The organism is Aquabacterium sp. (genome assembly GCF_036279675.1).
In the GTDB taxonomy this organism is placed as follows: Bacteria; Pseudomonadota; Gammaproteobacteria; order Burkholderiales; family Burkholderiaceae_C; genus Aquabacterium.
This window is the reverse complement of sequence record NZ_DASUIS010000005.1, coordinates 1-56,967: the sequence shown is the minus strand read 5'-3', so window position 1 is coordinate 56,967 and position 56,967 is coordinate 1. Positions and strand designations below refer to the sequence as shown.

51 protein-coding genes (1 of these 51 only partly in view) are annotated in these 56,967 nt (G+C 62.3%); 34 read left to right on the top strand and 17 right to left on the bottom strand.

All coding sequences use genetic code 11. The annotated features are described in order from the left end of the window. Positions 1 to 485, top strand: the 3' portion of a protein-coding gene (gene moaC / locus VFW93_RS00685; RefSeq protein WP_329692067.1) for a cyclic pyranopterin monophosphate synthase MoaC. 7 nt of this gene lie to the left of the window's left edge; 485 of the gene's 492 nt are visible here — the last part of the coding sequence; its start codon lies off the left edge, out of view; its stop codon occupies positions 483 to 485. Positions 486 to 511: 26 nt separating this feature from the next. Here the strand turns inward: moaC and VFW93_RS00680 are convergent, their stop codons facing one another. Next, complete coding sequence (locus VFW93_RS00680) at positions 512 to 2,299, bottom strand: PglL family O-oligosaccharyltransferase (protein ID WP_329692066.1); 1,788 nt, start codon at positions 2,297 to 2,299, stop codon at positions 512 to 514. A 180-nt stretch (positions 2,300 to 2,479) separates the two neighbouring features. On the opposite strand from VFW93_RS00680, the gene VFW93_RS00675 reads away from it, so the two are divergent. From VFW93_RS00675 to hprK, 4 genes are all read left to right on the top strand, one after another. Further along, positions 2,480 to 3,721 carry an MFS transporter gene (locus tag VFW93_RS00675; protein WP_329692065.1) on the top strand — a complete coding sequence of 414 codons (1,242 nt, stop codon included), beginning with the start codon at positions 2,480 to 2,482 and terminating at the stop codon, positions 3,719 to 3,721. 223 nt (positions 3,722 to 3,944) lie between these two features. Continuing rightward, on the top strand, positions 3,945 to 4,295 hold the full coding sequence (gene hpf, locus VFW93_RS00670; RefSeq protein WP_290676097.1) for a ribosome hibernation-promoting factor, HPF/YfiA family: 351 nt from the start codon (positions 3,945 to 3,947) through the stop codon (positions 4,293 to 4,295). A 339-nt stretch (positions 4,296 to 4,634) separates the two neighbouring features. Beyond that, a complete protein-coding gene (locus VFW93_RS00665) occupies positions 4,635 to 5,105 on the top strand; it encodes a PTS sugar transporter subunit IIA (protein WP_329692064.1) in 471 nt (156 codons plus the stop codon). A gap of 59 nt (positions 5,106 to 5,164) precedes the next feature. Further along, positions 5,165 to 6,127 carry an HPr(Ser) kinase/phosphatase gene (gene hprK / locus VFW93_RS00660; protein WP_329692063.1) on the top strand — a complete coding sequence of 321 codons (963 nt, stop codon included), beginning with the start codon at positions 5,165 to 5,167 and terminating at the stop codon, positions 6,125 to 6,127. Between the two features lie 3 nt (positions 6,128 to 6,130). On the opposite strand, the gene fur is transcribed toward hprK, so the two are convergent. After that, on the bottom strand, positions 6,131 to 6,583 hold the full coding sequence (fur, locus tag VFW93_RS00655; protein WP_329692062.1) for a ferric iron uptake transcriptional regulator: 453 nt from the start codon (positions 6,581 to 6,583) through the stop codon (positions 6,131 to 6,133). A gap of 177 nt (positions 6,584 to 6,760) precedes the next feature. On the opposite strand from fur, the gene VFW93_RS00650 reads away from it, so the two are divergent. From VFW93_RS00650 to VFW93_RS00630, 5 genes are all read left to right on the top strand, one after another. Next, positions 6,761 to 7,303 carry an outer membrane protein assembly factor BamE gene (locus tag VFW93_RS00650; protein WP_329692061.1) on the top strand — a complete coding sequence of 181 codons (543 nt, stop codon included), beginning with the start codon at positions 6,761 to 6,763 and terminating at the stop codon, positions 7,301 to 7,303. Positions 7,304 to 7,366: 63 nt separating this feature from the next. Next, positions 7,367 to 8,194, top strand: a complete 828-nt coding sequence (dapB, locus tag VFW93_RS00645; protein ID WP_329692060.1) for a 4-hydroxy-tetrahydrodipicolinate reductase — start codon at positions 7,367 to 7,369, stop codon at positions 8,192 to 8,194. A gap of 13 nt (positions 8,195 to 8,207) precedes the next feature. Next, positions 8,208 to 8,867 (top strand): MotA/TolQ/ExbB proton channel family protein, encoded by a 660-nt coding sequence (locus VFW93_RS00640; RefSeq protein WP_329692059.1) that lies wholly within the window; start codon positions 8,208 to 8,210, stop codon positions 8,865 to 8,867. 17 nt (positions 8,868 to 8,884) lie between these two features. Beyond that, on the top strand, positions 8,885 to 9,334 hold the full coding sequence (locus VFW93_RS00635) for a biopolymer transporter ExbD (RefSeq protein WP_329692058.1): 450 nt from the start codon (positions 8,885 to 8,887) through the stop codon (positions 9,332 to 9,334). A 172-nt stretch (positions 9,335 to 9,506) separates the two neighbouring features. Further along, positions 9,507 to 11,006: an AMP nucleosidase gene (locus tag VFW93_RS00630; protein ID WP_329692057.1), complete on the top strand. Its 1,500-nt coding sequence runs from the start codon at positions 9,507 to 9,509 to the stop codon at positions 11,004 to 11,006. Between the two features lie 121 nt (positions 11,007 to 11,127). Here the strand turns inward: VFW93_RS00630 and VFW93_RS00625 are convergent, their stop codons facing one another. Further along, positions 11,128 to 11,445 carry a HigA family addiction module antitoxin gene (locus tag VFW93_RS00625; protein WP_329692056.1) on the bottom strand — a complete coding sequence of 106 codons (318 nt, stop codon included), beginning with the start codon at positions 11,443 to 11,445 and terminating at the stop codon, positions 11,128 to 11,130. Between the two features lie 149 nt (positions 11,446 to 11,594). Between VFW93_RS00625 and VFW93_RS00620 the strand changes: the two genes are divergently transcribed. Next, positions 11,595 to 12,356 (top strand): Crp/Fnr family transcriptional regulator, encoded by a 762-nt coding sequence (locus VFW93_RS00620; protein ID WP_329692055.1) that lies wholly within the window; start codon positions 11,595 to 11,597, stop codon positions 12,354 to 12,356. Positions 12,357 to 12,360: 4 nt separating this feature from the next. On the opposite strand, the gene purT is transcribed toward VFW93_RS00620, so the two are convergent. From purT to VFW93_RS00605, 3 genes are all read right to left on the bottom strand, one after another. Then, positions 12,361 to 13,593, bottom strand: a complete 1,233-nt coding sequence (gene purT, locus VFW93_RS00615) for a formate-dependent phosphoribosylglycinamide formyltransferase (RefSeq protein ID WP_329692054.1) — start codon at positions 13,591 to 13,593, stop codon at positions 12,361 to 12,363. A 69-nt stretch (positions 13,594 to 13,662) separates the two neighbouring features. Next, positions 13,663 to 14,919 (bottom strand): sensor histidine kinase, encoded by a 1,257-nt coding sequence (locus VFW93_RS00610; protein ID WP_329692053.1) that lies wholly within the window; start codon positions 14,917 to 14,919, stop codon positions 13,663 to 13,665. After that, positions 14,912 to 15,841 (bottom strand): helix-turn-helix domain-containing protein, encoded by a 930-nt coding sequence (locus tag VFW93_RS00605; protein ID WP_329692052.1) that lies wholly within the window; start codon positions 15,839 to 15,841, stop codon positions 14,912 to 14,914. The genes VFW93_RS00610 and VFW93_RS00605 overlap by 8 nt, the downstream gene beginning before the upstream one ends. 328 nt (positions 15,842 to 16,169) lie before the next feature. Here VFW93_RS00605 and VFW93_RS00600 point away from each other — a divergent pair, with 328 nt between their 5' ends. Together VFW93_RS00600 and VFW93_RS00595 are read left to right on the top strand one after the other, a co-directional pair. Further along, a complete protein-coding gene (locus tag VFW93_RS00600) occupies positions 16,170 to 16,958 on the top strand; it encodes a 5'-methylthioadenosine/adenosylhomocysteine nucleosidase (RefSeq protein WP_329692051.1) in 789 nt (262 codons plus the stop codon). Positions 16,959 to 16,975: 17 nt separating this feature from the next. Next, a complete protein-coding gene (locus VFW93_RS00595; RefSeq protein WP_329692050.1) occupies positions 16,976 to 17,281 on the top strand; it encodes a DUF962 domain-containing protein in 306 nt (101 codons plus the stop codon). A gap of 27 nt (positions 17,282 to 17,308) precedes the next feature. On the opposite strand, the gene VFW93_RS00590 is transcribed toward VFW93_RS00595, so the two are convergent. Then, on the bottom strand, positions 17,309 to 18,583 hold the full coding sequence (locus tag VFW93_RS00590; RefSeq protein WP_329692049.1) for a GGDEF domain-containing protein: 1,275 nt from the start codon (positions 18,581 to 18,583) through the stop codon (positions 17,309 to 17,311). 2 nt (positions 18,584 to 18,585) lie between these two features. Next, on the bottom strand, positions 18,586 to 19,812 hold the full coding sequence (locus VFW93_RS00585; protein WP_329692048.1) for a diguanylate cyclase: 1,227 nt from the start codon (positions 19,810 to 19,812) through the stop codon (positions 18,586 to 18,588). A 333-nt stretch (positions 19,813 to 20,145) separates the two neighbouring features. On the opposite strand from VFW93_RS00585, the gene VFW93_RS00580 reads away from it, so the two are divergent. Continuing rightward, complete coding sequence (locus tag VFW93_RS00580; protein ID WP_329692047.1) at positions 20,146 to 20,514, top strand: response regulator transcription factor; 369 nt, start codon at positions 20,146 to 20,148, stop codon at positions 20,512 to 20,514. Between the two features lie 97 nt (positions 20,515 to 20,611). On the opposite strand, the gene ssb is transcribed toward VFW93_RS00580, so the two are convergent. Both ssb and VFW93_RS00570 read right to left on the bottom strand, forming a co-directional pair. Beyond that, positions 20,612 to 21,130, bottom strand: coding sequence for a single-stranded DNA-binding protein (ssb, locus tag VFW93_RS00575; protein ID WP_329692046.1), 519 nt, complete (start codon positions 21,128 to 21,130; stop codon positions 20,612 to 20,614). A gap of 155 nt (positions 21,131 to 21,285) precedes the next feature. Continuing rightward, positions 21,286 to 23,259, bottom strand: coding sequence for a methyl-accepting chemotaxis protein (locus VFW93_RS00570; RefSeq protein WP_329692045.1), 1,974 nt, complete (start codon positions 23,257 to 23,259; stop codon positions 21,286 to 21,288). Between the two features lie 293 nt (positions 23,260 to 23,552). Here VFW93_RS00570 and VFW93_RS00565 point away from each other — a divergent pair, with 293 nt between their 5' ends. From VFW93_RS00565 to VFW93_RS00495, 14 genes are all read left to right on the top strand, one after another. Continuing rightward, a complete protein-coding gene (locus tag VFW93_RS00565) occupies positions 23,553 to 24,704 on the top strand; it encodes a methyl-accepting chemotaxis protein (protein WP_329692044.1) in 1,152 nt (383 codons plus the stop codon). Positions 24,705 to 24,719: 15 nt separating this feature from the next. Further along, complete coding sequence (locus VFW93_RS00560) at positions 24,720 to 25,085, top strand: response regulator (protein ID WP_329692043.1); 366 nt, start codon at positions 24,720 to 24,722, stop codon at positions 25,083 to 25,085. A 21-nt stretch (positions 25,086 to 25,106) separates the two neighbouring features. Continuing rightward, a complete protein-coding gene (locus VFW93_RS00555; RefSeq protein ID WP_329692042.1) occupies positions 25,107 to 25,400 on the top strand; it encodes an STAS domain-containing protein in 294 nt (97 codons plus the stop codon). Next, entirely contained in the window at positions 25,397 to 27,553 is a 2,157-nt protein-coding gene (locus VFW93_RS00550) for a chemotaxis protein CheA (RefSeq protein WP_329692041.1), read from the top strand. The genes VFW93_RS00555 and VFW93_RS00550 overlap by 4 nt, the downstream gene beginning before the upstream one ends. A gap of 33 nt (positions 27,554 to 27,586) precedes the next feature. Next, positions 27,587 to 30,211 carry a methyl-accepting chemotaxis protein gene (locus VFW93_RS00545; RefSeq protein ID WP_329692040.1) on the top strand — a complete coding sequence of 875 codons (2,625 nt, stop codon included), beginning with the start codon at positions 27,587 to 27,589 and terminating at the stop codon, positions 30,209 to 30,211. Between the two features lie 42 nt (positions 30,212 to 30,253). Next, positions 30,254 to 33,208 carry a methyl-accepting chemotaxis protein gene (locus VFW93_RS18900; protein ID WP_414639544.1) on the top strand — a complete coding sequence of 985 codons (2,955 nt, stop codon included), beginning with the start codon at positions 30,254 to 30,256 and terminating at the stop codon, positions 33,206 to 33,208. A 2-nt stretch (positions 33,209 to 33,210) separates the two neighbouring features. Further along, positions 33,211 to 33,750, top strand: coding sequence for a chemotaxis protein CheW (locus VFW93_RS00530; RefSeq protein WP_329692039.1), 540 nt, complete (start codon positions 33,211 to 33,213; stop codon positions 33,748 to 33,750). Between the two features lie 41 nt (positions 33,751 to 33,791). Next, positions 33,792 to 34,586, top strand: a complete 795-nt coding sequence (locus VFW93_RS00525) for a protein-glutamate O-methyltransferase CheR (RefSeq protein WP_329692038.1) — start codon at positions 33,792 to 33,794, stop codon at positions 34,584 to 34,586. Next, the gene (locus VFW93_RS00520) at positions 34,573 to 35,100 is read left to right on the top strand and encodes a chemotaxis protein CheD (RefSeq protein WP_329692037.1); all 528 of its coding nucleotides are present in this window, start codon (positions 34,573 to 34,575) and stop codon (positions 35,098 to 35,100) included. Before VFW93_RS00525 ends, VFW93_RS00520 begins: the two co-directional genes overlap by 14 nt. 4 nt (positions 35,101 to 35,104) lie before the next feature. Beyond that, positions 35,105 to 36,184 (top strand): chemotaxis response regulator protein-glutamate methylesterase, encoded by a 1,080-nt coding sequence (locus VFW93_RS00515; RefSeq protein ID WP_329692036.1) that lies wholly within the window; start codon positions 35,105 to 35,107, stop codon positions 36,182 to 36,184. A gap of 80 nt (positions 36,185 to 36,264) precedes the next feature. Continuing rightward, a complete protein-coding gene (locus VFW93_RS00510) occupies positions 36,265 to 38,667 on the top strand; it encodes a methyl-accepting chemotaxis protein (RefSeq protein ID WP_329692035.1) in 2,403 nt (800 codons plus the stop codon). Positions 38,668 to 38,797: 130 nt separating this feature from the next. Continuing rightward, the gene (locus VFW93_RS00505) at positions 38,798 to 40,324 is read left to right on the top strand and encodes a methyl-accepting chemotaxis protein (RefSeq protein WP_329692034.1); all 1,527 of its coding nucleotides are present in this window, start codon (positions 38,798 to 38,800) and stop codon (positions 40,322 to 40,324) included. Positions 40,325 to 40,345: 21 nt separating this feature from the next. Then, entirely contained in the window at positions 40,346 to 43,369 is a 3,024-nt protein-coding gene (locus tag VFW93_RS00500; RefSeq protein WP_329692033.1) for a CHASE domain-containing protein, read from the top strand. A 56-nt stretch (positions 43,370 to 43,425) separates the two neighbouring features. Beyond that, positions 43,426 to 44,187 carry a class II glutamine amidotransferase gene (locus VFW93_RS00495; RefSeq protein ID WP_329692032.1) on the top strand — a complete coding sequence of 254 codons (762 nt, stop codon included), beginning with the start codon at positions 43,426 to 43,428 and terminating at the stop codon, positions 44,185 to 44,187. A gap of 4 nt (positions 44,188 to 44,191) precedes the next feature. Here VFW93_RS00495 and VFW93_RS00490 read toward each other — a convergent pair whose 3' ends face one another. Continuing rightward, positions 44,192 to 44,806 carry a TetR/AcrR family transcriptional regulator gene (locus VFW93_RS00490; RefSeq protein ID WP_329692031.1) on the bottom strand — a complete coding sequence of 205 codons (615 nt, stop codon included), beginning with the start codon at positions 44,804 to 44,806 and terminating at the stop codon, positions 44,192 to 44,194. Positions 44,807 to 44,847: 41 nt separating this feature from the next. Here VFW93_RS00490 and VFW93_RS00485 point away from each other — a divergent pair, with 41 nt between their 5' ends. The 4 genes from VFW93_RS00485 to VFW93_RS00470 all read left to right on the top strand — a co-directional run bounded on the left by VFW93_RS00485 (position 44,848) and on the right by VFW93_RS00470 (position 48,864). Further along, positions 44,848 to 45,663, top strand: a complete 816-nt coding sequence (locus tag VFW93_RS00485; protein ID WP_329692030.1) for a creatininase family protein — start codon at positions 44,848 to 44,850, stop codon at positions 45,661 to 45,663. A 26-nt stretch (positions 45,664 to 45,689) separates the two neighbouring features. Next, positions 45,690 to 46,967 (top strand): beta-propeller fold lactonase family protein, encoded by a 1,278-nt coding sequence (locus VFW93_RS00480; RefSeq protein ID WP_414639543.1) that lies wholly within the window; start codon positions 45,690 to 45,692, stop codon positions 46,965 to 46,967. Between the two features lie 131 nt (positions 46,968 to 47,098). After that, entirely contained in the window at positions 47,099 to 47,941 is an 843-nt protein-coding gene (locus tag VFW93_RS00475; RefSeq protein WP_329692029.1) for a PEP-CTERM sorting domain-containing protein, read from the top strand. Positions 47,942 to 48,165: 224 nt separating this feature from the next. Beyond that, on the top strand, positions 48,166 to 48,864 hold the full coding sequence (locus VFW93_RS00470) for a hypothetical protein (protein WP_329692028.1): 699 nt from the start codon (positions 48,166 to 48,168) through the stop codon (positions 48,862 to 48,864). Between the two features lie 26 nt (positions 48,865 to 48,890). On the opposite strand, the gene VFW93_RS00465 is transcribed toward VFW93_RS00470, so the two are convergent. Then, positions 48,891 to 50,069, bottom strand: coding sequence for an isovaleryl-CoA dehydrogenase (locus tag VFW93_RS00465; RefSeq protein ID WP_329692027.1), 1,179 nt, complete (start codon positions 50,067 to 50,069; stop codon positions 48,891 to 48,893). A gap of 18 nt (positions 50,070 to 50,087) precedes the next feature. Beyond that, on the bottom strand, positions 50,088 to 50,549 hold the full coding sequence (locus tag VFW93_RS00460) for a PaaI family thioesterase (RefSeq protein WP_329692026.1): 462 nt from the start codon (positions 50,547 to 50,549) through the stop codon (positions 50,088 to 50,090). A gap of 157 nt (positions 50,550 to 50,706) precedes the next feature. On the opposite strand from VFW93_RS00460, the gene gstA reads away from it, so the two are divergent. Continuing rightward, complete coding sequence (gstA, locus tag VFW93_RS00455) at positions 50,707 to 51,318, top strand: glutathione transferase GstA (RefSeq protein ID WP_329692025.1); 612 nt, start codon at positions 50,707 to 50,709, stop codon at positions 51,316 to 51,318. A gap of 9 nt (positions 51,319 to 51,327) precedes the next feature. Here the strand turns inward: gstA and VFW93_RS00450 are convergent, their stop codons facing one another. The 3 genes from VFW93_RS00450 to gshA form a co-directional block, all read right to left on the bottom strand. After that, entirely contained in the window at positions 51,328 to 51,735 is a 408-nt protein-coding gene (locus tag VFW93_RS00450) for a MerR family DNA-binding transcriptional regulator (protein WP_329692024.1), read from the bottom strand. A gap of 148 nt (positions 51,736 to 51,883) precedes the next feature. Beyond that, positions 51,884 to 53,752, bottom strand: a complete 1,869-nt coding sequence (locus VFW93_RS00445) for a potassium transporter Kup (RefSeq protein ID WP_329692023.1) — start codon at positions 53,750 to 53,752, stop codon at positions 51,884 to 51,886. A gap of 140 nt (positions 53,753 to 53,892) precedes the next feature. Next, the gene (gene gshA / locus VFW93_RS00440) at positions 53,893 to 55,185 is read right to left on the bottom strand and encodes a glutamate--cysteine ligase (RefSeq protein WP_329692022.1); all 1,293 of its coding nucleotides are present in this window, start codon (positions 55,183 to 55,185) and stop codon (positions 53,893 to 53,895) included. A gap of 119 nt (positions 55,186 to 55,304) precedes the next feature. On the opposite strand from gshA, the gene VFW93_RS00435 reads away from it, so the two are divergent. Next, positions 55,305 to 56,483, top strand: a complete 1,179-nt coding sequence (locus VFW93_RS00435) for an MFS transporter (RefSeq protein WP_329692021.1) — start codon at positions 55,305 to 55,307, stop codon at positions 56,481 to 56,483. A 291-nt stretch (positions 56,484 to 56,774) separates the two neighbouring features. Here the strand turns inward: VFW93_RS00435 and VFW93_RS00430 are convergent. Continuing rightward, positions 56,775 to 56,967: EAL domain-containing protein (locus VFW93_RS00430; protein WP_329692020.1), on the bottom strand; the 193-nt coding region annotated here is incomplete at its 5' end.

Below are 56,967 nucleotides of genomic sequence, written 5' to 3'. Positions count from 1 at the left end.
AGCTCACGCATTTTGATCATCAAGGTCAGGCCCACATGGTGGATGTGTCCGACAAGGCGGCCACCGTGCGTGTGGCCGTGGCACAAGGGCGCATCGTCATGCTGCCATCGACCCTGGCGCTGATCGCGCAGGGCCGTGCCGGCAAGGGCGATGTACTCGGCGTGGCCCGTATTGCTGCCATTCAAGGTGCCAAACGCACGGCAGACCTCATTCCGCTATGCCATCCGCTGTCGCTGTCCAAGGTGGCGGTCGAGTTCGAGCTGGATGAGGTGGGTTCGGCTGTGGTCTGTCGGGTGACCGTGCAGACGGTCGGCCCGACCGGGGTCGAGATGGAGGCCCTGACCGCGGTGCAGGTGGGTTTGCTCACCATTTATGACATGTGCAAGGCCGCCGACCGCGGCATGGTCATGACCGACGTGGGCCTGCTGGAAAAAGTGGGTGGCAAGTCCGGGCACTGGCAACGCCAGGCCCCGTCCGCGGCCTGAGCTGATCGCCCAGGCGCACACGCTCATCAAGGCAGCAGTTCCCGCCACGTGTAACGTTGTTTGGGCTCTTCGCACTGGAAGGGGCGTTCTTCGCCCGGCTCCAGTTGTGTCTTGCATACTGACAGGAACTCGTCCCCCAGCGGGTTGCGGAACTCCTTGAGCCTTTGCACCACATACCGTCCCTTGTCTTCCTGGCCATGCTCGGCCAGTGAACGGGCGTAGGCAGCCATCAATCGGGCATCCACCAGATTGTGCAAGGTGCGTTTGAACGCTGCCGGCGGTTTGCTGGGGTCTTCTTCGTCCACGCTGGTCACATCGGCGTAGTCGGCCTGGTACCCCCACCAGATGTGCTTCATGCCGTTTTCGATGCGTTTGTCCAGTGGCCCGGCGCCCTTTCTGGGCGCGTAGATGTTGACCGCCGACCAGTAGTCGGTGGCGCACCAGAGGCTGAGCGCGGACATCAGCAGACCGGCCGCCAGCATGCCGCGACCAGCGGTCTGACGCGGCTCCTGCTGCTGACGCTCGGCCTGGATGGACAGCCCGAGCCCCCAGGCAAAAGCCGTTGGCAGCAGGAAGTAGCTGTACCACAAGGGGTACTCCAGCAAGCTGTGCAGGGCTGCGATGGCCACGATCACGCTGCAGGCACCGACGGTGGAGATCACGCCACTGTCGTCATGCGCATCCTGCTTCGACAGCCCGATGAACAAGGCGTAGACCCCCAGCAGGGCCAGCATCAGCAGCAGCGCCGTCACGGGCAGGCCGAACTCGACGGCCCATTGCATCGGCAGGTTGTGGGTGTGATCGAAGAACGCCACCGGGCGGGTGGGGAAGGGTGTGAAAGTCCAGGCGAGATTGAATTCGCCGTAACCCACGCCCAGCCAGGGATGGGTCTTGATCAGCTCCCACACATTCGCCCAGATCTTGAAGCGGGAGCTGGAGATATCGCTGCCGTCGTGCAGGCGGGCCTCTGCCGCGAAGGTGACGCCCTTGTGCGCATGGGCCCACAGCCACATGCCGCCCCAACACAGCCCGTAAATGACCGGCGCACCGATCAGCGCGGCCCGCAGAACCTTGGGCAGGCGCCTGTCGACGAGGCCCCAGACCGTCAGGAAGATCATGCCCACCATGCCCGTGCGCGAAGCCGTCAGCACGATGCCCCAGATGAAGAAGGTCACCAGTGCAGCGGCCAGCCAGCCTGGCAGACGGCGACGCGCGCCCATCCAGGCGGCGCCGGCGCATGAAAATACCAGCAAGGTGCTGAAGTGATTGGGTTGGCGCAGGTTGCCCACGGCGCGGCCGGGCATGGTCGGCTCCGCCACGAAAATGCCGTCGGCCCAGCCAGGATGAAAGACCTGAATCAGCGCCAGCACCATGCCGGCTACACCTGCTGCCGTCAGGGCCCCGAAGAAGGTCTCCGCGATGGCGAGCCGATCGATGCTCTGGCCAGCGCGCCAGCCTGCGCGCAGCGTCAGCCATGCGCCGAGTGCCATGCCGCCGCCCATCAGGCCCAGCCCGGCTGGAAGCGCGCCCCACACGAAGGCTGATCCAAAGGCCTCCAGGGCGCAGATCAGCAGCATGGCGCTCAAGCAGGACAGGGCCAGCCCCTTGGGGCCATGCGTGGCGGCCCGGGGTTGTCCGCCCAACACCGCAATGAAGAACCCCCAGCCCAGTACGGCCAGCACCTGGTTGAAGAAGGTCACGGAAGGTGGCTCATGGTGTGCCACCAGGGTCGGGACAAGAACGGCCAGCAGGCTCATGGCCCACCAGGTGGGCAGTTGCCGGTTTGCGGAATCTTCGGAGGCAGACGTGATCATGGCCGCTATTGTCGCGGCAGTTCTCGTGCTTGGCGGAGGGGGGTGGGGGATGTGGTGTGGCGTCAGCGGCAAGGCATTGCTGGTGGATGACAAGTGGCAATAGGCCCATCTGCCCCAAGGATGTCCAAAAGCGCTGACACTGGCGGATCTCGCCGAGGACAACCACCCGAAAAGATCAACATGAACACCAGCGCACAGACGACGCTGGCGCCCACGACCTTGCTGGTCAAGGAGCGCTTGCTGTTGTGGAGCCTCGCGGCCATCAATTTCACCCACATCGTCGATTTCATGGTGATGATGCCTCTGGGGCCGCAGCTGACGAAGCTGTTCCACCTCACGGATGCGCAGTTCGGTCTGCTGGTGTCGGCTTATTCGCTGGCCGCCGGGCTGTCCGGTCTGATGGTGTCGATGGTGATCGACCGGTTCGAACGCAAGCGTGCCTTGCTGTGGGTCTACGCCGGTTTCGCTCTGGCCACCCTGGCCTGCGGCCTGGCGCCAAGCTATGGCGCCCTGATGGCCGCGCGCGTGGCCGCGGGTGTGTTCGGTGGCGTGCTGGGTGCCCTGGTGCAGACCATCGTGGGTGATGCCGTGCCGTTCGAGCGCCGGGGGCAGGCGATGGGCCTGGTGATGTCGGCCTTCTCCTTGTCCACGGTGGCAGGGGTGCCGCTTTCCTTGTGGATGGCCAGCATGTGGGGATGGCACATGCCCTTTTTTGCGATCGCGGCGGTGTCCGTGCTGGTCCTGCTGGCCGCGTGGCGCTCGGTGCCCCTGTTGCGGGGGCACATGGCCGGTGTGTCTGCGCAGCCACCGATCGAGCAATTGCGGCGCGTGCTGGCCGAGCCCAATCACTGGCGAGCCTTTGCGCTGTCCATGCTGATGCTGTCGGGCAGCTTCAGCATCATCCCCTACATCACGATCTACACCACAGCCAACGTGGGCCTGACGCAGGAGCAGGTGCCCTATGTGTACCTGGCGGGTGGTATCGCCACGCTGTTCACCGCGCGCCTGTGGGGGCGCCTGACTGATCGCTGGGGCAAGGTCCTGATGTTCCGCGTGATCAGCGTGGCAGCCGTGCTGCCCATGTTGGCGCTGACGCATTTGCCCGTGGTGCCCGTACCGGTTCTGCTGGTGGTCACGACGGCCTTCTTCGTGTTCGTGTCCGGTCGCATGGTGCCGGGCATGGCCTTGTTGACGGCCGCGCCGGAGCCTGCCATGCGTGGCTCGTTCATGAGTGTCAACGGTGCACTGCAGTCGGCCGCCATGGGGGTCTCGGCCTGGGTGGGCGGCATGCTGATTTCACGCACGCCTGACGGGCTGGTGGAGGGCTATGGCCGCACGGGCTGGCTGGCACTGGCGACCACGTTGATCATGGTCTGGTGGGTGGGGCATCTGCGCCTGCATACACAGGCCAAGGCCCCATGAACAGGGCCTTTTGAGCTGTCGCAACTGTTTACGGGTTTTCTTCACGGCACGGCCGGTCTCCATACAAATACTGAGTTCTTGTACTTGTCATGAAAGCCTGACAGGCGCACACTGGTCTTCCGGTTGACGGTTTTCAGCAGTAAGCCGCAACAACTCGATGCGGTCCATCCGCTGAGTCGCCACCCGGGTGTCTTCAACGTTCCTGCTCTCGAAAGGAGGCAGTATGAATTTGACGATCAGTGGCCACCATCTGGAAGTTACCCCTTCGCTACGTGAGTACGTACTTACCAAGCTGGATCGAGTGACCCGTCATTTCGATCAAGTCGTGGACGTCAATGTCCTGCTAACCGTTGAAAAGCAAAAGGAAAAGGATCGCCGACAAAAGGCTGAAGTGACTTTGCATGTGAAGGGAAAGGACATCTTTGTTGAAACCTCTCATGAAGACCTTTACGCTGCCATTGACCAGTTGATGGACAAGTTGGATCGTCAAGTCTGCCGCCACAAGGACCGCGTGCAGGATCATCACCACGCATCCCACAAGCGCCAGGCCACACCCTGGGACGCTATTCAATAAGCACGCGCTGCCGCCGCAAGCCTCAAACAGCGTGCTTGGTGTGACCTGATTGCGGGTCGCCAGCGCAGGTAGGCACCAAGTTAACGGCCCTTCGGGGCCGTTTTTCATGGGCCGCGCGTTTCGCATCGGGCTAGAGTCATTTCATCTCCTGGTCATGGTGGCGTTCCAGGGCATTTTTGGGAATTTGCCTCTTGCTGCGGTGCAGCAATGGGTGCAGAATCCCTTAAATCGATGGGCAGTGTGGCAGGCTATACCTGTCATGCTGTATCTATAATCCGCCCCTCATCCGTCCCGGAAGCCGGGGTCAAGGTGCTCGCCGTCACCCCTGCTTGAATCAAGATGAATCGACTATCAGCCATCCTTCCCGCCAGCCAGGTGCTGGTGGACGTGGACGCCAGCAGCAAGAAGCGCGTCTTCGAGCACGCTGGGCTGCTGTTCGAGAATCAGCACGCCATTGCACGCGCCACCGTGACGGACAACCTGTTTGCGCGCGAGCGCCTGGGCTCCACGGGCCTGGGCCACGGTGTGGCCATCCCGCATGGCCGTATCAAGGGCCTGAAGAATCCCCTGGCCGCCGTGATCCGCCTGAGCCAGCCCATCCCTTTCGATGCGCCGGACGACGAACCCGTCAACCTGCTCATCTTCCTGCTGGTGCCTGAAGCGGCCACGCAGCGTCACCTCGAAATCCTGTCCGAAATTGCCGAGCTGTTGTCGGATCGGGAGTTGCGCGAACGCCTCAAAACCGAGGGCGATGCGGCTCAGGTGCACGATTTGATCGAGCGTTGGCAGCCACTCAAGTCAGTTGCCTAGTCTTTTCGGCCAAGACTGCGGCATCATGAGATCCTGTTGTTGACCAAACCAGAGCACTCGTGAGCGTCAAAGATCTCGCCATCATCAGCGCAGAAGCGCTTTTCGAAGCCAATCGGGCTGCGTTGCGCTGGGAGTGGATCGCCGGGCACGCTCACCCCGAGCGTCGTTTTGACGAAGAGGCGGTCCAGACAGCGCAATCCGCCGCCGATCTGGTTGGCTACCTCAATTACATCCATCCTTACCGTGTCCAGATCGTCGGGCGTCGAGAGGCTGCGTATTTCGCGGGCTCGACCAACGAAGATCAGGAGCGCCGCATCCAGCGCATCGTGACGCTGGAGCCGCCTGTGGTGGTGGTGGCAGACGCCCAAAGCCCGTCTGACAAGCTGGTGGCCATGTGCGGCCGTGCCGGCATTCCCTTGTTTGTCACCCAGGAGCCGGCTGGTCACGTCATCGACGTGCTGCGTAGCTACCTCACCCAGCATTTCGCCGAGCGCATCACGCGCCACGGCGTGTTCATGGACATCCTGGGGCTGGGCGTGCTGCTCACCGGCGAGTCCGGCCTGGGCAAGAGCGAACTGGGGCTGGAGCTGATTTCCCGTGGTCATGGCCTGGTGGCCGACGACGCGGTGGATCTTTTTCGCGTGTCGCGCACCGCCATCGAAGGGCGCTGCCCCGAGCTGCTGCTGAACCTGCTGGAAGTGCGCGGCATCGGCCTGCTGGACATCAAGTCCATCTTTGGTGAAACAGCCGTGCGCCGCAAGATGCGCCTGAAGCTGATCGTGCACCTGGTTCGCAAGGAAACCATGGAGCGCGAATTCGAGCGTCTGCCTTACGAACCCTTGTTCGAAGAGGTGATGGGCGTGCCCATCCGCAAGGCGGTGATCGCAGTGGATGCCGGCCGAAACCTGGCCGTGCTGGTCGAGGCTGCCGTGCGCAACACCGTGCTGCAACTGCGCGGCATCGACACCTACAAGGAATTCATCGAGCGCCACCAGCGCGCGATGGAGCGCGGCGGCAACTGAGCCTCACCGGCCGTTCGCGCTGGCCTTGCCGCCGCAGCCTTCGCGTTCGCAGATCACGTACAGGGCCAGGGCATGGTCCTGCAGCTTGTAGCCGCGTTCCCGGGCAATTTCCTGCTGACGACGCTCGATTTCCGCATCGTAGAACTCTTCGACACGGCCGCAGTTCACGCACACCAGGTGGTCGTGGTGCTTGCCTTCGTTCAGCTCGAACACGGCTTTGCCGGCCTCGCTGCCCGCTTCAAAGTGGTTGCGCGACAGGATGCCGGCCTGCTCGAACTGCATCAGCACGCGGTAAACCGTGGCCAGGCCGATGTCGGATCCCTCGGTGAGAAGGACCTTGTAGACGTCTTCCGCCGTCATGTGGCGCTGCGCAGCCTGCTGGAAGACTTCCAGGATCTTGATGCGCGGCAATGTGGCTTTGAGCCCGCTGCTCTTGAGTTCTTCTGCGTTGGTCATGGGGTGGGGGCTCCAGGGCGCGGGCAACCGTGACCGGCCCCCGCTAGAATGCCCAATGATATCGACATGCGAACGACCTGTGAAATGGTCGGGCCTTGTCGTCTCGTGGCCTTCGCGCCGAGTTGACCAGATTCCGCCGCCTTTTTTCTTTCCGGACACCAACCGAGCTCTTCATCCATGACGCTGAACTTCCTTCGTCGCACCCTGATGTGTCTGGCCCCCGTGCTCACGCTGTCGGCGTGCAGCACCAGCAACTTCTCGCTGAGCAAGCCCGAAACATTGTTCGGCCTGCTGGAGCCCTACAAGGTGGACGTGGTGCAGGGCAATGTGGTGACCCAGGAAATCATGGCCCAGATCCAGCCCGGTCTGGGGCGCATGCAGGTTCGCGAAATCCTGGGCACACCGCTGCTGGCTGACCCATTTCACGTCGACCGCTGGGACTACGTGTTCACGATCCGCCGCCAGGGCGTGGCCGATCAGCAGCGCCGCGTGAGCATCTTCTTCAAGAATGATGCCGTGGACCGCTTCGATACGGAGCCGCTGCCCAGCGAGCGCGAATTCGTGTCGTCGATCGACAAGCCGGTCAAGGGCAAGGACGTGGTCAACCTGACACCGGAGCAGATCGCCGCGCTGCCAGTGCCACCCAAAACCGAGGTGGTGAAAACCGCCCCGCAAGGCGCCGCGCGCGACTACCCTCCGCTGGAAGCCGGGCGCCGCTGAGGTCTGTGGCCCGTCTGCCCCACCAGCCTGATTCCACATCTGTTTTGACGAGATAACACCGCCATGAGCACCGCCGACAACGCCAGCCCTGTTCACAAGATCGCCATTGCCGGGGCGTCCGGCCGCATGGGCCGCATGCTGATCGAAGCTGTTCTGAATGCCGACGACGCCCAGCTTGCCGGGGCGCTCGATATCGCCGCCAGCCCCGCCATCGGCGCCGACGCCACGGCCTTTCTGGGCAGCACCAGTGGCGTGGCCATCACCTCGGATCTGCGCGCCGGCCTCAAGGACGCGCGCTACCTGATCGACTTCACCCGCCCTGAAGGCACCATGGAGCACCTGCGCGTGTGCCGTGAGCTGGGCGTGAAGATGATCATCGGCACGACGGGCTTCACCGAGGCCCAGAAGGCCGAGATCCAGGATGCCGCCCGAGACATCGCCATCATGATGTCGCCCAATATGGCAGTGGGGGTGAACGTGGTCTTCAAGCTGCTGGCCCAGGCGGCCAAGGCGCTCAAGGAAGGCTACGACATCGAAATCATCGAAGCCCACCATCGCCACAAGGTGGATGCGCCCAGCGGCACGGCCCTGAAGATGGGTGAAGTCGTGGCCGAAGCGGTGGGCCGCAACCTGCAGGAATGCGCCATCTACGGTCGCGAAGGCGTGACCGGCGAGCGCGATCCCAGCACCATCGGCTTTGCCACCATCCGCGGCGGCGACGTCGTGGGTGACCACACCGTGCTGTTTGCCGGCATTGGCGAGCGCATCGAGATCACGCACAAGTCTTCCAGCCGTGCCACCTATGCGCAGGGCAGCCTGCGCGCCGCGCGTTTCCTGGCGAACCAGCCTCATGGGCTGTTCGGCATGGACGATGTGCTCGGCCTGAAGTAAGCAAGGACCACAAATGGGAGGCTTGAGCCAGTTCTGGGAGCAAGGTGACGCCATCGGCCATGCCGTGGCCATCATGCTGCTGCTGATGTCCATAGGTGCCTGGGTCGTGATCATCTGGAAGAGCTGGCTGCTGCACCGGGCTCGCCGCGATCTGACACAAGGCGCGCAGGCCTTCTGGGCCTCGGCCGACATGAGCGCCGCCCGCCAGACCCTGCAGGCGCTGGACCGCGAGGGTGTGCTGCTGCCGCTGGTGGAGGCTGTGAGCCACCCGGTAGCTGGCGGCACGCTGGAAGCGCAGGCCCTGCCTGAGGCCCAGTTGACGCGACGCCTGCGTGACAGCCTGCATGCCGTGCTGGCGCGCCTGCAGCGTGGTCAGGTGCTCCTGGCCTCGGTGGGGGCGGTGTCCCCCTTTGTGGGCCTGTTCGGCACAGTGTGGGGCATCTATCACGCGATGATGGGCATTGCGGCCGAAGGCTCGGCTTCGCTCGACAAGGTGGCCGGTCCCGTGGGCGAGGCGCTCATCATGACGGCGGCGGGCCTGGCGGTCGCCATTCCGGCTGTGCTGGCCTACAACATCTTCGGCAAGATCGTGTCGGCCTGCGAAGCCGATCTGGAGGGCTTTGCCCACGATCTGCGCGAAACGCTGCTGGCCCATCCGGGTCGTGGCGACTGATCGGGCGGAGCGCGCACATGGCATTCGGGCGTCTGGAGCGACCACAGGGCAGTCAGCCCATGAGCGAGATCAACATGACGCCGCTCATCGACGTCATGCTGGTGCTGCTGGTCATCTTCATGCTGACAGCCCCCTTGATGACCTCCCGGCTCAAGCTGGATCTGCCCAAGGTGGATGCGCAACCGTCACCGAACAACACCCCGACCGTGCTGGCCATTGCCCTCACGGCCGATGGCCTGGTTCATCTGGATGATCAGCCCAGCAGCGTGGACGCGATCACGAAGCGTGCACATGAGCTGTCGAGCAAGAAGCCCGATACCGAGGTGCACCTGCGGGCCGACCGGGCGGTGGCTTATGGCCATGTGGCCGAGTTGATCAGTGCCTTGCAGAAGGCCGGGCTCAATCGCATTGCCTTCGTGACCGATGCCGAGCCTGATGCGGCGGGTGCGGCCGCTTCGGCGCCCTGACAACAAGCCATCTTAAAGCGCATCTGAAGCCGCGGGCGCGCTTGGCCACGCCAGCAGGCAGGTCGTTGTGTGTCCAGTACGACAAGGCGGTAGTCGCCGCGCATTTCGGCCCTCAGCCCCTTGAGCCTGCGCGCACAATGGTCCTCAAGTTGACTGTTGGTCAGGACCGAAGATGGCAGCCCCGAAGTTTCCCACCCAGCGATTCGACAACGCACAAGCGGCGCTGGACCATGTCACCAAACTGTATGACGCCCAGATCGCGCACCTGCGTGATGCCTTGCAGCGGTTCGTGGCCGGAGAAAACATCAAGACCCATGTGAGGGCCAAGTACCCTTTCGCGCGCATCCATACCGATACCGTGGCGCGTGCCGATTCGCGCTTGTCCTATGGCTTCGTGGCCGGGCCGGGCACGTATGAAACCACCTTGACCCGCCCTGATCTGTTTGCCGATTACTACCGCGAACAGTTCGACCTGCTGCTGGCCAACCATGGCGTGTCCATCGAGGTGGGGCTGGGCAGTGACCCGATCCCCGTGCACTTCAGCCTGGCCGAGCACCAGCATCTGGAGGGCAGCATGTCACCCGAGCGGCGCCTGCTCCTGCGTGATCGCTTCGATCTGCCTGATCTGGCTTCGATGGACGATGGCATTGCCAACGGCACGTACGAGACGCGCGGCGGCGCACCCAGGCCGCTGTCGCTGTTCACCGCGCCGCGTGTGGACTATTCGCTGCATCGCCTGCGCCACTACACGGGCACCTCGCCCGAGCACTTCCAGAACTTCGTGCTGTTCACGAACTACCAGTTCTACATCGACGAGTTCGTGCGCATGGGCCATGAACTGATGCGCCGTGCACCAGATCCGAAGAACCCGCGTGACGATGATGATTGCGTGGCCTTCATCGAGCCTGGCAATGTGATCACACGCAGGGTGGGGCAGTCCGTGGAGGCCGCGGACGCCCTGGGCGCGGCGCCCCCGCGCTTGCCGCAGATGCCGGCCTATCACCTGATCCGTCGCGATCGCAGTGGCATCACGATGGTCAACATCGGGGTGGGGCCTGCCAACGCCAAGACGATCACCGACCACATCGCCGTCTTGCGACCTCATGCCTGGATCATGCTGGGCCACTGTGCCGGGCTGCGCAACTCACAGCAACTGGGTGACTATGTGCTGGCCCACGGCTATGTGCGCGAGGACCACGTGCTGGATGAGGATCTGCCGCTGTGGGTGCCCATTCCGCCTCTGGCTGAAATCCAGCTGGCGCTGGAAGGGGCGGTGGCCGATGTCACGCAACTGCATGGCTACGAGCTCAAGCGCATCATGCGCACGGGCACCGTGGCATCGACCGACAACCGCAATTGGGAACTCTTGCCGCAGCGCGAGCCGGAGCGGCGTTTCAGCCAGAGCCGTGCCGTGGCGCTGGACATGGAAAGCGCGACCATTGCCGCCAACGGCTTTCGCTTCCGTGTGCCTTACGGGACCTTGCTGTGTGTGAGTGACAAGCCATTGCATGGCGAGCTCAAGCTGCCTGGCATGGCCAACCAGTTCTACCGCGAGCGGGTAGACCAGCATTTGCGCATCGGCTTGCGCGCCATTGAGCGTTTAAGGGCCAATATGGCTGGGCAACTGCACAGCAGAAAGCTGCGCAGCTTTGCCGAGGTCGCATTCCAGTAACGGGCTAACCCGTTATGGTTGCGCTGATGCTACCTTGTGTTACTAGATGGCCTCAGCGCAGCGTGCAACGATGCATGGTGCACGGATCAGTCGCTGCCGACCCGCGCTTCATGTTCGATGTTCAGGCTGCAGCAGCCAGGGGGGCAGCGGGTTGAACCGGTGCCACTTCACGGCGGATCTGCTCGCCAGCCAGCTCTTCGGCCACGCGCAGATCGTAGGCCGTTTGCAGGTCCATCCAGTATTGGGGCGTGGTGCCGAAGAAGCGAGCCAGACGCAGGGCGGAGTCGGGGCTGATGCCGCGGCGTTCACGCACGATGTCGTTCACGCGAGGGGCAGGAACGTGCAGGCGAATCGCCAGGCCGCTGGCCGACAGGCCATGTTGTTCCATGAACTTGGCGCGCAGGATGGCGCCGGGGTGCACTGCAGGTGAATTGCTCATAGGACTAAGGGTTTTTCATAGATACTTGCCTGATCGTATGAGGTTTGTCTCGATTAGATTGTCAATACTTGGACAATTACACGCGATTCATCTAACCATTTCGGGGGATTGCGGGAAAACACTTATGCCGTTTACCGTTTGATGAAACCATGGCAAGGCGAACTGAATCCACGCCGCTGACTTTGTTGCCGGCGCTCAAGTCCCATCTCTGGTTTGCGAGCTGTCCGGAACCGTTGCAACTCGCCTTGATCGAGCGCTCCAGGCTCTGGCACATCAAGACTGGTGAATTCCTGTTTTCACGCGGTGAGGCACAGGACAGCCTGTGCTGCGTGGTGGCCGGCGCCTTGAAGATCGGGTCCATCAACCCGAAGGATGGCAGCCATCGCCTGACGATGTACGTGGAGCCGTATCACTGGTTTGGCGAGATCTCGCTGATCGACGGCATGCCCCGCAGCCAGGACGCGATTGCGGACACCGACAGCACCGTGATGGTCGTGAGTGGTCCGCAAATGCTGGAATGGCTGGGCCAGCACCCCACGCACTGGCGTGATCTGGCGCGTCTGGCTTGCGGCAAGCTGAGGCTCATCCTGACGGCCATTGAAGACAACGCCACCTTGTCCATCGAGCAGCAACTGGCCAGGCGCCTGCTGTTCTCGGCCACCAATTTCGGACAGTCGACCAACCCCAGCATTCGGCGACGGGTTCGCCTGCCCCAGGAATACCTGGCGCGCATGCTGGGCGTCTCACGGCAAACCGTCAACAAGGCGCTCAGGGCCTTGGAGCGCGAGCGTGTGCTGGCGCTGCACTACGCTGAGATCGAGATCGTGGACATGCCGGCACTGGTGGCGCGGGCCGGGGCGGTGGACCCCAGCCTGCGTCAATCCATGGTGTTGCCGGAAGAGGCGCCTTGATGGCTCAGCGTGCGGCGCGGGGCTTGACCTTGCCGGCTGCCGTTCGCGCTTTCTGACGGGCCGCGTCGATCGTGACATCCGTGGCCAGCGCCACACCCATGCGGCGTTTGACGAAGCTCTCTGGCTTGCCGAACAGGCGCAGGTCGGTGCCGGGCTCGGACAGGGCCTCGGCCACCCCCTCGAAGACCACATCCTGCGTGTCGACGCCGCCGTAGATCACGGCAGAGGCACCTGGCGCACGCAAGCTGGTGTCGACAGGCAAGCCCAGGATGGCGCGTGCATGCAGCTCGAACTCGCTTTGTACCTGGGTGGACAGGGTGACCAGACCAGTGTCGTGGGGGCGGGGGCTGACCTCGCTGAACCAGACCTGATCGCCCTTGACGAAGAGCTCCACACCGAACAGGCCTTGCCCACCGAGGTTGTCGGTCACGGCCTTCGCGATGTCGCGCGCCTTTTGCAGCGCCGCCGGGCTCATGGGGTGAGGCTGCCAGCTTTCAACGTAATCACCGCTGACCTGCAGGTGCCCGATAGGCTCGCAAAAGTACGTGGCGATCTGGCCTTGAGCCGTGCCTGAACCCGCGGCACGCACGGTCAGTTGGGTGATCTCGTAATCGAAATCGATGAAGCCTTCCACGATGACGCGGCCATGGCTCACGCGGCCGCCGGCCATCGCGTAGTCCCATGCTTTCTGAACGTCTTGCGGGCCGTCGATCTTGCTCTGGCCCTTGCCGGAAGAGCTCATCACAGGCTTGACGATGCAGGGGTAGCCGATGCCGGCGTCAATGGCGGCCTGCAGTTCGGCCAGCGAGTCGCAGAACTGATAGGGGCTTGTTGGCAGGCCCAGCGTTTCGGCGGCCAGACGGCGGATGCCTTCGCGGTCCATGGTCAGGCGCGCGGCGCGGGCGGTCGGGATCACGCGCACCACGCCCTTGGCCTCCAGCTCTTCCAGGACAGGCGTGGCGATGGCTTCGATTTCAGGCACGACCAGATGCGGGCGCTCGGTTTCGATCAGCGTGCGCAACTGCGCCGGGTCACTCATGGTGATGGTGCGGCTGTGATGGGCGACTTGCTGGCCGGGGGCGTTGTCGTAGCGGTCCACGGCGATGGTCTCGACACCCAGGCGTTGCAGGGCGATCAGGACTTCCTTGCCGAGTTCGCCGGATCCCAGCAGCATGACCCGTGCAGCTGAGGGGGACAGAGGGGTGCCAAGCGGCAGGGTCTGAACAGGATGGGTCATGGTGGGCCTGCGTGTTGAAAAAGGGCTGGAACAGGGATGGCGTTATTGTCGCCGCAGGCAGACTGCCGTTCAGCCTTGCTGAGGCAGGATCACGGTGAAATGGCTGCCCTGGCCGGGTTGGCTTTGCAGGTGCACCGCAGCCCCCATGCGGTCGGCCAGTCGCTTCACGACGGCCAGCCCCAGGCCGGAGCCCTCTGCGCCCGTGATGCGGGCATCTTCGAGGCGCACATACGGTTCGAACACGCGCTCATGCTGTTCGGCAGGGATGCCGATGCCGGTGTCGATGACCTCCAGTTGCACCGGGCCCGCGGACGCCACCCTGCTGGCGCGGACGATGATGCTGCCCGACGGTGTGTACTTCAGGGCGTTGCCGATGAGGTTGCCCAGAATCTGGCGCACGCGTGCACCGTCGGTCCAGATGTGCTGCAGGCTCAGGCTGTCGCTGGGTGGGAGCTCGCACGTCAGCTTGATGTGATGGCTTTGCGCTTGCGGCTGGAAGGTGTCGCACACATCCTGAACCAGCAAGGCCAGGTCCACCGCCTGTGGTTGCAGACGCCACGCCGGGTTTTCCAGTCGGGTGTATTCGGTGACGTCGCGCAAGTGGGTGTCGAGTTGCGAGGCTGCATTGCGGATGCGCTCGATGGCCCGGTGCTCGGGCGGCGTGCTGGCTTTGAGCGCGAGCAGATCGATGGAGCCCAGGATGGACTGCAACGGACTGCGAATCTCGTGCGAGAGCATGGCCAGGAAGCGCTCCTTGCTTTCATGCGATGCGCGCTCGGTGGCACGCAGGCGGTCTTTCAAGGTACTGATGTAGTGCAGCGCCACGATACAGGCGGGTTGCGCGGCCAGCAGGACACCCCAGGTGTGGCCCACCATGTCTTCCGCGCCATGCATCACGGGGCCGTAGCGGTACAGGTACATGGCGATCAAGCCGGCATAGTGCAACCAGCACAGCAGATTGGCCACACGCCCCAAGGCCACAAAGGCGGCGACATAGAACATCGTCATGAACTGCGCGGCGCAGGCCAGCGCATACAGACCCGTTGCATTGTGGTCATTGGAGGCGACATACAGGCCGCCGATGAAGTACACGCTGGTCAGCAGCAGCACGCCAAAGACCAGGGGTGTCAGCCATGCAGGCTTGCGCCACAGGAGTGCGGCCACCAGTGCGTAAAGCGCCCCCATGGTGGGCACCCAGAAGCGGTCCCAGGGCGTGGTCAACCCGGCCAGGCAGACGGACAGGGCGCCCACCGCCACCAGGGCGCTGGACCAGAGAATCAGCCGTACTCGTTCCTGGGGTTGAGTCTGGGCAATGGCGTCAGTCATGTTGGGGTGAGCGACGATCAAGTCCGCTCTGGATGGCGGCTGTCAGCACGGCTGGGCGCACCGGTTTTTCGAAGAAGGTGACGCCTTGGGTGCGCAGGATGGTGGCCAGCGTGGCTTCGGAGGCGGTGCCGTCCTTCAACTGGCCTGTGAGCAGCACGATGGGGGCATCGGGCTGTTCCAGGCGAATGCGTTCCACGATCGATTGCGAGGTCTGGCCGCCTCCCAGGATCAGGTCGACCACGAAAGCATCGTGCTCCGACAGCGGGCGCGCCAGCAGGGCTGCCGAGCTGGTGTAGGCGTGTGCTTCATAGCCCACTTCGTTGAACCAGTCCGTCAGGGCGCCGGCAGAGCCGATGTCGTCGTCGAGCACCGCGATCCGGGCTCTGGCCTGTTCGAGCGGGTTGCGCACCTGCAGTTGCTCGACGGCGTAATGTGCCCCGCTGTAGCCCTCCTGCTGCATGCGGTGGATGCCTGACACCAGCCAACCTTCGCGCTGGTTGTAGAAGGCCACCAGCCCCTGGCAACTCGCATCACGCGCGGTGGTGCACAAGGGCCCCAGCTGGATGTTGCAGGCCATTTTCTGGCCGTCGATCAGCAAGGTAGCCGGATAGGTGTTGGCGGGATTGGGCACGGTCTGGCTGCCCGTGCTGCCAGTTTGCAACGCTGACGCACCGAAAACGGTGTCCAGACTTTCCCCGAAGTGGCGGCAGATGGTCTGGACTTCATCGAACAACCAGACCGCACCTCGTAACTTGCGCCGGGCCTGGCTCACTGAAATCGCGCAAATATGCGCGATTTCAGTGGCCTGGTGGCGGCTGGGCACGCCATGCCGCTCAAGCAAGGCCGACAAGCAGGCGCTGGCCCAGGAAAACCCTGTGCCGGAGGCGTCGTGGCCGTCATCGACTGGAAGGTCGGTGTTCATTCGTTTGTCGGGAATCCAGACAATCAGCGTTGTCCAAAAGGTAACAAAACATCACATTTGCGCGAAAGCGCCAAATATGATCGATACAATGAATTGTGCGCTGAAAAAAGATCACCTCATATGGCGCCGCTCAGGGAATTTTTATGACTCCGACTCGGGTGACCGGGTAGGACAACCACGTTACCGGCGCACCGACGCCAAGTGAACGCGGTTGGTGCCTTCGGGCTTTTCAAAGCCACCTCTCGGGGTGGTTTTTTCATGCCCGCTGTGTGGCCGTCCGGCTTGCGACATGATGCAGGCTTGTGCAGCCATTTCAAGCAGATTTCCCATGACTTTCAAGACGGGGCACCAAACAGGGCGCATCGGCATCATGGCCGCGATGCCGGAAGAGTTGCAAGCGCTGCTCGATGTCATGCCCGATGAGTCGGTGGAGCGCGTTGCCGGCCGTGAGTTCTGGGTAGGGCATCTGCATGGGCGCGAGGTGGTCGCGGTGTTGTCCCGCATCGGCAAGGTGGCGGCCGCCACGACAACCACGATGCTGCTGAGCCACTATGGCGTGGACCAGATCATCTTCACCGGCGTGGCGGGTGGCCTGGGTGATGGCGTGCGGGTGGGCGACGTGGTGGTGGCCGATGCGCTGGTACAGCATGACATGGACGCTTCGCCGCTGTTTCCGCGTTTCGAATTGCCGGGCCTGGGGGTGAGCACGCTCTCGCCGCCTGCGGCGTTCACGACCATGGTGCGAGACACGGTGGCGCAGGTGCTGAGTCCGGCGGCGCTGGCATCAGGTGGTGCCCTGGCCGATGTGCACCTGGCCTCGTTGAACCTGGGCTTGCCGCAGGTTCACCAGGGGCTCATCATCAGTGGGGACCAGTTCATCAATGCGGCGCAGACCTGTCGCGAACTGACACAGGCCTTGCCGGCTGCTTTGGCGGTAGAAATGGAAGGCGCAGCGGTGGCCCAGGTCTGCCATGATTTTGGCGTGCCATATGCCGTGATCCGTACCATCTCGGATCGCGCCGACGATGACGCGCACATCGACTTCCCGCGATTCATCCACGCCGTGGCGCGGCACTATTCACTGGCCATCGTCGAAGCCCTGCTGCAACGCGGTTGATACAACGGAGACACACCATGGAACAGCGCTACCAGTCCTTCAGCGACTTCTATCCCTTCTACCTGTCTCAGCATCAGGATCGCACTTGCCGTCGTCTGCATGTGATCGGCTCCACCATGGTGCTGGCGGTGCTGCTGTGGGCCATCGGCACGCAGACCTGGTCGGGTTTGTTTCTGCTGCCTCTGGTGGGCTATGGCTTTGCCTGGGTGGGGCACTTCCGCTTTGAACGCAACCGCCCTGCGACCTTCACCTATCCGCTCTACAGCCTCATGGGCGACTGGGTGATGTACTGGCAGACCCTGACGGGCAAGTTGCCTTTCTGAACGCGTTGGCTGATGGCGTGGCGGCTGTCAGATCGACAGCACCTCCACCCGGTTGCGGCCCTGTTGCTTGGCCTTGTAGAGGGCCGAGTCTGCCGCGGCGATCAGATCCTCTTCTCGCAGATCGGGGCGGGCCTGGCAGGTGGCCACACCCACGCTGGCGGTGACGGTGGTGGCCGTGTCCGAGTCTTCATGCGGGATGCCCAGTTCGGCAATCGCTTCCCTCACGCGTTGAGCTGCCTTGAGCGCCATGTCGGCGTCCGCATGAGGCAGCACCGCAATGAATTCCTCGCCGCCGTAGCGGGCCACCAGATCGCCTGGCCGGCGCAGTTTGTCCTGCAGGGCTTGCGCCACACGCAGCAGGCATTGATCGCCAGCGGGGTGGCCATAGCGGTCGTTGAATCGCTTGAAGTGGTCGACATCCAGCATGATGATCGCGACCATGTCGCCGCCGTGCCGGGCACGCTGCCAGGTCTGTTGCAGGTATTGCTGGAAGTGGCGGCGGTTGAACAGGCCGGTCAGCACATCCATGCGTGACAGTTGCTGCAGACGCGCCTGAACTTCACTCAGATCCTGCAGCAGGTTCTTGCGACGAAGCGACAGCAGGTACTGGCGGCGCTCGTCACGTTCCAGTGCGTAGCTGGCCATCAGCGTGAACACCACCGTGGCGCCCAGCAAGGCCACCATGGGCAGGATGAGCCGCTGGTTGAAGAAGGGGACGGTCAACACCCCCACGATGTGGATGGCATAGACCATCAAGGAAAAGGCCACGGCATACCAGAAGCGCAGGCGCTGCACCATGTTGCCGTACATGATCACCACCATCAGCCCGACGTGGTAGTACTGGCTGTTGGGCGCGCGGCTGACCGAGAGGATGTAGCCCAGGCAGGCCCCTGCCAGCACGCCGCTGGTCATCACGAGGTATTCCAGCGCCGCCGGAGGAATGCGACGAGGCACCTGATTGCGCACCAGCCAGGTCAGCAGGAGAAAGGCAAGCGCAAATGGTGTGAACCACAGCAGGCGAACCTTGACGGCCAGCAGGAAGACGTCCGGCACCATCAAGAGGTCACCGAGCAGGAAGCCGTTGAAGACGAGCAAGGACAGCAGCCCGCTGATCAGGAAGTAGCGGATGCGACGAGGTGCGCCTTCATTGAGGAACTGCTTTTCCAGCGTGGGCGGAAAGCGCATCCATGACAAGGCGCGGTCGAACTGCGAAGAGGCCTCGCTCACCTCTGTGCGCGCGGCGGAGCCCGAGGGTTGAATGGCTCGGCGTGGCGGCAGGATGGCACGCTGCTGACTGGCCATGGTCAGCCCTCCTGCCCGAATGCCCGGGCGAGGTTGCGCCCATTGGCCTTGGCCTGATACAGCGCTTCGTCAGCCTGGGCCAGCAAGCGGATGGTGCTGGCGCCAGGCTCGTTGGCGCGCAGGCAAGCCACCCCGATGCTGATCGTGACGCGATCCTGCGTGAGGGACGCGCGATGTGGCCTGGCCAGCTCCCACACGGCGAGGCGTACACGCTCCGCCGCCGCCAGCGCTTCGGCCAGGGTGGTCCGGCTGAGCACGGCAATGAACTCCTCTCCACCAAAGCGCGCCACCAGATCGCCGGGGCGGCGCAGGGAGCGGGCCAAGGTGGCCGCTACTTCCTTGAGGCAGGCGTCGCCCACCGGGTGGCCATAGTGATCGTTGTAGAGCTTGAAGTGGTCGATGTCCATCATCAGCACGGCGACAGCGGTGCCATCGCGCGCGCAGCGAGACCAGACCTGCGCCACAAACTCATCGAAATGCCGGCGATTGGCGATCTCGGTCAAGGGGTCGAAACGCGTGATCTGGTCCAGGCGATGGTTGCCGCGTTCCAGCTTGCTCAGCAACTGGTGCTCGTGCTGGCGCATCAGCCAGTTGGTGCGCTCTTCTCGCTCCAGGCTGTAGCTGTTGTAGAGCGTGAACACCGTCGTCGACACCATGATCAGCGCCTGGCCGACCATCACCGGGATATTGGGGTTGGGAATGTTCATCGAGGCCCAGGCGAAGAGCCCCAGTACAACCGTGTCGATCTGCAAGGCGCGCCAGAAGCGCATGCGCGTGACGCCACCGTTGAACAGCACGATCATGCTGAGGGTGACGAGGTAGGGGCCAGCCAGCTCGTCCGTGCTGCTGACGCACAGATAGGAGTGAACGCTGGCAGACAGCAGGCTGTTGATCAGGCCCGATCTGTCTTGCCACAAGGGCGGCACCATCTGCAGGAAGGCGGCACTCAGGCCCAGCAAGGGCACCAGAAACAGCAAGCGCCATTGCGTGGCCGCAGCGAAGCGATCGGGCACCATGATCCAGTCGGTGGCCAGCAGGCCGCACGCCAGGAGCAGGCCGAGGAACGCGCCAATGCGCAGCAGGCGCACGCGCTCCGCGCTCGTGTCTTCCTGGAAGCGCGCTTCCATCTCGTCAGGGAAGCGCAAGCGCAGAAAGCCGTCTTGCAGGACGGCTTCGAAATCACCCACAGGCGCCTTGCCCCCTGCGTCGCTGCCAATCGCATGGTCCATGACCAGTGCCTCATCGTCTCTTTCAGACGATGAGTGTGATGCGTTTGGCAGTGGAGAGTCGGCCAGTTCAGTCATGCGACAGCAACGCCGGAGCCGATGGGACACACGAGCGTTGCCCATGTTTTCGGCCCCTGTCAGGGTGGCTTGACGCGATTCTCCCCTTGGGCGTCTGCATGTGGCGTGATGCATCTCACGTCAGGAGCCTGTATGGGGCGAAATGACGGGCGTTGTCACGTCAAATTGACATCACGTGACAGCACTGGTGAGGGGACAATGGTGCAAAGCGGTTTCCCTTGACGAGCCGTCAGCTGATGCTGGCAGAAGGTAAGAGTCATGAAGCGCGTGCTGATTGTGGAAGACCATGCCGACATCCGGGCGCTGGTTCGCTTTTCACTCGAAATGGAAGACCTGGATGTGCACGAGGCCGAAAACGGCGATATCGGCATGGAGATGGTCGCCAGCCTCCAGCCTGACGTGATCCTGCTGGACGTGATGATGCCGGGCTTGCTCGATGGCTTTGCCGTCTGCAGGCGTATCAAGGCCGATCCCGAGTTGAGCCACATTCGGGTGGTGATGCTCACGGCCCTGGGGCAGCATGCCGATCGAGAGGACGGGATGGAGGCAGGTGCAGATGCCTATCTGACCAAGCCTTTCAGCCCAGCCCAGTTGGTCAACACGGTCAGGGATCAACTCGCTGCCTGACAAGTCGGGGCGAGGCGCGCCCTGGAAAGCAAAAAACCCTGGCAGGGCAACCTGACCAGGGCTTTTTTTAACGTGAGGCCGTTGGTGACCTGCCGTGTCAGAACGGGATGTCGTCGTCCATGTCATCGAAGCCGGTGGACGACTTCGGTGCGGGGGCCGGCGCAGGGCGTTGTGCCGCTGCGGGGCGCGCTGCGGGACGGCTGGGAGCCGAAGGCGCTTCCTGGCTGTAGTCGTCGCCGCCACCCTGGTTGCCGCCGCCATAGCCACCGCCGCCGCCACCTTCACGGCCGCCGAGCAATTGCATCTGTTCGGCCACGATTTCGGTGGTGTAGTTGTCCTTGCCGTCCTTGTCCTGCCACTTGCGTGTCTTCAGGCGGCCTTCCACGTACACGGGGCGACCCTTCTTGAGGTACTCGCCGGCGATTTCGGCCAGACGGTCATAGAACACCACACGGTGCCATTCGGTTTCCTCGACCTTGTCGCCGCTGTTCTTGTCCTTCCAGTTGCGCGTGGTGGCAACGGAAACGTTACAGACGGCTGCGCCATTGGGGGTGTAGCGCACTTCGGGGTCGCGACCCAGGTTGCCGATGAGGATGACTTTGTTGATGGAGGCCATGGCCTGATTCCTGAAAGCTGAAGGTTGGTTAATTAAGGTGCCGTTAGTTAGCAGCACGATTATCACCGCGTTCAGGATTCGGCCTAACCCTCAGGGGAGGGCGCCCGCACGGGGGCTCCACATGGCGGGAAATCCGCCTTATAGGCCTGGGTGGATCAGCCCAGTTTGAAGCGCGAGGCCTGTTCGGCCAGCTTCAGGCTCTGGTGGCGCAACTCTTTGGCGGCATGGGCCACCTGCACGACCAGATCGCTGGTCTTTTCGCTGTTTTCCGTGACCGTGTGCAGGGTGTTGGTCATGAGTTCGGCATTGCTGCGGCCATTGGCTGTCACATCGGCCAGCTTGCCCAGGATGCGCCCCATCTCGTTCACATTGGCTTCGGTCGAGAGCACGGCCTCTACCGTGCCGCGGGCGATTTCCTGCCCTTGTGCGATCTCGTTGGTGGAGTCGCCCACGACCTTGTTGATCTGGGCTGCGGCATCGGCCACGCGTTGGGCCAGGCTGCGGACTTCGCTGGCCACCACGGCAAAGCCCTTGCCTGCCGTGCCGGCCTTGGCGGCTTCCACGGATGCATTGAGCGCCAGCAGATTGGTCTGAAAGGCGATGCCATCGATCAGGCTGACGATCTTGCCGATTTCGCGGCTGCGACCCTGCAGGCTGTCGATGACGTCGGCCAGATGGGTCATGGCCCGGCGGCTGCGTCCCGCATCGGCGGTGACGTCCTTGGCGCGGTCCACCGCTTGTGCCACGCATTGCTGATTGGCTTCGAGGTAATCCAGGGTCGTGGCAATGCCTTGCTGGAGCCCGGACATGGCTTCGCTGGCTTCCTGGATGCGCAGGGCCAGGTCTTCGCTGGCTGTGGAGATGTCACCTGACGCATGCGACACGGATGCCACGCCACGGCGCACCACGGTGAACAGGTCGGCCAGTCGCGACAGGGATGCACGCAGGCTGCGCAAGGTGTCCGCTACTTCGTCATCGCCACGGGCAGATGCGCGGCTGGACAGGTCGCCACGCGCCATGCGTGCCACCTCGGACTGAATCAGTTGCATGCCACCGCGCATGACGCGAGAGAAGGCCGTCATGACGTAGATGGCCATGACCACGCCCAGCGCCACCATGCCGGAGAGCCACCACATGCGCTTGCCAACCTGGGTTTCGTTGATGCTCAGTGCCGTGTCGAGCTGTGCCAGGCAACCGTCTCGAAGCTGCCTGACTTCCTTTTGCAGCGCTTGCGTGGTCACGAGGGCCTGGGCCATGTCCAGCGGCGTACCGGCGTCCAGGGTGAACGTTCGCACGTCCTTGGCAAATTTCTCGCCGTTGGCAAACAGAGGCTCGGTACCCTTGAGGCATCGCGCGCCATCCTGGGCGTTGACACGTGTGGCGTGCTTGTGGATGTCGGCCAGTGTTTCCTTGAGGTCACTGGCGGCCAGCAAGGCGGGCTCCAACTGCGCAGGCTGCCGTTCGGTTTGCCTGATCAGGCCACTCAAGCTCGCATGCAAGCGGTAGATGGCTTCATCGAGATGCGGCAGCAGTTCGGTGGACAGCTCGCTGATGAGGTGCGTACGCTGGGACGAGCTGATCGTGAGCTGGGCGCCATCGCTGACGGCAATGCCCAGGCGCTGCGCCAGATCGATGAACTCGGAATGCATTTCCGCACGGGTGCGGCCGGAAGGAGGCGAAGCATTGAGGCGCACATAGGCCTCGCTGAGTGCCTTCCACTGGTCGATGGCGTCGAACTTGTTGCCAACCTGATCCTGGGATTCGGCCAAGTCCAGGTAGCTGCGTTCGATGTCTTTCTGCCATGCAGCATCGGTTGAGCTGTCCAATGGCATCGAGGCGTTTTCCAGGGCGGATCGACGGGGGATGACCGCCGTCACGAGCTTGTCGATCTTGTGGATGTAATCCCATCCCTGGCGCTGCAACTGTGCGCGCTGGTAGACCTGCCACTGATCGCTCAATTGCACGCTGACGACGAAGCTGGTGGGGACGGCGAAGGCGGCCGCCACGAGCAGGGCCTTGTACCGAAAGTCCACATCCCGCATGAGGCGTACCAGAGGCGCCAGGACGCCGTGGTAGCGGAAGTACTCCCGAAACGCGGACAGCAGCCCCCCCTGGCGCCAAGTCGCCATCCGCTGTCCCCATTGGACTGGGAGCTTGATGAGGGGGTGCGTCATCGATGCGTTCCTGATGCTGAGAGGCACGGTGGTGCCGGCACACGGCGTGTGGTGTGTCGTTATCGGGCGATTGACGCGATTGTTGAGTCATATCTCACTGCAGGAGATGGAATAAATGCGGCGAGATACCGGCTTTATTACACACATAGGGTGAACCCCCTTGCTTCAAGATTGCCTCTATCAAGTCGAAGACCGGCTGTAGCTCGTCGATTTCCCTTATCCAGCAGTTCATTCCGGCGTGACCCTTCATGGCATCTCCCCCATCCTCGGAGCCGCATCCGAACAACACCGCCGCGCCCGCGCACAAGACGGGTAGTTGGGCGCCTGCCGTCATGGCGGCGTGTCTGGTCATGCTGGCCGCCCAATCGGCCAGCTGGACGGACGTCAACCCGTTCGTCACGGGTGGCCTCGGCGCGCTCGCGACCTTGCTGATCATGCGTGTGATGACACGCTCGCTGGGCGACTCGACGCCGAGCGCCCCGGTCAACGGTGCGCCCCTGGTCGGAGAAGTGTTGCCCGTCTGGCGCCGGCAGCTGGACAGCGCCCGCAGCCACTCGGAAGAGAGCGTGGGCAACATCCTGGCCTCCTTTGGCTCGATTTCGGGTCGCCTGGATCAGGCCATTCAGATGACCCAGGGCAATCAGCTTTCGCTGAGTTGCCACAGTGCCGACGAGATGGTCCAACGCAACGAGGCTGCACTGGAGCAGATGCTGGCCCCCATGCGTCAGGCCATGGCATCGCGCGATCAGGTCTACGCCAAGCTGGACATGCTCAGCGAAGCCATGAGTGACCTGCGCCAGATTTCCCTGCAGATCAAGCAGCTCGCCAGGCGGACCAACATGGTCGCCCTCAATGCATCCGTGGAGGCCAGCCGTGCCGGTGAACGCGGGAGCGGCTTCATGGTCGTGGCGCAAGAGGTGCGCCAGCTGGCCACCCAGTCAGGCGATGCCGCCAACAAGATGATGTCCCGTACCAACGGCATCGACCTGGAGCTGCAGGAATTGCGCAACCGCGCTGCGGCTCAGGACAGCAGCGATGAAGCTCTGCGCGATCAGGCTGCGGCCAATGCGCGCCTGGTCATCAGCGGCTTGCTGAGCAGCCTGGGTGACATGACTCGTTCGTCGCGAGAGTTGCAAGAGGCGGGTGCCGCCGTGCACGACGAATTCGAACGCGTGTTGATGAACTTCCAGACACAGGACCGCCTCAGCCAGATGCTGTGCTGTGTCATGGACGACATCAACCGACTGACAGAGTGGTTGCAGCAAGGCGGCGACCTGAGCTCAGCTCAGGCCGGCGAATGGCTGGCACGACTGGACGCGAGCTACACGATGGAAGAGCAGCGTTCCGAACACCATGGCAACACTTCCATCCAGCGGGAAGCCGCCATCGAGTTTTTCTAAAGGGGACTCAGCATCATGAGCAAAACCATTCTCATCATCGACGATTCGGGCAGCTTCCGCCAGGTCGTGAAGATGGCGCTTCAAAAAGCCAGTTACGAAGTCATCGAGGCGATCGATGGCATGGATGCCTGCGCCAAGTTGGACGGACGCAAGCTCAACCTGATCGTCTGCGACGTCAACATGCCGCGCATGGATGGCCTGACCTTCGTCAAGCATCTCAAGACGACCAGCTACAAGTTCACCCCGGTGATCATGCTGACCACGGAGTCTCAGGAGGCCAAGAAGGCCGAAGGCCGCGCCGCAGGGGTGCGCGCCTGGGTGACCAAACCCTTCCAGCCTTCACAGCTGGTGGATGCGGTGGCCAAACTCTGTGCAGCCTGAACCTGATTGCGAGGTGCCAACATGAGCACGACAGCAGCCTGCCTGACAGGCGAATGGACGATACACGCCATTGCTCAGCAGCGAGAAGCCATGCTGGCACTGGTCAATGAGGGGCACATCGAGTTCGATGCGTCCGGTGTGACGGACATGGACACCGCCGGTCTGCAACTCCTGCTGTCGGCACAGCTCAGCGTGGCGCAACAGGGGCAGGAGCTCAAGCTGACGCACCTGAGCGATGCCGTCAAGAGCGTGTTGACGGTCTATGGCCTGGATGCAAGCCTGCACTCGGTCTATCCAGAGGAGGTGACCGCATGAGCCAGATCGATCCCAGCGACGAGGAGATCCTCGCCATCGCCAGAGCGGGCTTCCTCGATGAAGCCCGTGAGATGCTGCGCCAGTTCGAAGAGGCCCTGCTGGCGCTGGACGAAGTGCCAGACGACCTCGAAACGCTCAACAGTGCCTTCCGCGCGGCCCACACCATCAAAGGAACAGCGGGCCTGTTCGGGTGCGACCGCGTCGTGGCCTTCACGCACGATGTAGAGACACTGCTGGAGGCCGTGCGTTCGGGCCAGTATCAGCTCAACGATGAAGCCATGGCCTTGTTGTTGAGCAGCCGTGACCAGATGGAAGCCCTGCTTGGCGACGTGGAGTCGGCCAAAGGTGATCCTGATCTCAACGCCATGAGCAAGGAACTGAGCGCCGACTTGCGCGCCTTGCTGGGCGGTGCAGGTGAGAAGGCGGGCGCAGCCGAACATGCTTCGGATGTCGCGCCCGCGGAAGCTGTCGGCACTGACTGCATGTGGCGTGTCTGGGTACAGTTTGGTGGCGACGCGCTGCGCAATGGTCTGGATCCCTTGTCCTTCTTGCGCTACCTGTCCACGCAGGGCACGGTGCACAAAGTCAAGGTGCTGTCCAGCCAGGTGCCGGATCTGCAGGCGCTCGATGCTGAAGAGTGCCACATGGGCTTCGAGGTGGAGTTCGAAACCAGCGGGGACCGCGACTCCATTGCCAGCGTGTTCGAGTTCGCCATCGACGATTGTGAACTGCACATCGATCCCTTGTCTCCGGCCAAGGTAGAGGGCCCATCCGATCTCGCCGCATCACTGGTCGATGTGGTCGAATCGGTGGTCAAGGATGAGCAGGTCGAGGACGAACAGGTTGTCGACGCCGAGCCTGCAGAGCGCAGAACGGCTCAAGGTGATCGTCGCAAGGCGTCTCGTGACCGACGCAGCGACGAGACGCGATTCGTGCGCGTGCAGGCCGACAAGCTGGATCGCCTCATCGACCTGGTTGGCGAGCTGGTGATTGCCAGCTCGGGCGCGCAGCTTGTGGCCCAGCAGGAAGGCTCGAGTACCTTTGCCGAAGCGGCCTTGCGCATTCGTACCCTGGTTGAATCGGCCCGTGATGGCGCTCTGGCGCTGCGCATGGTGCCGATCGGTGAAACCTTTGCACGCTTTCATCGCGTGGTTCGCGACGTCAGCAAGCAACTGGGCAAACAGGTGGATCTGCAGATCACGGGCGCCGATACCGAGCTGGACAAGTCCATGGTCGAGGTGATCGCCGATCCCTTGATGCACCTCGTGCGCAATAGCCTGGATCACGGCCTGGAAACCACTGAAGAGCGCGTCGCAGCTGGCAAGCCCGAGCGTGGCGTGATCGCGCTGCACGCCTATCACGAAGGTGGTCAGGTGATGATCGAGGTCACCGACGATGGCCGAGGGCTCAACCGTGAGCGCATCCTGAAGAAGGCCATCGAGCGAGGGCTGGTGCGTTCAGACCAGGTCTTGAGCGATCACGAAGTCGATCAGTTGATCTGTGCCCCAGGCTTCTCCACGGCCGATCAGGTCACCGACATCTCGGGCCGCGGCGTGGGCATGGACGTGGTCAAGCGCAGCATCGAATCCTTGCGCGGCCAGATGCAGCTCGCCAGTGAGTGGGGGCGTGGCACCACGACGCAGATTCGTCTGCCTTTGACACTGGCCATCATCGATGGCTTTCTGACCAGCGTCGGGGGCACTTATTACGTGATGCCGATGGAGATCGTGTCCGAGTGCATCGAGGTGCCGCCGGAGTGCAGCCAGACCCAGGACGTGGGCGTGGGGTATTTCAACTTGCGCGGCGAGGTGCTGCCCTATTTCGACATCGCCTTGCTGCACAAGGTGAAGCCCGCATCCAATGGCCGTCGCAGCCTGGTTGTGGCGCGAGATGGCAACACCCAGATCGGCCTGATTGTGGACAAATTACACGGCGAATACCAGACCGTGATCAAACCGCTGAGCAGTCTTTTCCGTCATCTGCGTGCCATTGCCGGCTCGACCATTCTGGGGTCTGGCGATGTGGCGCTCGTGCTGGATGTGCCCGCACTGGTCAGCTATGCAGTGGAAGCCACCCGACCAGGGGGTGCTGGGCGCACGCCGTTCAGTTTGCATTCAAACGGCACCAACGAGCCAACTCAGCGCATCAGCTGAGCGCCCATCAACGCCATCAGATACGGATACACCATGCGTACCAATCTACCTGTGACTCAACAAGAGTACGTTCTTCGTGACGGGGCCACGATCGTCTCCCGTACGGACCTCAAGGGCAAGATCACCTACATCAATGATGACTTCCTGGAAGCCAGTGGTTTCACACAAGCCGAGCTGATCGGGCAGCCCCACAACCTGGTGCGTCATCCTGATATGCCGGAAGAGGCTTTCGCCGACCTGTGGAAGACCTTGCAGGCCGGCAAGCCATGGACGGGCCTGGTCAAGAATCGGCGCAAGAATGGCGATCACTACTGGGTGGTGGCCAATGCCACGCCCATTCGTGAAGGCAATTCAGTCACGGGCTACATGTCGGTTCGCACGCGGCCTACACGCGACCAGATCGAGGCCGCAGACGGCTTGTACAAGCTGTTCAAAGAGGGCAAGGCAAGTGGCTGGGCGATTGTGGAAGGCAATGGCGTTCGTGTGGGCGGCTTGGCCAGTCTGAACGTCGTGGGCAAACTCTGGGCCAATGCGGGCATCGGCTCCAAGGTGGCCATGTTGGGCGGTCTGTCTGCCTTGACGGTGGCCGGCTCGGTGTGCGCCGCCTTGCAACCGGGGGCACTCACCATCGCCACACCGGTGCTGACAGGCCTCTTGACCCTGTTGGGTGGCGTCAAGCTGAGCACCCGACTGTCAGGCATGCTGAGGGCTGCCGAGGCTCATCTGGAGCATTACGGCCAAGGTAACTTCGACGGCATCGTGGCCTCCAGTGGCGACGATCAGGCCTCCGCGATGATGATGTCCCTGCGACGTGTGCAGACCCGTCTGGGCTTTGAATTCGCCGATACCAAGAAGCGCGCGGATGCGACGGCCCGCATTCAACAAGCGCTGGACGTGGCAGCCACCAACATGATGGTGGCCGACGCAGACTACAACATCATCTATACCAACGCCTCGCTCAACCAGATGCTCAGAACGGCGGAGTCGGACATCCGCAAGGATCTGCCTCGTTTCGAAGCTTCGCGCGTGCTGGGTTCGAACATTGACGACTTCCACAAGAACCCGGCACATCAACGTGGCTTGCTGGACCGCCTCAATCAAACCCACACCGCGCGCCTTGAACTGGGTGGGCGCAGGTTCGATCTGATCCTCAACCCGATCAAGGGTGACGGCGGCAAGCGACTGGGCGTGGTTGTCGAGTGGAAGGACATGACCAGCGAGCTGGCTCAAAAAGAGCGCGAGCAACGGCTGGCTGCAGAAAACGCTCGCATCAAGCAGGCGCTCGATGCCTCCGTGACGCCCGTCCGCATTGCCGACAACGAGGGCACACTGGTCTACATCAACCCCGCGTTGATGAATGTGCTCAAGCGAGATGAAGCTGCATTCCGCAGGACCTTGCCTGGCTTTGAGTCGCACAACATCATTGGCAAGTCGGTCGGCGTCTTCTATGCCGACCCGGCTGCTGCCATCAATCGTCTGAAGGCCCTGGAACAGACGGCCACCACCACCATGGAGCTGGGTGGTCGCACATACGAGATCACCACCACGCCTGTGCGCAACGAAGATGGCGTGAAGATGGGTACCGTCGGCCAGTGGGAAGACAAGACGGATCAACTGCGTGCTGAAAGCGAAGTCGCAGAGCTGGTTCAGGCCGCCGTGGACGGGGATCTGTCCGGCCGCATCACGGTAGAGGGCAAGGATGGCTTCTACAGGACATTGGCCACGCAGTTCAATGGCCTGATCGACACCATCTCGAAGACCATCGAGGAGGTGCGCATGGCTGCCGAGCAACTGTCGTCTGCATCGGGTCAAGTGTCCGAGACATCTCAGTCCCTGTCGCAATCGGCGGCATCTCAGGCAGCCAGCGTCGAGCAGACCAGTGCATCGCTCCAGGAGATGGCTGCCTCCGTCAAGCAGAACGCTGACAGTGCCATGGTGACGGACGGCATGGCCACCAAGGCAGCGCAGGAAGCCATGGAGGGCGGCGAAGCAGTGACGCGCACGGTTGAAGCCATGCAGGAGATTGCCAAGAAGATCTCGATCGTCGACGACATCGCCTATCAGACCAATCTGCTGGCACTCAATGCGGCCATCGAAGCGGCCAGAGCTGGCGAGCATGGTCGAGGTTTCGCCGTGGTGGCCGCGGAGGTGCGCAAACTGGCAGAACGCAGCCAGGTCGCCGCACAAGAGATAGGCCAGCTCGCAGGTTCGAGCGTGAGCCTTGCCGTGAAGGCCGGTGATCTGCTCAAACAGATGGTGCCGTCCATCCACAAGACCAGTGAACTGGTTCAGGAAATTGCGGCCGCTTCTGGCGAGCAGTCGGATGGGGTTGCCCAGATCAATGGCGCCATGGATCACCTCAATGGTGCCACGCAGCAAAACGCTTCTGCAGCAGAGCAGCTGTCGGCGACTTCGGAAGAGCTGTCGGCCCAGGCTGCCGAGCTGCAAAGCCTCATGTCCTATTTCAAGCTCAAGGAAGAGCATGGCCAGCGGGCAGCGAATCGAAGCGAGCCCGTTCATCAAGGACGTCATGCGGGGGCGCGGGCCACGCTCTCTTCACCCGCGCGATCCAGCGCCGCACCTCATCGTCAGACGACGGCCATGGCTCAGCCAGGCTTTCACTCTGATGTTGACGAATCACATTTCGCCCACTTTTGATCCAGCGGCCTCAGCTGACCACAAAGCCAGGAGTCAACGACCATGAACTCGATTTTGTCCCGAATGATGTTATGGCAGAAATTCACGCTGCTGGCATGCCTGGGTGCGGTCTTGTGCGCCGTGCCGACAAGCTTCTATCTGAGGACGACGCAACTCACCATCGACAGCACGCGGCTGGAGATCGCCGGCACAGAGGTGATCAAGGTCATGGTGCCTCTGACGGATGCCATCAATCACGCCAAAGTGGTGCCTGAGTCGAGTCCCGATCACAACGTGACGTGGACGAGGATGGCATCGCAGATTGACACGATTGATGCCGCCTTGAAGGCTCACAAAGCGGATCTGGACCTGTCCGCCGACTTCAATGAGGTCAAGAAGAGCTACGCAGCGCTGCAGGACGAAATGAAGAAGGTCGGGCATACCTCTGATGCGGTCGAGAATGAACTGGCTGAGAGCGTCAGCGGCCTGATCTCGATCGCACTGGACCGGAGCGGCCTGACATTGGATCCGGACGGAGACAGCTACTACGTGATGAGCCTGACCACGGACATCATGCTGCAGGTGGCCGACTATTTCAGTCGCGTCCAGCAAGGCAATGACCTTCTGGCCTCTACAGCACGGGGAGAGGGGCGCCTTGTCAAGAAAGCCTATGCCGATCGTTACTTTGCGCTCGTGCACGCAGGAGAAATTCAGGAATTGGCCGACAAGGTGGTGCGCTTCAACCCCTCCTTGAAGGCTGATATCAATGTGTCCGGTCTGGTCGGCCAACTCAACACCACGCTGGAACTGGCAGAGAAAGTGCTGTCCAGCGACAAGCCGGAGATCGGCGATCAGAAAGAACTGTCAGCACGCATAGCGAAGGATGTGGCCGCTTTGCACGCTGCCCGTGACCCCGGCATTGAGGTTCTCCAGAGGCTGCTGACCGAGCGTGAGAACAGATTGACCCAGTCTCGTCTGGCATTGTGCGGCGTGCTGGCTGGTCTGATGGCGGTAGCCATCGTGCTGGGATATGCCGTCATTCGATCGGTGACCAACCCGATCCGTCGTGCGATCGATGCAGCCAATGCCGTCAAGGATGGCCATCTGGATGGCGCCATCGATATTCAGGGCAACGATGAAGCCGCTCAGTTGCTGACAGCCATCAAGGCGATGCAGGTCGGTTTGCGTGATCGCAATGAACGAGACGCCATCGTCCTGGCGGAGAACACCCGTATTCGTCAGGCACTGGATGTGGCCGCCACCAACATCATGGTGGCAGATGCTGACTACAAGGTCGTGTACGCCAACGAGGCGCTTCAGCGCATGATCAAGGTGGCCGAATCTGATTTCAGGGCTGATTTGCCCGGGTTGGATACAAACCGTGTGGTTGGTGGCAACATGGATCAGTTCAGCAAGGATCCATCGCAGCAACGCAATATGCTGGATCGCCTCAGCGGCACGCAGACCACGCGAGTGAACGTTGGTAGCCGCCGCTTCGATGTGACGGTCAATCCGATTTGTGGCCAGGACGGGAAACGACTCGGTACGGTGGTCGAATGGCGTGATCTGACTGATTTCCTGGCTGCACAGGAACGCGAGCGCAAGCAAGCAGCGGAGAACGCCCGCGTCAAGCAGGCGCTGGACTGCTGCTCTACCAATGTGATGATCGCGGATCCCGCTGGTGAAATCATCTACACCAATGATTCGGTGATTGCCATGCTCAGCCGCAATGAGGCTGAACTGCGCAAGAGCTTGCCTCAGTTCTCCGCAAGCCGTGTGCTGGGCAGCAACTTTGACAGCTTCCACAAGAACCCATCGCATCAGCGCAATATGCTGAGCATGCTCAAGACCGAGCACAAGACACAGATCAAGGTAGGGAACCTCTTCTTCGCCTTGACCGCCAATCCAATCAGTGACGACAAGGGTGACCGCCTCGGAACAGTGGTGGAATGGAAAGATCGCACGGCGGAGGTACTGGCCGAGCAGGAAGTGACCGAGCTGGTCGAAGGTGCTACCCAAGGTGACTTCTCACGCCGCATGGCGCTGGAAGGCAAGGAGCCTTTCTTCCGCCTGATGGGTGAGAAGTTCAATGACCTGATCGACACGGTCAGCAAGACCATTGTGGAAGTGCGTGTCTCAGCCGAGCAACTGACATCAGCGGCCAATCAGGTGTCGGAGACCTCGCAGTCGCTGTCGCAGTCGGCCGCATCGCAAGCCGCCAGCGTGGAGCAAACCAGCGCCTCGCTGCAGCAGATGGCTCAGTCCGTGAAACAGAATGCGGACAGCGCGATGGTGACCGACGGCATGGCCACGAAGGCTGCCAGGGAGGCGATCGAAGGTGGTGACGCCGTGACGCGCACGGTAGACGCCATGCAGGAGATCGCCAAGAAGATTTCCATCATCGACGACATCGCCTACCAGACCAACCTGCTGGCGCTCAACGCGGCGATCGAGGCTGCGCGAGCCGGAGAGCATGGTCGCGGATTCGCCGTTGTGGCGGCTGAGGTGCGCAAGCTGGCAGAACGCAGTCAGGTGGCAGCTCAGGAGATCGGCCAACTGGCCGGCTCCAGCGTCAACCTGGCAGAAAAGGCTGGCGAACTGCTCAAGCAGATGGTGCCGTCGATCAACAAGACCAGCGAACTGGTTCAGGAGATCGCCGCCGCATCGGGTGAGCAGTCTGATGGTGTCGCGCAGATCACCGGTGCCATGGACCATCTCAATGGCGCCACTCAGCAGAACGCCTCCGCAGCAGAGCAGTTGTCAGCCACATCCGAAGAGCTGTCCGCCCAGGCAACGCAGTTGCAAGGCTTGATGGGCTACTTCAAGCTCAAGGAAGAGCATGGCTCTGCCTACGCTCACCGTGAAGCGAGGCCATCCGCAGCATCGAGTGCTTCACGCACGTCGAACTTGGCCAGGCCTGCGTCGACACATGGTCGATCCGGTGTGTCCACACCCAATATGGCCAACCAGCATGCCAGTGTTGATGCGGTTGATGAATCCCACTTTGCCCATTTCTGATCATGGACACGACCCTACCTGCTGTCCTGGATGTGGCCTCGCCTGCCAGCGACGTTGAACTGATCTCCGCCAAGCAGTATCTGTGTCTGGCTGTCGGCAAGGAGACCTATGCCGTTGGCATCGACATGGTGCGCGAGATCCTGGAAGTGGGCCGCATGACGCCGCTACCGCTGACGCCGGAATTTGTCCGCGGCGTGATGAACCTGCGTGGTGCCGTGGTGCCAGTGATCGATCTCAAGGCACGCTTCGGCGCCGAGCCCGCCGTGATCGGGCGACGCAGTTCCGTCGTGATTGTGGAGACCGATCACAAGGATCAGGACGGGCCTCTGGTTGTCGGGGTGCTGGTGGACGGTGTATCGGAGGTGCTGGAGATTGCCGATCAGGACATCGAGCCTGTGCCCGCCCTGGGTACACGCATTCCTCGGGAGTTCCTGCAAGGGATGGCCAAGGCCAAAGGCACCTTGCTGTCGATTCTGGACGCCGATCGCATCCTCGCTCGAGAGGCCATGGCCACGCTGATCGCGGGTCACATTGGCCATTGAAGGCCCGTTGAAAAAGAAGCCCCATAACAAGGTGATGCCACATGCAACTGTCCGAACGCTCCTTCAACGTGGTGGCCGACGTGTTTCACCGGGTCTCCGGCATTCGCCTGGTGCCGGCCAAGCGGCAGCTGGTCATCGGCCGCCTGCAAAAGCTGGCGACCGAAAAAGGTCTCAGCAGCCTCGATGAGTATGTGGACAAGGTCATCAAGGGTGGCGACGAGAGTGAACTGGTGCGCGTGGTCGATCGCCTGACCACCAACGAGACCTATTTCTTCCGCGAGCCGGCGCACTTCGAGTTTCTGGCCGATTTGTTGTCACGTCGGCGCCCCGGGCAGGAGTTCCGCGTCTGGAGCGCGGCCAGTTCATCCGGGGAAGAGGCCTACAGCATTGCCATGCTCCTGGCAGACAAGATCGGACCCAGCGGCTGGAAGATCGTGGGTACCGACCTGTCCACTGCGATGGTGGATGCGGCGCGCAAGGCGCTCTACCCGATGGAGCGCGCGCGCAACACCAGCCCGCAGTACCTCAAGCGTTTCTGCATGCGGGGTTCGGGCCCGTACGAGGGCCAACTGCTCGTGAACAAGGAGTTGCGGGCCAATGTGAGCTTCGAGCAGGCCAACCTGATGCAGCCCTTGCCCGACATCGGCAAGTTCGACGTCGTTTTCCTGCGCAATGTGCTGATCTATTTCGAACCCGATGCGAAGCTGGATATCGTCCGTCGGGTGGCGCCTTTGATCAAGCCGGGTGGCTTTCTGTTCACGGGGCATTCGGAGTCTCTCAGCAACCTGCCGACCGGCCTGACCAGCGTGAAGCCAGCCGTCTATGCTCGAACTTGACAGCAAGGGCCCAGCCCGACTCAAGCATCACAGCGGCGAGAAGGTCTTCCTGCTGCCCGGGCAGTGGTATTTCGGGCGAACCGGTGCCACGGTCAAGACGCTGCTGGGGTCCTGCATCGCCATCACCTTGTGGCATCCGCGGCGGCAAATGGGGGGCATGTGTCACTTCCTGCTGCCCAAGAGGCCTCGGCCGGCAGACGGCTCGCTGGACGGGCGGTTCGGTGAAGAAGCGGTGGAACTGCTCGCCAACGAGATCAAGAAAACCGGCACGAAAACCCAGGATTACGAAGTACATCTGTACGGCGGAGCTGACACCATGCCAGATCAGGCCAAGGTGAAATTCAACATCGGTGAGCGCAACGTGGAGAAAGCCTGGGAAATCATCGACAAGTATGGTTTCCAACTCCAGTGTGTGGACGTCGGTGGCAACGAACCGCGTAACGTGACGATTGATCTGACCAATGGCCAGGTGGTATTGAAGCGCGGCAATCCACATACAGCCAGGAAGGGGTGATCTCATGAGCGAGATCAAGGTCATGATCGTTGACGACTCAGCCATCGTGCGCAAGCACCTGTCTGATCTGTTGACGAAAGCAGGCATACAGGTCATTGGCGCGGCTTCAGACCCGCTGTTTGCCATGCCTCGCATGAGGAGCAACTGGCCTGATGTGCTGGTGCTGGACGTCGAGATGCCCCGCATGGACGGCATCACCTTTCTCAAACAGGTGATGGCCGAGCGCCCCACGCCGGTGGTGATGTGTTCCACCCTGACGGAAAAGGGTGGTCAGACCACCATGCAGGCGCTCGCTGCAGGCGCCGTGGGCTTTGTGACCAAGCCCAAGCTGGGGCTGAAGGATTTCCTGGAGGACGACAGCAACGGCATCGTGAATGCCGTCCGGGCTGCGGCCAAGGCCAATATGTCGGCCTTGCGCCGCGCCGCGCCCGGTGTACCCAAACCGGGTGCAGCGCGTGCTGCCGTACCGGTCTCGCCGCAGGATGCCATGGCCGAGACCACCGACCGTGTGATCGCCATCGCCATTTCGACGGGGGGCGTGCAGACCATCGAGGCCGTGCTCACCCGCCTGCCGCGTACCGTGCCTGGCATGGTGATCGTGCAGCACATGCCGCCGAATTTCACGGCCAGTCTGGCGGCTCGCCTGAACGGCCTTTGCGAGCTGGAAGTACTGGAAGCCAAGGACGGCGACCGCGTGATCAACGGTCGTGTGCTGTTTGCCCCTGGTGGTCGCCACATGCGGCTCAAACGCAGTGGCGCGCAATATGTGGTCGAGGTGTTCGACGGGCCGCTGGTGAACCACCATCGACCGAATGCCGATGTGCTGTTGAAGTCCGTTGCTCAGTGCGCGGGTCGCAATGCCATCGGCGTGGTCATGACGGGCATGGGGGACGACGGTGCACGGGGGCTCAAGGAAATGTTCAATGCGGGCGGCAAGACTGCGGCCCAGGATGAAGCGAGCTGCGTGGTGTTCGGCATGCCCAGAGAGGCCATCAAGCACGGCGGGGCACAGCAGGTCGTGAGTCTCGATGACATGCCGGCCTGGCTGATGGCTGCCGCGCGTTCAGCCGTGGTCAGCGCCTGATCGGGATACGCATCAAAGAGTGAGGTTGCACGATGGACAAAGGTTTTCTCAGGTGGGCGCTGGGGCCCGGCATGCGGCTCATGCGTCGTTGGAAGCTGTCCGTCAAGTTCAGTGTCATCAGCGGTCTGGCGTTTGCCATCCTGGTTTGCATGGCGGTCTATGGATCTAAACAGCATTGGGGCCAGGTCGAACTGACCACCAGCGAGATCGCCGGCCTGGCGCGTGTCAAGGACGTCACGCGTCTGGCCTGGCTCATGCAGGGGCACCGTGACTTGTGGAGTCAGCAACTTGCAGGTGACGAGTTGCCCGCAGGTGCGATGGACAAGTCCCATGCCGACATCCAGCATGCGATGCGCAATCTGGACAGCGGCCTGTCAGACTTCAACAAGGCAGATGTCACCAAGGCCTGGCAGGATCTCCGCAAGAACCTGGTGACCTTCCTGTCAAAGCGCGATGCGCAAGCAGCGCCAGCGGGTGGTGTGCTCTCGCATCAGGCTGTATTCGATGAGCAAGCCCGACTGATGTCCGGACTTCGTCAGCTGCAACTGCGCATAGGCGAGTCATCGACCTTGCTGCTGGATCCGGAGGCAGATTCGTTTTATCTGATGCTGGTGCTGGTGGATCGCTACATCCCCATGCTGGAGACCTTCTCTCAGATGCGAGCGCATACCCTGGTGATGCTCAACAGCGGTGCCATCACACCCGGCGACGAGAAGCTGCTTCGAGACCATGTGCAGGATCTGCGCGTTCAGACGGGTGACATGACCTTGCTGCTCGGTGCGCTGGATCGCAGCGGCAGCCCGACCCCAACCGGATGGATGGCGACACAGGCATTGCTGGAGAGCGCGTCTTCTGAAATGGTCAATGCCCTGGGGGCCAACCTCTCGCGTGGGGACGCCAGAGTCCTGATGGACAGAGGCGTTCAGGCCCTCAACTCTGCGATGGCACTCAATGATTCGATGCGTGAGCGGCTGGACGCACAACTCAAAGAGCGGCTTTCTCATCAGAAGCGCGTCGTGGGCGTCTACATCGCCGTGACGCTGCTGACCTTCATGGGCATGTGCTACCTGATCATGGCGATGCAGTCGGCGCTGATCGGGTCCGTCAAAGCCATGTCTCACGTGATCGATGACATCGGGCAGGGCGATCTCACCAATACGCGTGAAGTTCTTGGGCGAGATGAACTGGCGCACGTCGGCGCAGGGCTCAACCACATGACGGTGAAGTTGTCTCGCATCGTGTCGAGCATCCGCAGCAATGCCGTGCTCGTGGCCATGTCTGCCAAGCGTCTGGGGGACGGCGCCTTGGCGCTGGCCATGCGCACCGAGCGACAGTCCAGCAGCATCAAACAGGCTACCGACAGCGTGCGGCACATCCAGCGGGTGCTGGATCAGGGTGTCGAGACTGCCCAGCAACTGTCCGATCAGGTTGCACATGTCAGCAGCCTGGCGGAGCGCAGGAGTGCCTTCATGCCGGAGGCAGTATCGACCATGTCGCACATCGAAGAGGGCTCCCAGCGTATGCGGGAGATCGTCGGCATGATCGAGGACATCGCCTTCCAGACCAATATGCTGGCGCTCAATGCCGCGGTGGAGGCCGCCCGCGCTGGTGAGGCAGGAACCGGTTTTGCCGTGGTCGCAGGTGAGGTCCGCCAGCTCGCCGGGCGTTGCGCTCATGCTGTGGCCGAGATCAGCGAGTTGATCGAGTTGTCCACGCAGCAGGTCAGCGACGGCGTGCGCCACATGGCTGACATCACGCATACCCTGTCCGAGCTGGAGGAGGGGGTCAAGACCGTGGCCAGGGGCGTGTCGACGCTGTCTGCCCATGCCAGCCATCAACACGACATCCTGGAGCAGGTGACGCAGACTTTGGGTGGCCTGGAAACCATCGCCGACGAGAACCGGGAAGCGGTGAGCATGGCGCAGCAGGCGACTGATCGTTTGCTGGATCACGCAGCCAGCCTGTCGAGGTCCGTGCAAGGCATGCGGCTGACCCAGGGCAGCGCCGACGAGGCTCAGGCTCTGATGCACAAGGCGGCTGATTTGATTGTCGAGGTCGGGCTGACGGCTGCCGTGCCCTTGTTGAATGATCCCGAGGGGGCCTATCAGGACCGGGATCTGTTTGTGTTCGGGGTCAATCGGCAGGGCATTCAGTTGTTCAACTCTCACACGCCTGAGGAGGCCGGCAACCCGATGCCCATGCTGACCTCCAGCGATGGCTACTTGCTGACGGAGGCCTTGTGGCGTGCGGCGGACGCCGACAAGGAATGGGTGGAGTACGAGTCCTGCCACCCCGACACCCTGGAGATGTTGCCCAAAATGGCTTGTGTTCACAGGGTGGACGAGGACCTGGTCGTGTGCAGCGTGCTGTATCGGGATCCGGGTACGTCGATCAAAAGCAGCACGGGGCATCGATCTGGGCATCACCTTGCAGGCCATCAGAACATGGCTTTGAAGGCGACACCACTGCTTGGCACGATTTGAATCAGATGCGCGTCGCTCGTCGTGAACCGTGAACGCTGAGGCTGGTCCGGCTTGACATCAGTTCGGCCGGGCTCAAGTTTTTCATCAAACTGCCGAATTTGACGAGGCACCGATAGTCAAGAACAGCCTCATGAGCACACTCAGCCCTAAACCGAACAAGCACAGTCCTCGAAAGACGGATGCGGTCATGCTGTTCGCCATCATTGTCGGCGGTCTGATATTGCTTGCGCAGGGCTATGGAAGCGGGCAACTGGTACTGTCTTCCGAGGTGGCGGGGGCGTGTGCCGTGCTGGCGCTAGGCGCCTATTCGTTCTTGCGTGGCACGGTCTGGTCGAGAGCGGTGTTGTCTGCCTCTGCTGCGGGTCTGGTCTGTAGCCAGATGGTGGTGGCTGGGGTCAAGGTCGAGTCCTACATTGGCCTGTTCCTGCTGGGCAGCTTGCTCCTGCAGTACCGGAACTGGAAGCTGATCCTGACGGTTGGCGCCGCGCTGTCATCCTTCCTGCTGTTGTGGGGATCCCGTCAACCCGGTCACCCTGATGTGGCCGTGATGTTGTGTGGCCTGGCTTTGCAATACGTCTACCTCGCCTATGTCGCGCTGTGCGAAGAGCAGGCTGAGGCCGAGCGGTTTGAACTGGACTTTCTCATCCGCGCCATGGGGTTCGACGGGCCCATTCGACTCAATCTGGATGTGCTGCGTGCGGACTCCGTGGTGGGCAAGCGTCTCAAGCATGTGCAACAGCGCATGGCAGAAGCGATCCGCCAGGTGCACTCATCGATCGACGGCGTTCAAAGCGCTTCAGAGGTGCTGCGGCAAGGCAGCACGGAGCTGAGTGACCGCACCATGACCACGGCTTCCGGCTTGCGCGATGCGGCCATGTGCCTGGAGCAGATCAACCTGATCGTGCAGACCAGCGCGCAGGCCTCCATGGAGGCCAGAACAATGGCAGCTCGCGCAACCGATCTGGCCAATAACGGTGGGCAACAGGTCAAGCGCGTGGTCGATACCATGCAGGCGATTGCGCAGTCATCCCGCAAGATCACCGACATCATTTCCGTCATTGACGGCATTGCCTTCCAGACCAACATCCTGGCGCTGAACGCGGCAGTGGAAGCTGCACGTGCAGGCGAACAGGGTAGAGGTTTTGCCGTGGTCGCCGCGGAAGTGCGCAGCCTGGCATTGCGCTCATCAGAGGCAGCGCGCGAGATCAAATCGCTGATCACGTCTTCCATGCAGACGGTGGAGTCCGGTGTCGAGCAGGTGAATATGACCGGGACCACCATGGATGACATCGTGGAGTCCGTGCGGCGCGTGGGTGAGGTGTTCGAACGCTTGTCTGCCGACTCGCACGAGCATGCCGGTGGCATCGATGTCGTCACGCAATCGGTCAAGGACCTGGATGCAGTCACCCAGCAGAACATCGCGGTGGCCGAGGCTTCCAGCAGCATCGCCGTTGAACTCATGGAACATGCCAGCAAGATGTCGGAGGTACTCAGCGCCTTCAAGCTGGGTGGTACGACTGCCGTGGGGCGCGCCCCGACGGATGAGGCTGCGGTGCGCAAGGTGACGGCACCTCCCGTCCTTCGAGACAGGCCGAAGGAACAAGCTGCGCCTTCGGCCCCCAGGGTCGCGGAGCCCGAAGGCATCGACTTTTTCTGATCTTCATCCCGGCGTGGCACCATGACCTTGCGTGGCACCTTGACCGCCATCCAGCGACGCTGGGCGCCGCAGGAGATGGCCCTGTCCCGTGAGCGAAGGCTGGCGGGGCTGGCCGGCAGCCTGGGGGCTCTGCTGCTGGGGCTGAGCCTCACGGTGATGGGGGCGTTCTGGATCAAGACAGAGTCCAGACATGAAGCCCAGCTCAACTTTGATCGGTATGCCGACAAGCTTGACGCCAGTGTGGCCCAGCGGTTTACCCGCGTGCTCAACACCTTCCAGGGTTTGAGGGGATATTTCCACGCGAGCCAGTCCCCGGTTGAACGAGATGCCTTTCGAATCTGGGTGGCCTCCAGGCGTATCCAGGAGGACATGAGCGGCATTCGCGGTCTGGGCTTCATCCAGCGCGTGGATCGCAAGGCGCTTGCCGACTTCATCGAGGTCGAGCGTCAGGACGGGGCGCCCGGGTTCACGGTTCGCACATCGGGGGTGGCGAGTGATCTGTTCGTCATCAAGTACATCGAGCCATTGGCCAACAACGAAAAGGCCTGGGGTTACGACATTGGCTCGGAGGCCATTCGGCGAGAGGCTGCCGAGCGTGCGGTTCGCTCAGGCCAGCCGGCCCTGACTGCGCGTATCACCCTGGTGCAGGACGGGAAAAGTCGACCGGGCTACCTCTATTTCCTGCCCGTCTTCAATTGGGCCAGCAAGATCGATACGCCTGACGATCGTCGGCGCAACCTCATTGGGCTGATCTACGCCCCGATCGTGCTGGAGGAGTTCTTCAACGGCATTGGTGACGTGGCCGACCAACAGCTCGATCTGGCCGTGTTTGATGGCGACGACATGGCCTCCAACCAGCGTGTTTTTGCCTTGGGGCTGAACGCGGAGCGGGCCCAGGCGGCCCATGCGATATGGGGCTCGACAGGTCCGAAGTTCGAGGCTTTTCGTCGGCTGGACATCGGTGGGCACAGCCTGACGCTTCGTATCGGCAGCACCCAGGAATTCGAGCGACGCTACGAAAGCGCCACGGTCTGGTGGTTTGCCTTGTCCGGTTGCATGCTCAGTGGTCTGCTGGCCGTCACGGTGTGGTTGTTGCTGGTGGGGCGCGCTCGTGCCGAAGCACTGGCCCAGGCGATGACCTCCGATTTGAGCGCCGCCAAGCAAAGCGCCGAGCTGGCCCTGCGTGACAACACGACCCTGCTGGACACCCTGCACCGATTCAACCTGATGTCGGTGTCGGACGCCGAGGGACACATCGTGGATGTCAACGAGTCGTTTTGCAAGGTCAGCGGCTACACGCGTGAGGAGCTGATCGGCCGCTCGCACAGGGTGATGGGTTCGGATCAACACGATCAGGCCTTCTGGACGGAGATGTGGCAGACGATTTCAAGGGGCGAGCCTTGGGAAGGTGATGTGTGCAACCGTGCCAGGGATGGTTCGCTCTACTGGGTCAAGACCACGGTTGTGCCATTGAAGGACGCAAGGGGGCGCATCGAGAAGTATCTGTCCATCCGCACCGACATCACCGATGCCAAACGCAACCAGCAGGAACTGGCCGACATGGCCGAGCGTTACCAGTTGGCCATCGATGGTGGCAGTGATGGCCTGTGGGACTGGTTCAACGTAAACGACCACAAGATGTGGTGGTCTCCCCAGCTCTACCGCATGCTGGGCTACGAGCTCAACGAATTTCCTGCAGGTCTGGATGCGTTCGAGAACCTGCTGCATCCTGATCACAGGCGCAGCGTGCTCGGAACCATCGAAGGCGCGTTGAAGCGGACCAGACCGCTGGATGCAACCTACCCTCTGCGAACCAAGTCGGGTGGCTATCGATGGGTCCGTTGTCGGGGCAAGACCTTCTTTGATGAAAACGGGTTCGCCACGCGGATGGCCGGATCGCTGCAGGACGTTCATGATCGGCATCTGGCCGAGGAAGTGATTCAGAAACACAGTGAGCAACTCAGCGCCATTTTCAGCTTGAGTCCGGATGGTTTTGTGTCCTTTGGTGCTGATGGGCAGGTCAATTACGCGAGCGCGGCCTACACCGATCTCACCGGTTTGTCGGCCGAGTCCGTGCTCTGTCTGGATGAGTCCGAGTTCCTGAGCCAGTTGTTCGCGCGTTGCGTCAATCCGCCGGCGTTGCAATCGCTTGACGGCCTGATGCTCGCCCCGGCAGATGCGGATCCCATGTCATGGCTTTCCAGGCATCGGCTTGTCTTGCAGATGAAGTCGCCAGCAGGCCGAATGCTGGCGCTGAGTCTGTATCAGACACAAGGTGACACGGTGTCGCGGCTCTTGCTGGTGCGGGATGTGACGCATGAAGCCGAGGTCGATCGCATGAAGAACGCCTTCCTGTCGATGGCGGCGCACGAATTGCGTACGCCCATGGCCAGCATCTACGGCTTCATCGAACTGATGTTGACGCGTGAGATGAAGCCCGAGAAACAGAAGGACCTGCTTGGCAAGGTGTACCGCCAGTGCGAGGTGATGATCTCGATCATCAACGAGCTGCTGGATCTGGCTCGCATCGAAAGCCAGCGTGGGGCGGACTTCGAGTGTCGGGCCATCGATCTGGTCACCATCGTGGAAGGGGTGGTGGGCGACTTCAAGCCGCCCGCCGATCGAGAGGCGCCGATCGTGATCAGGCCAGAAGGCGAAACCCTGGTCCGTGCCGACCAGCAAAAGATGTGTCAGGCCTTCCTGAACGTGCTGTCCAATGCCTACAAGTACTCGCCGCAGGGGGGGGCGGTGTCCGTGAGCTTCCCTGTGCAACTGGACGAGTCGGGCAGTCGGTGGTCGGGCATCAGTGTGGTCGATCAGGGCATCGGCATGACGCCCGAGCAGCTGGCGCACATGGGCGAGCGGTTTTTCCGCGCAGACAAGTCCGGCAACATCCCAGGCACAGGGCTGGGCGTGAGCATCGTCAAGGAGATCATGGAATTGATGGGCGGGCGCCTGGATGTCAGCAGCGAGCTGGGCAAGGGCACCACCATGACCCTGTGGTTGCCGCAGGAGTTGCCGTCGCCCGTGCTGACTTTGGCGTGACCGTGCAGGTACCATGGGCGCCTTGCCCGTCCGGGTTTTTTCAGGAGCGCCAACCCATGTGCCAGTTGCTGGGCATGAACTGCAACACGCCAACCGACATCGTTTTCAGCTTTTCCGGTTTTGCTACCCGGGCCTGTGAACATGCCGACGGGTTTGGCATCGCCTTTTTTGAAGGGCGTGGCGTGCGCCTCTTTGTCGACCACCAGGCGGCCAGCGTCTCGCCGGTAGCTGAGCTGATCAAGCGGTACCCCATCCAGAGCCGACATGTCATTGCCCACATTCGCAAGGCCACGCAAGGGCGGGTGGCACTGGAGAACTGCCATCCGTTCGTACGCGAGCTGTGGGGTTGCTACTGGGCGTTTGCGCACAATGGCAATCTGGTCGATTTCAATCCCAAACTGCATGCGGCCTTTCGGCCGGTTGGCGACACTGACAGCGAACGGGCCTTTTGCTGGTTGATGCAGGAGCTGGCCAAGAGTCATGCCAGCATGCCCAGCGTGACCGAACTCACCGCCACATTGAAGGAGCTGGTGCCGCAAGTGGCACGCCACGGCACGTTCAACTTCATGCTCAGCCAGGGGGAGGCACTGTGGGCGCACTGCTCTACCAAGCTGCATTACCTGGTGCGCCAGCATCCGTTTGGCATGGCCCGCTTGCAGGATCAGGACATGGCGGTGAACTTCGCCGAGATGGCCACACCGGAAGACCGCGTTGCCGTGATCGCTACCGAGCCCCTGACCCTCAACGAGCACTGGACCGCGATGTCCGCCGGCGAGTTGAAGGCCTTCGTGGGCGGGGCGCCCATGATCACCCCTTGAGGGCCTACGTCGCTTTTGGTCGATTGGCGCCTTGCAGGTTCACGATGCCGTCGATCATCTGATCCAGCCCGAAACCGAAGACGCTCAACTGACCATCCAGCAAGAGGTGGCTCAGGCCATGCACCATGCTCCAGTTGGCGACCGCGGTCATCATGGCCTGTTCGCTGTCTGGCGCGACGCCTGCCTGTTGGGCCGATGCCTGGAGCAGTAGCTGGAAGGCCGTTGCGGCGGCAACTTTGAGGTCCTCGCTGCTGCTGGCATACAGGAATCGGCTGAACATGAGCCGAAACAACGCGGGGTGGGCTTGCGCGAACGACACATAGGCTTTGGCCGTGGCCGTGCGCAGCTCGCCGATGTTGCCCGCGCCTTGCTGGGCTGCGGCGGCCTGCTGCGCTGCGAAGCGTCGAAAGCCCTCCGCGGCCAGGGCGCTCAGCAAGTCATCCTTGCTGGCGAAGTGCCTGTAAGCCGCGTTGGCGGACACACCGACCTCTCGGGCAATGGCGCGCAAGCTGAATGCCGCCTGATCACTTTTTTCCAGCGCGGCCAGGCCGGCGTCAATCAGCGCGGCACGCAGATTGCCGTGGTGGTAGTTGCGGGTGGTAGTGCCATCGTTGTCCATGTGCCTATTGTCCATCCTGCGCGCGGCGTTACGATGAGGGCATGAAACCTCGGTACCTACTTTCCGCCTTGCGCCTGGGCGCATGGATGCTGGCCACAATGAGCTGGGCGCATGCCGCTTCGTCACTCTATATCGAGGACATGACCTCGCCTGAGTTGCAGGCCATGGTGGCCGCTGGCAGCACCACCGTGCTGATCCCCATTGGCGGCACCGAGCAGAATGGCCCGCACATGGTGCTGGGCAAACACAATGTCAGGGCCCGCGTGCTGGCCGGGCAGATCGCAGAGGGCCTGGGGCACGCGGTGGTGGCGCCCGTGATCGCTTATGTGCCGGAGGGCAGCATCACCCCGCCCGTGGCGCACATGCGCTTCGCAGGCACCATCTCGCTGCCAGATGCCGTGTTTGAAGGCCTGCTGGAGGCCACCGCTCGCAGCTTCAAGCAGCACGGCTTCCGCGACATTGTCTTTCTGGGTGACCATGGCGGCTACCAGAAGAGCGAAGAACGCGTGGCGGCCAGACTCAACAAGGAATGGGCGCGCGATCCGAATTGCCGGGTACTGGCGTTGACCGATTACTACCGCGTCACCCAGACAGCCTATGTGGCTGAACTCAAGAAGCGAGGTTTCAGTGAAGCCGAGATCGGCACCCATGCTGGCCTGGCCGACACCGCACTGACCCTGGCCATCGACCCCAAGCTGGTGCGACCGCAAGCCATGGCGCAAGCGCCTGTGGCCGGGGCGCACAATGGCGTGACTGGCGATCCACGCCGAGCGACCGCTGATCTGGGTCAGATTGGCGTCAAGCGCATTGTGGAATCATCGCTGGCGGCGATCCGTGCGGCGCAGCGTGCACGTTGATCTCGTTTCTGCCCCCTGGAGAGAGCATGTCCTCGAATAACAAGATTCTGGCCGGTGGTCTGGCCCTGGCCGCCATCACCGCTGCCGTGTCTGCCCTGCTGGTCTATGGCCCTGTGTCCGCTCAGCAACCTGGCGTGGCTGCACCCACGGGGGGCAGCATCACGACGGTGCCTGGCATGCCGCCCGTTGTCGATGTGCGCAATGTCTACAGTGAAACCAGTGGTCCGAGCAAGATCCTGCCTGCAGTCAAGGAGGATCTGGAGCGCATATATGTGCCCAACTTGCGATCGCATGATGTCTACGTGATCGATCCGGCCAAAATGAAGGTGGTCGACAAGTTCAAGGTGGGTGATGCGCCCCAGCACGTGATCCCCTCATGGGACTTGCGCACGCTGTGGGTCGCCAACAATGCCGAGCGCAAGCTGACCGGTAGTCTCACCCCGGTGGACCCGCGCACTGGCAAGCCCGGCAAGAACGTGCCTGTCGATGACCCCTACAACATGTACTTCTCGCCGGACGGCAAGTCGGCCATCGTGGTGGCGGAAGCGCGCCATCGCCTGGACTTCCGTGATGCGCACACCATGGCTATGCAGTACTCGATCGATGTGCCTCAATGTGGCGGCATCAACCACGCCGATTTTTCGATCGATGGGCGCTACGCCATCTTCACATGCGAGTTCGAAGGCAGCGTGGCCAAGATCGATCTGGTCAAGCGTGAAGTGCTGGGCTACCTCAAGCTCAGGATGCCGGCCACGCGCCTGAAGGACAAGCCCGTACCTCAAGGCCTGCCGGACACCGAGATCTGCACAGCCAAGAAGGGCATGCCGCAAGACATCCGCATTTCGCCGGACGGCAAGCACTTCTACGTGGCCGACATGGAAGCTGATGGTGTGCACATCCTCGATGGTGATGCCTTCAAGGAAGTCGGCTTCGTGACCACGGGTGTGGCAGCACACGGCCTGTATCCCAGCCGCGATGGCAAGAGCCTGTATGTCGCCAACCGCGGCTCGCACAAGATCCACGGTGACCGACGCGGGCCTGGCAGCGTCACGGTGATTGATTTCGCCACCGAAAAGGTGACCGCCCGTTGGCCCATTCCCGGCGGCGGCAGCCCCGACATGGGCAATGTGAGCGCTGATGGCAAGTGGCTGTGGCTGTCCGGCCGTTTTGATGACGTCGTTTACCGTGTGGACACGGGCAATGGCGATGTGAAGCAGATCAAGGTGGGCGCCGAGCCGCATGGCCTGGTGGTGTGGCCTCAGCCGGGGCGGTATTGCCTGGGGCACACGGGTAACTTGCGCTGAGTGTCTCCCCGCCTGTTCACGGGGGGGCAGGGCTGCGCATGGAATGTTAGGCTTGGGCGTGAAGAGCGGATAAAGGACATTCGCTCGTTTGTAGAGCAAGTAGCAACTTGCCAGGAATCAAGGGAGTTCCCGTGCGCTTGAAGTCAATCTGCGTAGCGATGCTTGGTGCGTTTGCTTGTGCAAGCGCCTTGGCTGATACCGTCGAGGTGTTGGTGGACGTGCATGTCCGATCACACCTTCAGGGAAGCGGCGTTTATCAGGTCGGCAATATGTGGGGTCCGTTGACAACAACATCAACGGATGTGTCGGACGCGTTTCAGATCACCTTGTCAATCGACTTGGATGGCATCCCTTCGATTCCGCCAAATGTGGACGAGAATTTCGCCTTGGTCGAAGGGCGCTACGAGCTCAAAAGCATGTCGGCAAGCCCCTATACGGCGTCGCTGATGGCGCGCCTGGCAGCTCAACCAGAGGAGACCTACAGCGGTGGAAGCGTGGCGTCAACCTTGTTGGTCGCCAATGCCGAGAACTGGACTTTTGGGAATGCTCCGACGACTTTTACGTTCGATGCTGCGCATGTCGTGGGCGGGTACACCTTCGGGGCGCAGTCCAGCGAATCGAACTATGCGCGTGCCTTTTCGTTGCGGACAGAAGAACTGTATGGTGTACCTCGTTCTGACTTCCAGGTCTGGCGTGCCGCTGGCCTGGTGGACTACCTGCAGTCATTGGTAGGAACGCAGGTCGGCGACTTCAACGAGACCTACACCCGAACCGTCAGAAACGCCACGCAGCTTGATGGTGCCTGGGTCCCCTCCAATGCCGCGCAAGACGTGGTGGCGTATGACCATGAGTCGTATGTTGGCGCCATGACGATTCGCTCAGTGACTGTCGTGCCAGAGCCTGCCAGCAGCTTGATGATGGGCTTTGGTTTGTTCGGGCTGGGTTGTATGGTTCGACGTCGCGGGCGACGTTGAGCCCGAGCGTGGAGATTCGCGGATTCAACATGCGGCGGATCTCGGGTGTGCGTTCGAGCGACTGGCCAACGGCAAAGCTATCTGGCAAGTCGCGATCCGATAGGCAAATAACAAACTGTCAAGGAGCGGTAGTGCAACGTTTTGCAATGGGCATGGTCTTGTGCGGCGTCCTGGGTGCCAGCGCAGTTCACGCAGAGTCGATCGAGTTGGTATTCGATGTCGGCATGAACGCCAAGACGCTGGTCTCTGGTGTTGGCGCGGCGCAGAGTGTCGATGCGTGGAGCGTGTCGCCTGAGCACTTTCAAGTCACGGTGGTGTTCGATCAGAATACGGCAGCTCGCCTGATGAAGGTGCCCTTTAGCGGTGCCGTTGGTATCGCTTGGACCGACCCTGTTGCCGCCATGTCTGCTTCGCCGGATTCCGCAGCACTGGAGTCTGGGTTTTCCTTTCAGTCCGTACCCGTCACGACGGCCGAGTTGACCGCATGGGTCAATGACGTAGGGCGGCCAGCACTGGCTCAGCCGGTTGCCGTATCGCTGGATGTGGCAGCTGATCGCCAGGCGCAGGCGGTAGATGGCCAGCAAGTGGTGACGCAGCACTATGCGCGTTCGCTGTCCATGTCGAATGTTTGGGGCTCTGCCACCCCGACCGAGCTGCAATCCTGGTCTCTTGAGCAGATGACTTCCTTTTTGCAGGCGCAAATTGGGTTGCCATCAGCTGGCTGGGTAGAGCGCTATGAGACATCGACGAGCGTTCAAGGCCAACTCGTGTCGTACAACGAGCAGCAGTTCGCAGGCAAGGCAACGTTGTTGTCGGTATCGACTGTGCCTGAACCCGATACGGCGTTGATGTGGGGTGTTGGCTTGATGGCGTTGGTATGGGTGGGGCGTCGCGCCTTGCCCCCCGCAGCCATCAAGCTCTGATGGCGCCAGTTCCCCTGGCGCAGCCCTCACATCGTCTCGGCAAACAACTCCCGCCCGATCAGCATGCGACGGATCTCGGACGTGCCGGCGCCAATTTCGTACAGCTTGGCATCACGCCACAGGCGGCCCAGCGGGTACTCGTTGATGTAGCCGTTGCCACCGAAGATCTGGATGCCCTCGGATGCCATCCAGGTGGCTTTTTCAGCGGCCATCAGGATCAACGCGGCGCAGTCCTTGCGCACATGGCGGGCATGCTTGTCGCCCAGGTTGTCGAGGTTCTTGGCCACCGTGTAGGCAAATGATTTCACGGCCTGTTGCATGGTGTACATGTCGGCCACCTTGCCTTGCAACAACTGGAACTCGCCAATGGCCTGGCCGAACTGCTTGCGCTCGTGGATGTAGGGCACGATGTTGTCCATCACAGCCTGCATGATGCCCAGCGGGCCGCCCGAGAGCACGGCGCGTTCGTAGTCCAGGCCGCTCATCAGCACCTTGGCACCCATGTTCAGGCCACCCAGGATGTTTTCGGCCGGCACCTCCACGTTCTGGAACACCATCTCGCCCGTGTGGCTGCCGCGCATGCCCAGCTTGTCCAGCTTCTGGGCGGTGAAGAAACCCTTCATGCCCTTCTCGACGATGAAGGCGGTGACGCCGCGTGCGCCCATCTCGGGTTCGGTCTTGGCGTAGACCACCATGGTGTCGGCGTCGGGGCCGTTGGTGATCCACATCTTGCTGCCGTTGAGCAGGTAGTAGCCGCCTTTGTCTTCGGCCTTGAGCTTCATGCTGATGACGTCGGAGCCGGCGCCCGGCTCGCTCATGGCGAGCGCGCCCACGTGTTCACCGCTGATCAGCTTGGGCAGGTACTTCTGCTTTTGCGCGTCGTTGCCGTTGCGCTTGATCTGGTTGACACACAGGTTGGAGTGCGCGCCATAGCTCAAGCCCACGCTGGCCGAGGCGCGCGAGATTTCCTCCATGGCGATCATGTGGGCGAGGTAGCCCATGTTGGCGCCGCCGTACTGCTCGGGCACGGTGATGCCCAGCACGCCCAGCTCGCCCATCTTGGGCCACAGGTCCATGGGGAATTGGTCGTTGCGGTCGATCTCGGCCGCGCGCGGGGCGATCTCGGCTTGGGCAAAGTCGCGCACCGCGTCGCGCAAGGCATCGATGTCTTCACCGAGTTGGAAATTCAGGCCAGGCAGGTTCATGTTCGTGTCTCCAGACAATCAGGATTGGATGTTCTCGCGGCCGGTCACGGCCATCAAGGTGCAGCCCATGGTGGCGGCCAGTTTTTCACGGCCACCATCGATGGCGTAGAAATGCCCCTCGCACACGGTGATGGTGCGCCCGGGTTTGACCACCGTGCCGACCGCGCGGAAATGCTGCCCCTTGGCGGGCGCCAGCAGGTTGATCTTGAACTCGATGGTGAGCACCGCCGCGTCAGCCGACATGAGGCTGAAGCCAGCGTAGCCACACGCGGAATCGAGCGCGGTGGACACCAGGCCGGCGTGGATGAAACCGTGCTGCTGTGTCAGACCTTGCGCCCAGTCGAAGGCGATGACCACCCGACCAGGCGCCACCTCCTCCAGGCGTGCGCCCAGGGTGTCCATGGCACCCTGGCGGGCAAAACTAGCCCGCACGCGGTCGGCAAATTCGGGCACAGCGGGCACAAAGGTGGGGTGGGTCATGAAACGACGCAGACTTGACGTTTACGTAAACGTCAATTATGACCCAGGCCAACCCAGGCTGCCAACTGGGGTTTGCCACAAGACCGTCAGCGCGCGGGGTTTCGCCGGGGCGGCTACGATGCCGGTTCTGTCAATTTCACCTTTGAACCGTTCGCACATGAAGCTCTACTACTCGCCCGGCGCCTGCTCCCTGGCCAGCCACATCGCCATCGAAGAAGCCGGCCTGCCTTACGAAGGCATTCCCGCTCCGACCAAAACGCACCAGTTGCCCGACGGCACCGACTACTACACCATCAACCCACTGGGTTATGTGCCCCTGCTGCAGCTGGACGACGGCACCAAGCTGACCGAAGGCCCGGCCATCATGCAGTTCATCGCCGACCAGGCTCCCGCCAAACAGCTGGCACCCGCCAACGGCACCGTGGCGCGCTACCAGTTGCAGGCTTGGCTCAACCTGATTGCCACCGAAGTGCACAAGGGCGGCTTCAGCCCCCTGTTCAACCCCGCCACACCGGCCGAGGTGAAGGCCGCCACCACCGAGCGCCTGCAAGGCCGCCTGAAGTGGATCAACAGCCAGCTCGAGGGCAAATCTTTCCTGATGGGCGAACAGTTCACGGTGGCCGATGGCTACCTGTTTGTGGTGTGTTCTTGGGCGCCTCGTGTCGGTGTGGACCTCTCGGCACATGCCCACATACAGGCCCACACCGCCCGCGTGGCAGCGCGCCCGGCGGTGCAGGCCGCCCTGCGCGCCGAAGGCCTGCTGGCCTGAACCCGCGCGTCAGGCCTTCTCGGTCTTTTCGACCTTGGACAGGAGGCTTCGCGCCTCCTTTTCGTGCACCTTGACCTCGTCAAGGTTGGCCTGCAAATCGGCCAGCTGGTCTTCGATTTGTTGGCGGTGTGCGGCCAGCACCTGCAAAAACTTGCGCAACTGCGGCCCTGTGTCGCGGGGGCTGTCGTACATCTCGATGATGTCCTTGGCCTCAGTGAGCGAAAAACCCAGGCGTTTGGCGCGCAGCGTGAGTTTGAGGCGGGTGCGGTCGCGCGACGAGTACACCCGGTTGCGCCCGCCCGGGCCTTCGCGCTGCGGCTGCAGCAAGCCCATGTCTTCGTAGAAACGTATCGCGCGGGTCGTGAGGTCGAACTCCCGCGCCAGATCGCTGATGGTGTAGGTCGGGTTCGTGGCCATGGCTGCGTTGTACCTTGACGTTTACGTTAACGTCAAGCGACGCATCTTAACGCCACCAACTGCGAGGACCTGGCGGCTGGCCACCCCAAGCCAGGGCAGCCACCAAGGAGGGTGCAGCAATCCGCGCAGCGGTGGGGCGTGGGGGCGCCTAGATTTCGATTTTCGAACCGAGCTCGATGACCGCGTTGCTGGGCAGGTTCAAAAAGTCCGCCGCCGCACCCGCGTTGTGGTGCATCTGGGCGAACAGTTTTTCGCGCCAGGGCGCCATGCCGCTGCCAATGGTGGGGATGACGGTGTCGCGCGACAGGAAATAGCTGGTGGTCATCGCCTCCAGCTCACAGCCACGGCCGCGCAGCAGTTGCAAGGCCTTGGGCACGTCCGGGTCGTTCTTGAAGCCGTAGTGGATCACCACCTGCCAGCAGTCGTGGCCCAGCGGTTCCACCTCCAGGCGCTTGTCCAGGCCAATCCATGGCACCTCGTGGTTGCGCACGGTCACGAACAGGTTTTGCTCGTGCAGCACCTTGTTGTGCTTGAGGTTGTGCAGCAAGGCGTTGGGCACCGCCCCCTTCTCGGCCGTGAGAAACACCGCCGTGCCCGCCACCCGCAGCGGCGGGCTCACGAACACCGCCTCCAGGAAACTCGACAGGTCGATGGCCTCGGCCATGTGGGCCTCGGTCAGCAAGGCCCGGCCCTGCTTCCAGGTCATCATCAAAGCGAAGACAACGCCGCCGATCATGAGCGGGAACCAGCCACCGGCGAACAGCTTGAGCAGGTTGGACGAGAAGAACAGGATGTCCACCACAAAAAACCAGCCCGTGGCGGCCAGGCACAGCCACAGCGGGTACTTCCAGCCGTAACGGATGACGAAGAAGGTGAGCACGGTGGTGATCAGCATGTCCAGCGTGACCGCGATACCGTAGGCCGCCGCCAGGTTGCTGGACGACTTGAACATGACCACGGCCAACACGATGGCGGCAAACAGGCCCCAGTTGACCATGGGCATGTAGATCTGCCCGGTGTCGCGCACGCTGGTGTGCTGGATGTTCAGGCGCGGTAGGTAGCCCATCTGGATGGCTTGTTTGGTGACGCTGAACGCCCCCGAAATCAGGGCCTGCGAAGCGATGACGGTGGCCATGGTGGCCAGGCCCACCAGGGGCAGCAACAGCCAGTCAGGCGCCATGTTGAAGAAGGGATTCTTGACCGCCTCGGGATCTTCGAGCAGCAAGGCGCCCTGGCCGAAGTAGTTGAGCGTCAGGCAAGGCATGACCACCGAGAACCAGGCCAGGCGGATGGGCTTTTTGCCAAAGTGGCCCATGTCGGCATAGAGGGCCTCGCCGCCCGTCACGCACAACACCACCGCGCCCAGGATGATGAAGGTGGTGCCCGGTTGATGCCACATGAAGCGCAGGGCGTGATGGGGACTGAGCGCACCCAGGATTTCAGGGTGGCCGATGATGTGCGAGACCCCGAGCGCCGCGATGGTGAAGAACCACACCAGGGTGATGGGACCGAAAAACTTGCCAATGCCGCCGGTGCCCCGTTTTTGCACGGCAAACAGCACGAACAAGACAACGAGCGTGAGCGGCACCACGTACTGGCGAAACGCGGGCGATACCACCTCCAGGCCCTCCACCGCCGACAGCACCGAGATGGCTGGCGTGATGACGCCGTCGCCATAAAACAGCGAGGTGCCGAAGATGCCAATGACCAACAGCACGCGACGCAACTCGGGCCGGTCCTTCACCGCCTGCGAGGCCAGCGCCAGCATGGCGATCAACCCACCCTCGCCAGCGTTGTCGGCCCGCAGAACCAGCACCACGTATTTCAAAGAAACGATGACGGTGAGTGTCCAGAACAGGATGGACAACACGCCGTACACGTTGTCGTGGGTGAAGGGCACATGCCCGGAACCGAAGACTTCCTTGACGGCGTACAGCACGCTGGTGCCGATGTCGCCATAGACCACGCCAATGGCCCCCAGGGTGAGCGCGGCGAGTGAGGATTTGGATGCGGACACAAAAAACAGGCACCGGCTCAGGGCCGCTGCCACGCTGTTGCAAGGTGGCCGATTCTGCGCCTGCCGCCCAGCGCTGCCAACCGGGTATGGCGTCTAAACCACACCCGTGCGTGCAACCATGTTGCATTGCAACAACTTTCTCAGTCGTAGGACTCTGCCTCGGGGTCTGTGGCCTCCAGCTCGTAGCTGGCCGCCAGCATGGCCAAGCGGCCGATCACGCCGTACATGTAGAAGCGGTTGGGTGCACTGGCACCGGGTTTCTGGCCAGGCTGGGGCATGATGGCGCTCTTCTCGAAAGCCAGGGGCACAAATCGGGCGCCCGGCGCGCTCAGGCTTTCCTCTTCGCCGCGCTCGGCGTGCACGCGGTAGAAGCCCCCCACCACATAGCGGTCCATCATGTAGACCACCGGCTCGGCCACGGCGTCGTTGATGCGCTCGTGGGTGAGGACGCCCTCCTGGATGATCACATCGGGCGCCACCGCTGCACCGCCCGCAGCGGCCATGGACTTCTGGGCCTTGGCCACCAGCGCGTCCAGGTCTTTCACATCACGCACCGACAGCAGGCCAAAACCGGGGTGGCTGTCGTCCGCCTTGACCACCACAAACGGCTTTTCGTTGATGCCGTATTCCTTGTACTTGCGGCGCACCTTGGTCAGCAGGGCGTCCACGTTGCTGCGCAGGCACTCCAGGCCCGTGCCTTGCGCAAAATCCACCTCGCCACACTGGTTGTAGAGCGGGTTGATCAGCCACGGGTCCATGCCCAGCAGCTTGCCGAAGCGCTTGGACACCTCTTCGTAGGCCTTGAAGTGCTGGCTCTTGCGCCGGGTGGCCCAGCCCGCGTGCAACGGCGGCAGCAGGTACTGCTCGTGCAGGTCTTCCAGAATGCCAGGCACGCCGGCACGCAGGTCGTTGTTGAGCAGGATGGTGCAGGGGTCGAAGTTTTTCAGACCCAGGCGGCGCTTGCTGCGGATCAGCGGCTCCAGCGTCACCTTGTCGCCGCCCGGCAGCTCGATGGTGGTGGGGTCCTTGATGTCGTTGGACAAGGAGCCCAAACGCACGTTGAGACCCGCCATGTAAAACAATCGCTGCAGTTGCGCGAGGTTGCTCAGGTAAGAGACATCGCGGCGGTTCTCGGGCACCAGCAGCAGGTTCTTGGCCTCGGGACAAATCTTTTCGATGGCGGCCATGGCGGCCTGCACCGCCAGCGGCAGCATCTCGGGCGTGAGGTGGTTCCAGCCGCCGGGGTAGAGGTTGGTGTCCACCGGCGCCAGCTTGAAGCCGGCGTTTCGCACGTCGACCGAGGTGTAGAAAGGCGGCGTGTGCTCCATCCATTCCAGGCGGAACCAGCGTTCGATCACCGGCGTGGATTCGAGGATGCGCTGCTCCAGCTCGTTGATGGGGCCAGTGAGTGCGGTGACGAGGTGGGGGACCATGGGTGGCCTTCTGAGTGGGAGGGTTTGACGATTCTAGGAGCCGCAGCACATGGGGGCGAATGGACACATCGCAAGAGCGACCGGCGTCGCGGCAGAGACTCGGATATAAACAAAGACTTATGAACAAAAATCTCTGGCTGCTGGCCGCCGCCCAAGGCCTGTTCCTCACCAACAACGTGGTGTTCATCGCCATCAACGGTCTGGTGGGCCTGGCGCTGGCGCCACTGGGCTGGATGGCCACCCTGCCGGTGATGGGGTATGTGGTGGGGGGCGCGGTGTCCACCGGGTTGGTGGCCAAGACGCAGGCCAAGTGGGGCCGGAAGGTGTCGTTCCAACTGGGGCTGCTGGTGGCCTTCACGTCGGCCCTGCTGTGCGCCTGGGCGGTGATGCACACCCAGTTCTGGCTGCTGGTGGCCAGCACCATGTTCGCCGGCTACTACAGCGCCAACGGCCAGCTCTACCGCTTTGCCGCCGCCGAGCTGGCCAGCACCACCTTCCGTGAAAAGGCCGTGTCGCTGGTGATGGCGGGTGGCCTGATTGGCGCGGTGGTGGGCCCCAACCTGGCCAGCCGCACGCAAGACCTGATGGGGGTGCCGTTTGCCGGCGCCTACCTATCGCTGGCGGTGGTGGCGGTGTTGTCCATGGGCGTGATGGCCAACATCCACTTTCCGCCCTTGCCAGCCAAGGCGCCCGGCGCCGACGGCGGTCGTCCGCTGCGCGAGATCATGCGGCAACCGGCCTTTGTGGTGGCCGCCGTGGGGGCGGCCCTGGGCTACGGGGTGATGAACCTGCTGATGGCGGCCACGCCTTTGGCCATGCAGGTGTGTGGCTATGCCTTCAAAGACGCGGCGCTGGTGCTGGAGTGGCATGTGATTGGCATGTTTGCACCGGGTTTTTTCACCGGCCACCTGATCAAACGGTTTGGCACCTTGCCCATCATGGGTGTGGGGGTGCTGCTCAATGCGCTGTGTATTGCGATTGCGTTGTCGGGCGTGGACCTGCACCAGTTCCTGATCGCGCTGTTCCTGCTGGGGGTGGGTTGGAATTTCCTGTTCACCGGCAGCACCACCCTGGCCATGACCGCCTACCGGCCGGAGGAAAAAGACCGTGCGCAAGCGGCCATCAATTTCTGCGTGTTCGCCACCATGGCCTTCACGTCTTTTGCGTCGGGGGCGCTGGTCACCACACAAGGCTGGCAGTGGCTGAACCTGGGCTCGCTGGTGCCGGTGGCACTCACGGGCGTGGCCTTGTTGTGGCTGGCCTCAGTGCGACGGCGGGAGGTGCGGGCGGTGGTTTGATCGGCTGCTCGCGCGTCACTTGCTTTGCAGGCCCGAGGACATGGGGCACCTGGCTCCGCGGCTGTCCTCCAAACCGGCTTCGCCGGTTTTCCCCCTTTATGCCGCTGCGCCAGGCACCCCACACCCGAGGGCATCCCACACGCAGGCACACCACCGTTGGCGAGCCACCATCGTTTCAGATCGGGGTGGTGGGGCGTTCTGCAAAGCGAGGCAAAGGAGGAGCCGGCACAGCCGGCGGGGGACACGAGCGGCGCAGAGCGCCCCGCCGCCCCGATCCTGCGCAAACGCACCTCAAACCTGAGAAGCCACCCGTTCCCGCATCCACCGCGCCATGTCCTCGGCAGGCATGGGCCGCGCGATGCCATAGCCCTGCAGGTAGGTGCATCCCTCCTGGCACAGGAAGCTGCGCTGGCCTTCGTCTTCCACACCCTCAGCCGTCACATCCATGCCCAGGGTGCTCGCCAGCCCGATCACGCCTTTCACG

Excerpts from the sequence above, each read along its gene's own strand:
- VFW93_RS00625 (WP_329692056.1), bottom strand. The coding sequence starts at position 11,445 with ATGAGCAATTCACCTGCAGTGCACCCCGGCGCCATCCTGCGCGCCAAG.
- VFW93_RS00565 (WP_329692044.1), top strand. The coding sequence starts at position 23,553 with ATGGCATCTCCCCCATCCTCGGAGCCGCATCCGAACAACACCGCCGCG.
- hpf (WP_290676097.1), top strand. The coding sequence starts at position 3,945 with ATGAATTTGACGATCAGTGGCCACCATCTGGAAGTTACCCCTTCGCTA.
- VFW93_RS00490 (WP_329692031.1), bottom strand. The coding sequence starts at position 44,806 with ATGGACAACGATGGCACTACCACCCGCAACTACCACCACGGCAATCTG.
- VFW93_RS00450 (WP_329692024.1), bottom strand. The coding sequence starts at position 51,735 with ATGGCCACGAACCCGACCTACACCATCAGCGATCTGGCGCGGGAGTTC.
- VFW93_RS00675 (WP_329692065.1), top strand. The coding sequence starts at position 2,480 with ATGAACACCAGCGCACAGACGACGCTGGCGCCCACGACCTTGCTGGTC.
- ssb (WP_329692046.1), bottom strand. The coding sequence starts at position 21,130 with ATGGCCTCCATCAACAAAGTCATCCTCATCGGCAACCTGGGTCGCGAC.
- VFW93_RS00650 (WP_329692061.1), top strand. The coding sequence starts at position 6,761 with ATGACGCTGAACTTCCTTCGTCGCACCCTGATGTGTCTGGCCCCCGTG.
- VFW93_RS18900 (WP_414639544.1), top strand. The coding sequence starts at position 30,254 with ATGAACTCGATTTTGTCCCGAATGATGTTATGGCAGAAATTCACGCTG.
- VFW93_RS00640 (WP_329692059.1), top strand. The coding sequence starts at position 8,208 with ATGGGAGGCTTGAGCCAGTTCTGGGAGCAAGGTGACGCCATCGGCCAT.
- gshA (WP_329692022.1), bottom strand. The coding sequence starts at position 55,185 with ATGGTCCCCCACCTCGTCACCGCACTCACTGGCCCCATCAACGAGCTG.
- VFW93_RS00510 (WP_329692035.1), top strand. The coding sequence starts at position 36,265 with ATGCGTCGTTGGAAGCTGTCCGTCAAGTTCAGTGTCATCAGCGGTCTG.
- VFW93_RS00465 (WP_329692027.1), bottom strand. The coding sequence starts at position 50,069 with ATGAACCTGCCTGGCCTGAATTTCCAACTCGGTGAAGACATCGATGCC.
- VFW93_RS00680 (WP_329692066.1), bottom strand. The coding sequence starts at position 2,299 with ATGATCACGTCTGCCTCCGAAGATTCCGCAAACCGGCAACTGCCCACC.
- gstA (WP_329692025.1), top strand. The coding sequence starts at position 50,707 with ATGAAGCTCTACTACTCGCCCGGCGCCTGCTCCCTGGCCAGCCACATC.
- VFW93_RS00635 (WP_329692058.1), top strand. The coding sequence starts at position 8,885 with ATGGCATTCGGGCGTCTGGAGCGACCACAGGGCAGTCAGCCCATGAGC.
- VFW93_RS00555 (WP_329692042.1), top strand. The coding sequence starts at position 25,107 with ATGAGCACGACAGCAGCCTGCCTGACAGGCGAATGGACGATACACGCC.
- VFW93_RS00620 (WP_329692055.1), top strand. The coding sequence starts at position 11,595 with ATGGCAAGGCGAACTGAATCCACGCCGCTGACTTTGTTGCCGGCGCTC.
- VFW93_RS00570 (WP_329692045.1), bottom strand. The coding sequence starts at position 23,259 with ATGGCGACTTGGCGCCAGGGGGGGCTGCTGTCCGCGTTTCGGGAGTAC.
- VFW93_RS00515 (WP_329692036.1), top strand. The coding sequence starts at position 35,105 with ATGAGCGAGATCAAGGTCATGATCGTTGACGACTCAGCCATCGTGCGC.
- VFW93_RS00495 (WP_329692032.1), top strand. The coding sequence starts at position 43,426 with ATGTGCCAGTTGCTGGGCATGAACTGCAACACGCCAACCGACATCGTT.
- VFW93_RS00610 (WP_329692053.1), bottom strand. The coding sequence starts at position 14,919 with ATGACTGACGCCATTGCCCAGACTCAACCCCAGGAACGAGTACGGCTG.
- VFW93_RS00525 (WP_329692038.1), top strand. The coding sequence starts at position 33,792 with ATGCAACTGTCCGAACGCTCCTTCAACGTGGTGGCCGACGTGTTTCAC.
- VFW93_RS00585 (WP_329692048.1), bottom strand. The coding sequence starts at position 19,812 with ATGGACCATGCGATTGGCAGCGACGCAGGGGGCAAGGCGCCTGTGGGT.
- VFW93_RS00600 (WP_329692051.1), top strand. The coding sequence starts at position 16,170 with ATGACTTTCAAGACGGGGCACCAAACAGGGCGCATCGGCATCATGGCC.
- VFW93_RS00480 (WP_414639543.1), top strand. The coding sequence starts at position 45,690 with ATGTCCTCGAATAACAAGATTCTGGCCGGTGGTCTGGCCCTGGCCGCC.
- VFW93_RS00605 (WP_329692052.1), bottom strand. The coding sequence starts at position 15,841 with ATGAACACCGACCTTCCAGTCGATGACGGCCACGACGCCTCCGGCACA.
- VFW93_RS00505 (WP_329692034.1), top strand. The coding sequence starts at position 38,798 with ATGAGCACACTCAGCCCTAAACCGAACAAGCACAGTCCTCGAAAGACG.
- VFW93_RS00435 (WP_329692021.1), top strand. The coding sequence starts at position 55,305 with ATGAACAAAAATCTCTGGCTGCTGGCCGCCGCCCAAGGCCTGTTCCTC.
- VFW93_RS00470 (WP_329692028.1), top strand. The coding sequence starts at position 48,166 with ATGAACGCCAAGACGCTGGTCTCTGGTGTTGGCGCGGCGCAGAGTGTC.
- VFW93_RS00590 (WP_329692049.1), bottom strand. The coding sequence starts at position 18,583 with ATGGCCAGTCAGCAGCGTGCCATCCTGCCGCCACGCCGAGCCATTCAA.
- VFW93_RS00665 (WP_329692064.1), top strand. The coding sequence starts at position 4,635 with ATGAATCGACTATCAGCCATCCTTCCCGCCAGCCAGGTGCTGGTGGAC.
- VFW93_RS00630 (WP_329692057.1), top strand. The coding sequence starts at position 9,507 with ATGGCAGCCCCGAAGTTTCCCACCCAGCGATTCGACAACGCACAAGCG.
- dapB (WP_329692060.1), top strand. The coding sequence starts at position 7,367 with ATGAGCACCGCCGACAACGCCAGCCCTGTTCACAAGATCGCCATTGCC.
- VFW93_RS00595 (WP_329692050.1), top strand. The coding sequence starts at position 16,976 with ATGGAACAGCGCTACCAGTCCTTCAGCGACTTCTATCCCTTCTACCTG.
- VFW93_RS00550 (WP_329692041.1), top strand. The coding sequence starts at position 25,397 with ATGAGCCAGATCGATCCCAGCGACGAGGAGATCCTCGCCATCGCCAGA.
- VFW93_RS00485 (WP_329692030.1), top strand. The coding sequence starts at position 44,848 with ATGAAACCTCGGTACCTACTTTCCGCCTTGCGCCTGGGCGCATGGATG.
- VFW93_RS00545 (WP_329692040.1), top strand. The coding sequence starts at position 27,587 with ATGCGTACCAATCTACCTGTGACTCAACAAGAGTACGTTCTTCGTGAC.
- VFW93_RS00460 (WP_329692026.1), bottom strand. The coding sequence starts at position 50,549 with ATGACCCACCCCACCTTTGTGCCCGCTGTGCCCGAATTTGCCGACCGC.
- VFW93_RS00500 (WP_329692033.1), top strand. The coding sequence starts at position 40,346 with ATGACCTTGCGTGGCACCTTGACCGCCATCCAGCGACGCTGGGCGCCG.
- VFW93_RS00560 (WP_329692043.1), top strand. The coding sequence starts at position 24,720 with ATGAGCAAAACCATTCTCATCATCGACGATTCGGGCAGCTTCCGCCAG.
- fur (WP_329692062.1), bottom strand. The coding sequence starts at position 6,583 with ATGACCAACGCAGAAGAACTCAAGAGCAGCGGGCTCAAAGCCACATTG.
- VFW93_RS00580 (WP_329692047.1), top strand. The coding sequence starts at position 20,146 with ATGAAGCGCGTGCTGATTGTGGAAGACCATGCCGACATCCGGGCGCTG.
- VFW93_RS00520 (WP_329692037.1), top strand. The coding sequence starts at position 34,573 with ATGCTCGAACTTGACAGCAAGGGCCCAGCCCGACTCAAGCATCACAGC.
- VFW93_RS00530 (WP_329692039.1), top strand. The coding sequence starts at position 33,211 with ATGGACACGACCCTACCTGCTGTCCTGGATGTGGCCTCGCCTGCCAGC.
- purT (WP_329692054.1), bottom strand. The coding sequence starts at position 13,593 with ATGACCCATCCTGTTCAGACCCTGCCGCTTGGCACCCCTCTGTCCCCC.